The organism is Aurantimonas aggregata, from assembly GCF_010500835.1.
In the GTDB taxonomy this organism is placed as follows: Bacteria; Pseudomonadota; Alphaproteobacteria; order Rhizobiales; family Rhizobiaceae; genus Aurantimonas; species Aurantimonas aggregata.
On record NZ_JAAAMJ010000002.1, the window covers coordinates 283,944 to 339,773 of the forward strand.

The window sequence follows — 55,830 nt, forward strand, 5'->3', positions numbered from 1 at the left end:
CCTCGACCCCGCGCCACGGCCGCGCCTCGATCGGGATCAGCCCGCGCAGCAGCCGCGGCAGAATGGATTCCTCCGGCGTCGCGAAGAGACCTGCCCGCGCGACGATCCGCCCGAAGCCCGGCGAGGCGGTGATGACGGTGAACGGTACGGCGAGGCAGAGACCGGCGACGAACGGCGCGCCCCAGAGCAGCGCCACCGGGCTGGCCGCAAAGAGCACCGCCGCCATGGCGAAGCCGAGCAGCGTCTGCGGCCACATGGCCTTGAACGCCGACGTCCAGCCGACACCGAGCTTGTCGCGATTCTGGCCGCTCCACGTCACCGAGCGTCCGAACGGCAGGCCGACGAGGAAGAGCGAGACATAGACGGCGACGATCGGCGCCATCAGCATCGACACCGGGATCTCGATCAGCGCCGAGGCGAGGAAGCGGATCGGCCCGCCATAGGCTCGAACGGCGCCGCGCGTCGCCAGCACGTCGATAACGCCCGCAATCTTCGGCGCGATCGACAGGACGAAGATGGTCAGGAACAGGCCGAGGCCGAGCTGGAGATAGGCCGGATCGAACGTGCCGGTCACGCCCTTGACGGTCGCGGCGATGGTCATCGCGATCCAGGCGGGCGGGGCCATGTACATCAGGATCGCCTGCAGGATCTGGAAACGGCTGATGGCCATCAGCCCCGATGCACGCAGGAAGCGCCAGTACTGCATGTTGCCCTGGCACCAGCGAAGGTCCCGCTTGGCGAACTCCGGCAGCGTCGGCGGGCTGGTCTCGTAGCTCTGCGTCTCGACCGGCACGATCCGGACTTCGTAGCCGGCGCGCCGCATCAGCACCGCCTCGAGCTGGTCATGGCTGAGCACGTGGCCGCCGAGCGGCGCCCGTCCCGGCAGGATCGGCAACTCGCAATGGTCGCGGAAGGCCCGCGTGCGGATGACCGCGTTGTGGCCCCAGTAGGAGCCGCAATCGGCGGTCCACCAACTGGCGCCCATGGTGAAGGAGCGCATGCCGTGGCGCATGCCGAACTGGAAGATGCGCGCAAAGCCGCTGGTCGCGGGCGTGCCGACGACAAGGCTCTGCAGGATGCCGAAGCGCGGGTTGGCCTCCATCGTCGCGACCAGCCGGGACATGACGTCGCCGGACATCACGCTGTCTGAGTCCAGCGGCAGGTAGAAGTCGAAAGCGTCGCCGTGGTGCTCGAGGAAATCGCGGACGTTGCCGGCCTTGAAGCCGACATTCTTGGCGCGGCGGCGATAGACCGGGCGCATCGGATCGTCGTCTGCAAACACCGTTGCGAAGCGCCTGAACTCGGCCTCCTCCGCCAGGGCGATCTTTGGCTCGCTGGTGTCGCTGAGAACGAAGAAGCGGAAATGCTCGCGGAGCCCGGTGCGCTCGAGGCTGATGCGCATTGCCTCGATCCGCTCGAAGATCGGGCGCGGGTCCTCGTTGCGGAGGAACACCGTCAGCGCAGTGCGGCTATGAAGGTGGCGAACGCGGCCGACCGGCCCGGCCGAGAAATACGGATAGACGCTGCGTGCCGGATCGGCCGGCCCGTGCATCAGGACGAGGCCGATGACGGCATTCCAGAAACCCAGCACCGTCCACGGCGTCGCCAGCATGAAGCCGACCAGCATGACCCATTCGGCACCGTCGATGACGCCATCGGCGCTGAGCAGCGTCACCACGCCGGCAGCCAGCGCTACGAGCGTCACGAGATTGAGGACGAGCACGATCAGCCGACGCACGGCGACAGGCAGCCCTGCGGGCTCCGGCGGACGGGCAGCACGTTCCAGGTCTTTCGTCATGGGCAATGACAGTTCGTCGTCTGCCGACGGGACTCGCAACACGGATACTTCCTTTTCGATGATGGCCTTGGGGACGGCGCCGACGCGGACCGCCCGACGCCGAACAGCGCCCGGGACAACTAGCTAGAGACCCAAAGTCCTGCGGAGAGGGTCGGTTGCCTCGCCGCAGTCCTCACTTTTCCGTAAGGACCGCAGAAATGCGGGCATTGAGCAAGACACCGCGGCAGATTGACCCGCCCCGGCTGGGAGCGACTCAGCGTGCTGCTGCCTCGTTGCTTCCGAAAGCGGGGCGTTCGGCATCCGGGTACCAGTAGCGGGCGGCCGGCGCGTCGCGCTCGATCAGCACGAAGCTGTCGGCGAAGACCCGGTAGGGGTGGCTCCACGCCCCGTCCGGCCATTGCACCCGAATTTCGGCGCGCTCGGCCGTGCCGAGGCCGAGATGCACGAATCCGGAACGACCGGAAGCATGGCCGCCGCCGACCTGGATCGTGCGGTAGAGCGTCCTGGTGCCGATCTTCACCGCCAGCTTGGCCCCGAGTGCTGTGCGGTTGGCGCCCTTCTGCGAGAGCGAGACTTCGAGGAAGTTGCCGAGCGGCCGCGTCCCGAAAGCGGACGCGGCGCCGCGGTTGCGCAAGAGGCTCGCCTTCTGGCCGCGATTGACCACGAGCAGGTCGAGCGCGCCGTCGAGATTGTAGTCGGCGACCAGCGCGCCGCGCCCCTTGGTGTCGAGCGCCAGGCCGGCCGCCTCGCCGCGTTCGGTGAAGTGGCCGTCGAAACCGCCCATCAGGAGGTTGTCGGGGTCGAAGGCGGCGAAATCCGGCATCGCCTCGACATTGCCCTTGGCGATGAACAGGTCGAGCGCGGTGTCGTTGTTGAAATCGGCGAACTCGGCGTGCCAGCCGGTGGAGGGCTTGCCCTGATCCTCGACATAGGGGCGGTGGGCCGTCGCACCGCGGTCGAAGGCCTCGTCGCGATAGGTCGGCGCGTCCTCGAACTCGCGGTCGAGGAACTGCAGCTTGGTATCGCCCATCGAGGTCAGCGCGTATTCGGGCGTGCCGTCGCCGTCCACGTCGCCCTCGGCGATGCCCATGCCCCAGATCGACAGGTGCTGCCAGCCGTCCGCCTTGCGGTAGGGGCGCGGCGCGCGGTCCGGCTCCAGCCGCCAGAGCTGCTCGGCGCCGCCGCGATAATATTGCCGGTCGTTGGTGATGCGCAGCGCCGGCTCACCGGAGCGGTTCCAGTCGGTGAACAGCATCGACAGGGCGCAGTAGCCGGGCGACAGCGCCAGAGGCTCGGAATAATCGGGAGCGTCCGTCGCGCCCGCTCGCGGGCGGATCAGCACATTGTCGGCGCAGGTGCCCCAGGGCGAGCCCGGCGCGGCGCGATCGACGTAGTTGCCGAAGGCGAGCGTCGGGAAGGATGCGCCGGGCTCGAAGATCGCCGAGAACGCCGTCGTCCAGGCTCGGCCGCCCTCGAAGCCCCAGGCAAAGTTCGCCTTCTCGAAGCGGCAGTCGGGGCCACCCTTGAGGAGGATGTTCGCCCCGACCCGGAGCAGAACGAGGTCTTCGAACCCGTCCTGGTCGATGTCCAGCGGATAGGCGCCGGTGACGTTCGCGAGGTCCTTCGGGTCGATCGGCTGCGGCAGTTTCTCGAAGGCGAGCGCGCCGCCGGCCTGTGACCGGTTCGCGTAGAAGCCGCTTTCCCCCTCGCCGCCGGCGAGGAACAGGTCGGGGAAGCGGTCGCCGTTGCAGTCGAAGACAGCCCCACCCCCGCCGACGAAGAACTCCCACGGCCCGCCATAGACATGCTCGATGCCGGCCGCCTTCGCCTCTTCGTGGAAGAGCGGCGTGTCGGCGGCGAAGCCGGGTGCGGTTTCGGCCTGGGCTGTGGCTTGGGGCGCGATGGCGGTCAGGGCGAATAGTGTTGCTAGGACCAGGCGCGGGAGGAGTTGCGCGGCGAACCCAATCGGTCCGAAAGGCGGGTTCGACCTACCCCCCTCTGCCCTGCCGGGCATCTCCCCCACAAGGGGGGAGATCAGCCTGCCGCCAAGGCCGCGCTTCTTTCTCGTTCGTGGATCCTTGGCACTCTCCGCAGCAGGATTTTGGCGGCCCCTCAAAGCCGTTTCGCTTTCTACGGCACCGGGAGCGCCGGGGCGTTTGCAGAAGAGGGCGAGGCGACGAAGCTGCCAATCTCCCCCCTTGTGGGGGAGATGTCCGGCAGGACAGAGGGGGGTGCTAATGCGCAAAACTGAGCTGCGTTTCGTCGCAACCATCCCGCTCACTCCCCCACCGACAGCGTCTTCAGCCATGCGATCAGCGCCGAGCGGTCGGCCTCCGGCAGGTCGCGATAGCCGGAAGCACTCTTGTCCGCCGCGCCGCCGTGGGCGCGGATCACCTCGTCGAGCGTCGTGACGTCGCCGCGATGGCCGTAGGGTGCGGTGTCGGCAAGGCCCCAGAGCTCGGCGGTCATGAACACGTCGCGCTCGACGAAGCGCTGGGCGAGCGTTTCGTTTCCGAGGGCGGCGGTGCGCGTATCGGCGATGCGATGGCGCTTGAGGTCGCCGAACAGCGGCACCAGCACCTCGCCCGCGGCGTTGCGCGGTAGCCGCGCCGCCCATTCGAGCGTCGCCAGATCGTAGACGGCCGGCGTCTCGACGTCGCCCTGGCGCAGCGTGCCGGCGAGATCGACCGGGCCCGGATCCTGGAAAGCAAGGCTCTTCAAGGGGAGCGCCGGACGGTGGCAGGTCTCGCAGCCGAGATCGGCGAAGACGACGCGACCCCGCTTCGCAGCTTCCCGCCAGGCCGGATCGTCGGGCGCAGCCTCAATCGGCGGCGGCAGCGTCGCCTGGAACGCCACCATCGCCGACACCTCGCCGGCGCCGATCTCGTCACTGTAGCCGTCGCCGTCGAAATCGGCGGTGCCGGTCCAGCGCGTGCCCCATCGCTCGTCGGGCTGGATGCCGTGATGCTGGTTCAGCGCGTTGACGGTGAACTGGCGCAGCGAGGTCATCACGCCCTTCTGAGTGAACGGGCGGATGACGAGGTCCGCATCCACCCCATCGAGTTCGGCAAGGTCCACCGAGCCGTCCGGCTGCGCGGTGATGCGCCCGAAATCGACGCCCTTGGCGACAAGTTCGACCCGCACCGGTTCGCCAGAAGCGCGGGCGCGGCGCAGGGCGTCCGCCCGTCCGGCACGAAGCTCGACGGTCATCTCGCGCGCCAGCAGCTCGACCAAGCCGGCGCCGAACAGGTGGTTGGTGCCGCGCTCGTTTGAAAATTGCGGGTCAAGCGTGTCGAACTCGGCGCTCTCAAAGCCTTCCGAGACGAAGGCATTGGCGACGAAGCCGCCGGCGCCGCCGGTCACCGGCTCGTTGTGGCAGGAGGAGCAGGCATTGGCGTCGGGGCCGGCGAGCCGCTGGAAGGCATGCTCGGCGGGACGCCGCGTCGCGGTCGGCACGATCGCCTGCGTCGCGTTCGGCCGCCCGGCGCCGTCCAGCACGGTGAAGCGCGCCTCGAACAGGTCCTTGCCCTTCAGCGCCAGGTCCTCGAGCGCTTCGCCCTTGATCGGCCCGGCGATGGCCGCCTGGTCCAGACGCTCGCGGATCGTCTTTTCGCTCCAGGCGGGCTCCTCCGCCAGAGCGGGCAGCACCAGACCGGCAGCAAGCAACAGGGCGACAGCGCGCAGCATCAGGCGGCCTCCTCGATCTCGGTTCCGGCGAAACGGGCGAAGCGATCGTCGAGCGCGGCCAGGGCATGCGCCGTCGCGGCCGAGAAGATCAGCTGATCGACATCCTCGGCGATCGAGAAGGCCGTGTCCGCACCCAGGCCGTCAATGGCGCTCTCGCGGATGCCGCGGCGGATCGCCGGCTCCAGCAGGTCCATGGCGTGGGCGCCGGAGCCGGTGAAGACGATCGGCAGCGGATCGATCAGCGTGAAGACGCGGCCTAGCCCGTAGCCGATCGCGAGCCCCGCCTCCTCGAACGCGGTCGCCGCCGCGCCCTGCCCGTCCCGGGCCAGCGCCGCGAGCCCATGCATGTCGGCGTCGCTGATGCGGCGGGTCGGCACCGCGTCCGCCTGGCCATGGGCGCGCCGCCAGATGGCGTAGTCGCCGGCATAGGCCTCGACGCAGCCGTGATTGCCGCAGCGGCAGAGGGCGCCGCCCGGCATGTGGTTGATGTGGCCGAACTCGACCGCCGAGGAGCGCTGGCCCTGGAAGGTCGAGCCGCCGAGCCGCAGCCCCATGCCGACGCCGAAACCGATGAACAGCGTGGCGAAGTCGCGGCCGCTGAAATCCGGCGTCCAGCGGAACGCCTCGGGCATCAGCGAGCAGTCGTTGAAGACCTGGACATCGGCGCCGGTGGCAGCGGCAAGCGGCGCCGCGATGTCGAGATTGCGCGCCTTCAGCGCTGGCGACCAGAGAATGCGCGACAGACCGCTGTCGGTCTTGCCCTGCACGGCGACGATCAGCTTGCCGAAGGCCGGCCGGGGGGTGTCACCGGCTGCCTCGCGCAGGAGCGCCAGCAAGACCGCGACGATCTCGTCCCGCCCGAAATCGGAGAGGTCGCATTCGCGCCGCGCCTCGCCGCGGACAGCGCCGGCATAGTTGGCGAATCGCACCGAGACCTCGCCGACGGCGACCTTGCCGATCGCCACGTTGGCGGCGGAAGCGGCCAGGGTCAGCGCCTTGCCGGGCCGGCCACGCCGTGCTTCCCGGCCATCGTCGTCGACCTCTTCGAGGATGCCGGCGCGCAGCAGCGCCGTGGCGATCGCCGAGGCGGCGGAAACCGAAAGCCCGGTCGCTTCGCTCACCGCCTTGCGGGTCGAGATGGGGGTGCGTCTCAGGTGGTCGATGACGGCGTGGCGATTATGGGCGCGCACGTCGTCGGCATCGGTCTTGGCCAGCATTGGCGGCGTTTCCTCCCACCCTGGGCCCGCTCTCCCGGCGGGTAACCAAGGCCTGTGATCGCCACGTTGACACGGATGAGATTTGCTGTCACCATTTTTTCCGAGGCTTGGAAAAAGTCTCGATCGGCCGGGAGAACGGGCCGTCGTCGAACGATCGGGCGCTTGAGCGCCGGGAGGAAAATCCATGAAGAATCTGAAGCTCGCGCTTGCCAGCGCGGTGTTCTCGCTGGCTGTCGTCGGATCCGCGTCCGCCCAAGACGGCAAGACGGTCGGCGTATCCTGGTCGAACTTCCAGGAAGAGCGTTGGAAGACCGACGAGGCTGCCATCAAGGAAGCACTCGAGGCCGCCGGCGCCACCTACATCTCGGCCGACGCCCAGTCCTCGGCTGCCAAGCAGCTCACCGACGTCGAATCGCTGATCAGCCAGGGCGCCGACGCGCTGATCATCCTGGCGCAGGATTCCGACGCCATCGGACCGGCCGTCGAGGCTGCGGCCAACAACGGCATCCCGGTGGTCGGCTACGACCGGCTGATCGAGAACCCGGAAGCCTTCTACATCACCTTCGACAACAAGGAAGTCGGGCGCATCCAGGCGCAAGAGGTGCTGAAGGTCGCGCCGGAAGGCAACTACGCCTTCATCAAGGGCTCCGCCGCCGATCCCAACGCCGATTTCCTGTTCTCGGGCCAGATGGAAGTCCTCAAGGACGCCATCGATTCCGGCAAGATCAAGAATGTCGGCGAGAGCTACACGGACGGCTGGCTCCCGGCCAACGCCCAGCAGAACATGGAACAGATCCTGACCGCCAACAACAACGAGGTCGACGCGGTCGTCGCCTCGAATGACGGCACGGCCGGCGGCGCCATCGCGGCGCTCGAAGCTCAGGGTCTTGCCGGTTCGGTACCGGTCTCCGGCCAGGACGCCGACTTCGCCGCGCTGAACCGCATCGCCCGCGGCACCCAGACCGTGTCGGTCTGGAAGGATTCCCGCGAGCTCGGCAAGCGCGCCGCGGAAATCGCCATCGAGCTCGCCGACGGCGCCGAAATGAGCGAGATCGAGGGCGTCGAAACCTTCAGCGACGGGCCGAACGGCGTCGAGATGCAGTCGATCTTCCTGACGCCGATGGCCATCACGCAGGAAAACCTCGGCACCATCATCGACGCCGGCTGGGTGTCGAAGGACGTGGTCTGCCAGGGTGCCGACGCCGCGTCGGTCCCGGCCTGCGGCTGATCGAACGATAAATGCTGAAAGGCGGCCGCTTCCGGGCGGCCGCCGTCTGCGTGTCGGAAACCTGCGGTCCGGACGTGACGGGCGGCATCGATCCCGATAGCGTCGCACCAACAACAAACGAGCCGAGCATGCGGCATCCCACGGTGGAAGCCGGAAATGCCGCGTAGCTCCGCCAGGGAGGCGGTCATGAGCCAAGCGACAACCGGACCCGCGGCCACCGCCGGCGGCGCCAAGAGCGACGGCGGCCTCGGCGGCTTCATCCGCGCCACGGAAATCGATACCCGCATGCTGGGCATGGTCGGGGCGCTGCTGGTCATCTGGGTGGTCTTCCACATCCTGTCCGGCGGCATCTTCCTGACGCCGCGCAATCTCTGGAACCTGACCGTCCAGACCGCCTCGATTGCGGTGATGGCAACCGGCATGGTGCTGGTCATCGTCACCCGCAACATCGACCTTTCGGTCGGCTCCATCCTCGGCTTCACCGGCATGGCCATGGCCGCGCTGCAGGTCGATATCCTGCCCGGCCTGCTCGGATTCAACAGCCCGTTCAGCTGGATCATCACGCTCGCCGTCGGCGTCGCCATCGGCATCGTGATCGGCGGCCTGCAGGGCTATGTCATCGCCTTTCTCGGCGTACCGGCCTTCATCGTGACGCTGGGCGGACTGCTGGTGTGGCGCGGCGGCGCCTGGTGGCTAACCTCGGGTCGCACCGTCGCACCGCTCGACGACACGTTCCGGCTGATGGGTGGCGGCGCGACCGGCTCGCTCGGCGAGACCTGGACGTGGATCCTGGCGATCGTCGCCTGCGTCGCCGTTGCGGTGTCGCTGGTCATGGCCCGCCGCCGCCGGCATGGCTACGGCTTCCCGCTCCGGCCGGTCTGGGCCGAGGCCGCCATGGCGATCATCGCCTTCGCCGCGATCCTCGGCGCCGCCTGGATCCTCAACAGCTATCACTGGCCGTCGGCGATCGCCCGCCGCTATGCCGAGGCGCAGGGCATCGAAGCGCCCGAAGGCGGCCTGCAGATCGGCTACGGCGTCGCCGTGCCGGTGCTGATCGCCATCGTCGTCGGCATCGTCATGACCTTCGTCGCCCGCCGCACGCGCTTTGGGCGCTACGTCTTCGCCATCGGCGGCAACCCGGAAGCCGCCGAACTCGCCGGCATCAACACCCGCTGGGTGCTGATGAAGGTGTTCATGCTGATGGGCGCCCTCGCCGCCCTCGGCGCGGCGATCTCCACCGCCCGCCTCAACGCCGCCACCAACGCGCTCGGCACGCTGGACGAGCTCTACGTCATTGCCGCCGCGGTCATCGGCGGCACCTCGCTTGCCGGCGGCGCCGGCACGATCATCGGCGCCATGCTCGGCGCGCTGGTGATGCAGTCGCTGCAGTCGGGCATGGTGCTGCTCGGCGTCGACTCGCCGCTGCAGTCGATCGTCGTCGGCGTCGTCCTCGTCGTCGCGGTGTGGATCGATACCGTCTATCGCAGGAGGGCCGCATGAGCACGACGATGGAGGCCATCACCGATCACGGTCCCGGCCATGTCGATACGGTCGATCGCAGCGGCGCGCCGCTGGTCGAACTGAAGGACATCTCGATCTCGTTCGGCGGCATCCATGCCGTCGAGAACGCCTCGCTCGATCTCTATCCGGGCGAGGTCGTCGCCCTGCTCGGCCACAACGGCGCCGGCAAGTCGACACTGATCAAGATCCTGTCGGGCGCCTACAAGCGCGACAGCGGCGAGATCTTCGTGCGCGGCGAGGCCGCCGCGATCGGCAATCCGCGCGACGCCAAGGCCTACGGCATCGAGACGATCTACCAGACGCTGGCGCTGGCCGACAATGTCGACGCGGCGGCGAATCTCTTCCTCGGCCGCGAGATCCTCACTCCCTGGGGCACGCTCGACGACGGCGCGATGGAGGCCGAGGCCCGCAAGGTGATGGGCCGGCTGAACCCGAACTTCCGCCGCTTCAAGGAGCCGGTGAAGGCGCTGTCCGGCGGCCAGCGCCAGTCGGTCGCAATTGCCCGCGCGATCCTGTTCAACGCCAAGATCCTGATCATGGACGAGCCGACCGCCGCGCTCGGACCGCAGGAGACCGCGCAGGTCGGCGAGCTGATCAAGGAGCTGAAGAAGGAAGACATCGGCATCTTCCTGATCAGTCACGACATCCACGACGTCTTCGACCTCGCGGACCGCGTCGTGGTGATGAAGAACGGCCAGGTTGTCGGCGGCGCCAAGACCGGCGACGTCACCAAGGACGAGGTCCTCGGCATGATCATCCTCGGCAAGTGCCCGCCCGGCGCAACGCCCGGCCCCGGCGCGATGACGGACTGAAGCAAAAGGGGCGCCGAGAGGGCGCCCCTTTTGCTTACGGGCCTGGGGTTGCCGGGTGCCGGGACGATCAGCCGGCCATGGCCGCCTTCACCGCCGGATAGAGCCGGCGATAGCGCTCGTAGGCTTCCGAATAGGCATCGACCTTGTCGCGCTCGGGCGTGAAACGCCGCGCGATCGGCGGCTCGGTCATTACGCTCTTCGGATCCTCGCCCGTCGCGGCGCACAGGCCGAGGCGGGCGGCACCGAAGGCGGCGCCGAAATCGCCGGCCTTGGGGAGCGCGATCTCGGTGTCGAGCACCGTCGCCATCAGCTTCAGCCAATAGGCCGACCGCGAGCCGGCGCCGACGGCGATCAGCCGCTGCGGCGAGGTTCCACCGCCGGCCGTGACGCTGTCGCGCATCGAGAAGGCGACGCCCTCGAGGACGGCCTGCGTCATCGCCGCCCGGTCGCTGCCGGCGTCGAGACCGGCGAAGACGCCGCGAATGTCGGCGTCGTTGTGCGGCGTCCGCTCGCCCGAAAGATACGGCAGGAAGACCAGCCGCCCCGGCTCGCCGAGTTCCTCGCCGAGCGCCCCGGTCAGCGCCGAGGGCTCTTCCTTCAGCAGCTGCGACAGCCATTCGACCGAGCCGGCGGCCGAAAGCGTCACGCCCATCTGGTGCCAGAGGCCGGGAATGGCGTGGCAGAACGTATGGAGAGCCGTCTCCGGCACCGGGTGATAGCCGGCGACCGCGGTGAACAGGACGCCCGACGTGCCGAGCGACAGGAAACCGGTGCCGGGTTCCGCGACGCCGACGCCGCAGGCCGACGCGGCATTGTCGCCGCCGCCGCCGGCGACCGCGATGCCCGGCGTCAGGCCGAAGCGCGTGGCAAGTTCGGGTCGGAGATGGCCGGAGACGTCCGTCCCCTCGACCAGCCGCGGCATGTGATCGGCCGACAGGCCGGTCTTCTCCAGCATCCGTCTGGACCATTCGCGCCGGCCGGTATCGAGCCAGGCCGTGCCGGCGGCGTCCGACATTTCCGACACCGCCTCGCCGGTCAGCCAAAGCCGCAGATAATCCTTCGGCAGCAGGACGCGCCGGACCTTCTCGAATGTCTCCGGCTCGTTGCGCGCGACCCAGACGAGCTTCGGCGCGGTGAAGCCGGGGAAGACGATGTTGCCGGTGATGGCGCGGGACTCGGCGTCGTCGAGCTCGGCCGCCTCCTGGTGGCTGCGGGTGTCGTTCCACAGGATGCAGGGCCGCAGCACCGTCTCGTCCGCACCGAGCAGCGTCGCGCCGTGCATGTGGCCGGAAAGGCCGATGCCGGCAACAGTGGCGAGTGCCGCGCCATGCTCGGCCTTCAGTCTCTCCAGCGCCGTCTCGCAGGCGGCGATCCAGGCGGCCGGGTCCTGCTCCGACCAGCCGAAATGCGGCCGCTCGACGGTGAGCGGCACGGACACCGAGGCGACCGGACGCTGGTCCTCGCCAATGATCAGCGCCTTCAGCGACGACGTGCCGAGGTCGAGCCCGAGATAGTTGGTCATGAATATCCTTTGTCTGCCGCCTGCTCAGGCGGGTTCGTCGAGCTTCCGCCGGGCCGCCGCGGCGAGGAAGCCCGACCGCGTCAAACCGTGCCGCGCCGCATAGGCATCGATTTCCGCCAGTTCATCGGCGGCGATGGTCACGTTGACCCTCACCGCTCGTGGTGCACGTCGCGGTGACGCCACCAGGATCGCCACACCGTCGCGGTAATTGCGGTCCGTCATCACCGTTTCCAGCGAGGATGGCGCCGGCAGCGTCACCTTCTCTTCCAGCAAGCCGTCGACGTGCAGCGCGAGCGCTTCCTCGGCCATCGTGCGGGCTTCGTCGAGCGTCCGTCCGGCGGTGACGCACCCCGGAAAATCGGGAAACGAGACGCCGAAATCGCTTTCGCCGTCCTGGTGGATGATCGCGATATAGTCGTTCATCTGGATTTCCTCAGTGAGAGCCCGGCCTGCTTTTCAATGCTCCGCAAGGTCCCGAGCGGCAGATCCCGCTTGGGGTGGGGCAACGTCACGAGGCCGGACTTCGTCGGATGCTTCAGCTGGACGTGACTCCCTCGCCGACGGATTTCGCGCCATCCATCGGCAAGCAGGACGGAGAGGATGGCACGACTATCCATGTGTATAAATACACATCGTCACCCATCCCCTTCAAGCCTCAAACGTAGCGGTTGACCACGCCTTCCAGATATTCCTGCCGGCCGGAGCGGGGCTGCGGGTCGAGGCCGAGCGCGCGGTCGGCGATCGTCTCGAGCGTGCGGTCGCCGGCGAGCATCGCCTTTGCCTCGCCATCCTGCCAGCCGGCGTAGCGGTCCGCCAGCGGCTGGCTCAGCGCGCCGTCCGCCAGCATCTGTTCGGCGGCCAGCAGCCCGCGGGCGCAGACGTCCATCGAGGCGACATGGGCGATCAGCAGATCATCCGGGTCGATGGACTGGCGGCGGATCTTGGCGTCGAAATTGAGCCCGCCAGTGGTGAAGCCGCCATGCTGCAGCATCTCGTGGAAGACCAGGGTGATCTCCTTGACGTCCATGGCGAACTGGTCGGTGTCCCAGCCGAGCAGGTCGTCGCCGCGGTTGATGTCGAGCGAGCCGAATAGATCGCGGGCATAGGCGAGCTTGACCTCGTGGTCGAAGCTATGGCCGGCGAGGATGGCGTGGTTCTGCTCGATGTTCATCTTCACGTCGGCGAGGAGGTCGTATTTCTGCAGGAAGCCGAACACCGTCGCGACGTCGAAATCGTACTGGTGCTTGGTCGGCTCCTTTGGCTTCGGCTCGATCAGGATCGGGCCGGCAAAGCCGATCTTGTGCTTGTAGTCGACGAGCATCGACAGGAAGCGGCCAAGCTGGTCCATCTCCTGCTTCATGTCGGTGTTGAGCAGCGTCTCGTAGCCCTCGCGGCCGCCCCAGCAGACATAGTTCTCGCCGTTGAGGCGGTGCGTCGCGTCGAGCGCCGCCTTCACCTGCCCGCAGGCATAGGCGAAGACGTCCGGGTCGGGATTGGTCGCGGCGCCGGCCATGTAGCGCCGGTGCGAGAAGAGGTTGGCGGTGCCCCAGAGCAGGCGCACGCGGTCGTTCGCCATCTTCTCCTCGAAGATGTCGGTGATCGCCTTCAGATTGTCGATCGACTGCTGCAGCGTCTCGCCTTCCGGCGCGACGTCGACGTCGTGGAAGGCGAAGAACGGCACGTCGAGGAGGCGGAACATGTCGAAGGCGACTTCGGCCTTCTGCTTGGCGAGGCCCAGCGCATCGCCGCCGTGCATCCACGGCCGGTTGAAGGTCTCGCCGCCGAACGGATCGCCGCCCGGCCAGGTGAAGGAATGCCAGTACGCGACGGAGAACCGCAGATGATCCTCCATCCGCTTGCCCATGACCATGCGGTCCTTGTCATAGTACCGGAAGGCGAGCGGATCGCGGCTGTCGGTGCCGGCGAAGGCGATCGGCCGGCTCTGGCTGAAGAAGTTTGCGGTCATGGCGGCAATTCCTGGAGGGGGCGCGTCGCGCCCGTTCGATGCAGCACGTTGTGGCGAGCGCCGCATGGCGCGCGCCGGTGATGAAGCCCGTCCGCCGGTGCCCTGGCGGACGGGCCGTAGCCCGCTGGGATATCGCGGGCCTTTAGCCGGATATCTCGATCAGAACGGCGAGTCCGGGTAGAGATACTGGTCGGCGTTCTCCGGGGTCACCAGCACCGAGCCGATGATGAAGCGGCCTTCCATCGGCGCTTGCGACACGAAGCGGTCGGCGGTCAGCCGGATCGCCGTGGCGATCATCGCCGGCGGATAGGTGACGTCGGCCGGAACCATGGCGTCCCCGGCCTTCACCCGCTCGATCATCTGCTTCATGCCGGCACCGCCGAGCACCCACATGTCGCCCTCGCGGCCGGCCTGCTTGACCGCCTCGATGACGCCGAGCGCCATGTCGTCGTCGGAGGCCCAGACCGCATCGATCTCGGGAAAGCGCGACAGGAAGTCCTGCATCACCTCGAACGCCTTGTCGCGGTTCCAGTTGCCGTGCTCCATGCCGACGATCTCGATGTTCGAGCCTTCGAGGGCCGCCTCGAAGGCCTCGACCCGCTCGTTGTCGATAGTCGTCGGAATGCCGCGCAGCGCCACGATCTTGCCGCCGTCGGGGAGCTTCTCCTTGAAGTACTCGCCGGCGACGCGGCCGAAGGCGGTGTTGTCGCCCGCGACGTAGAGATCCTCGATGCCCTCCTGGGCGAGGCCGCGATCTACCACCGTCACCCATTTGCCGGCATCGGCGACACGCTTGACCGGGCCTGTCAGCGGGTCGGATTCGAACGGCAGGATGACCAGCGCATCGATGTCGCGCGTCGCCATCATGTCTTCGACGTCGGAAACCTGCTTGCCCGGGTCGCCCGCTGTGGCGAGCACGAACTCCAGCTGCGGATAGGTCTCCGTCAGGCTGTCGATCGCCTGCTGGGCATGGAAGTTCACGCCGCCCGTCCAGCCATGCGTGGCCGCCGGGATGGAGACGCCGATCGTCACCTTCTCCGCATCCTGCGCGATGGCGAGGCTCGGCAGTGCCAGCGCAGTGGCGACCAAGCCCGCCCCTGCCAGTTTCATCAAATTCTTCATGTCATTCCTCCCTGTTGCGACGCGAATTCAAGCCGCGCCTTTTCGACCGCGCTGCAAGACGACGGCCAGAATGATGATGACGCCCTGGATCGCCCCGTTGAGATAGGGGCTGACGAGGTCCGTCAGATTGAGAATGTTGTCGATCAGGCTGAGGATCACCACGCCGACGACCGTGCCCCAGACGCGGCCGAAGCCGCCCTTCAGGACGGTGCCGCCGATGATCACCGCGGCGATCGCCTCTAGCTCCCACAGGATGCCGGTGGTCGAGGAGGCCGAGCCGAGGCGCGGCACGTACATGATCGTCGCGATGCCGACGAGCATGCCCTGCAGCATGTAGGTGGCAAGCCGCACCCGATCGACGTGGATCGCCGAATAGCGCGCCACCTGTGCATTGGAGCCGACCGCCGCCGCATGCCGCCCATAGGCGGTCTTGCGCATGACGATCTCGCCGGCGATGGCGACGAGGGCGAAGACGATGATCGGCCAGGCGATGCCGGCGACGCCGCCGTAATAGACCGGCCGGTAGACCTCCCGCAGCTCGAAGTTCAGCGACAGCGTGCCGCCGTCGGCGAGCCAGACGACCAGCGAGCGGAAGATGCCGAGCGTGCCGAGCGTCACGATGAAGGCCTCGATCCGCCCGACGGTGATCAGGATGCCATTGAGGAAACCGGCGGCGAGGCCCAGCAGCAGGCAGGCTGCCATGCCGACGATGATCGTGTTCCAGCCGATGCCGAGCACCGGCACCAGGGCGTTGAGGATGATGATCGTGACGCCGGCGAGGAAGGCCGCCATCGAGCCCACCGACAGGTCGAGCCCGCCGATCGTGATGACGAAGGTCGCGCCCACCGCGATGATGCCGATGAAGGCCGAGCGGGCGAGGACGTTGGTGACGTTGCCGGAAGACAGGAACTGGTCGTTCAGCGACATGCCGAGGATGACCAGCGCCACCAGCGCGACCAGCGGCCCCAGCACGTGGAAGTCCACGCCCTTCCGGGGCTTTGCGACGGAGCTCGCTTCAGCCGACATGCGATGCACTTCCTTCCAGTCCCATGGCCCGTCGCACGATGGCCTCCTCCGTCACGTCGTCTCCCGCCACCTCGCCGTTGAGCCGGCCGGAACGCATGACGATGACGCGGTGGCAGAGCCCGATGACCTCCGACATCTCGGAGGAGATGACGATCACGGCCCGGCCTTCGGCGGCCAGCTGGTGGATGAAATTGTAGATCTGCTGCTTGGTGCCGATGTCGATGCCGCGCGTCGGTTCGTCGAGGATGACGATCTGCGGCTCGACCAGCATGGTCTTGGCCAGCAGCAGCTTCTGCTGGTTGCCGCCGGAGAGGTTGCCGACCGGGATCGTCCGCGAGCCGGTGCGGATATCGAAGCGCTTGATCGCCGCGTCGAGCGCCCGGTCCTCGGCCTTCTCGTCGACGAAGACGCCGGTGAACCGGTCGAGCCCGAGCAGCGTCAGGTTCTCGCGCATGCCGTAGCCGAGCAGCAGGCCGCAGCCCTTGCGGTCCTCGGTGAGGTAGCCGATGCCGTGTCCCGTCGCGTCCTTCGGGTTGCGGATCCGCACGGTCGCGCCGTTCCGCTGGACCGTGCCGGTGGCGGGGCGCAGTCCCATGATGCCTTCCATCAGCTCGGTGCGGCCGGCGCCGACGAGGCCAGCAAAGCCGAGGATCTCTCCGCGCCTAAGATCGAAGCTCGCCGTCTCGACATGACCGGGGACACTGAAGTCGCGCACCGACAGGACGATCTCGGCCGCAGCGTCGGCGTCCTTCTGCGGGAAGAGGTCGCTCAGCTGGCGGCCGACCATCAGCTCGGCCATGCGGTCGGGCGACATCTCGGCGACCGGCGCATCGGCGACGAAGCTGCCGTCGCGCAGCACCGTCACCTCGTCGGCGACCCGGGCAATCTCGTCGAGCTTGTGCGAGGTGTAGAGGATGGCGACGCCGTCCGCCTTCAGCCGCTCGATCTGCGTGAACAGCACCTCCGCCTCGCGCAGCGTCAGCACCGCCGTCGGCTCGTCCATGATCAGGACGCGGGCGTTGCGGGCGAGCGCCTTGGCGATCTCGACCATCTGCTTCTGCGACACCGACAGCTGCGACACCGGCAGCCGCGTGTCGATCGGCGTGCCGAGCTCGCGCAGGAGCTGCCCGGCTTTCTCGCGCATCGCCTTCCAGTCGAGGAAAAAGCCCTTCCTGATCTCCCGGCCGAGGAAGATGTTGGCCTCCGCGGAGAGCTGTTCGGCGAGATTGAACTCCTGGTGGATGAGAACGATACCGGCGTGCTCGGCGGCCTCGCTGTCGGCGAAGTCCACCTTCTGGCCGTTGAGCAGGATCTGACCACCGGTCGGCTTCTGGTAGCCCGCCAGGCACTTCATCAGCGTCGACTTGCCGGCACCGTTCTCGCCGACCAGCGCATGCACCTCGCCCGGCCGCAGCGCGAAGTCGATGCCATGCAGCACCTCGACCGGGCCGAACGACTTGCGCACACCGCGCGCCGCGAGGATCGGGGCGGGACGGTCGCTCATTGCTGGAGCACCCCGGGGACGACGGCGCAGGACGAAGCGCCCTCTCTCCCCTTGAGGGAGAGAACGTCTTTTCGCGGAATTGGACCAAGCGCAGCGCGGTCCAAACCGCTGAAAAGACAAGAGAGGGGTTGAGCCCCTACGTCGCCGCTCTCACACTCGAAAGAAGGCGCAGTTGCCCCTCTCTTGCGATTTCTATCGCTTGGGGCCTGCGGCCCCAAGACGATGAAATCGCTTTCTCCCCCGCAAGGGGGGAGAGGGGCGGCCGCGGGTTTCACAGCGCCACCCATGCGCCGTCCTGTTTCGAGGAGGCGACGCAGGCCTCGATGAAGGCGAGGCCGTCGATCCCGTCCTCGATCGTCGGCAAGGCGAGGCCCTCCGGCGGCGCGCGGCCCTCGTCGGCGGCGCGGATCAGTTCGGCGGCGTCGGCGTAGATCGTCGCGAAGCCTTCCAGATAGCCTTCCGGGTGGCCGGCCGGCAGGCGCGAGACCGCAGTCGAGGCGGCGTTGGCGCCGGCGCCGTTGCGGGTCAGCAGGCGCTTCGGCTCGCCGAGCGGGGTGAACCAGAGCTTGTTCGGCTCCTCCTGGCACCATTCGAGCCCGCCTTTGTCGCCATAGACGCGCAGCGTCAGCCCGTTCTCGTTGCCCACGGCGACCTGGCTCGCCCAGAGCATGCCCTTGGCGGCCTTTCCGTTCCTGGCGGCAAAACGCAGCAGCATCGAGGCATTGTCGTCGAGCCGGCGGCCCTCGACGAAGGAAGAGAGATCGGCCGACAGCCGCTCGACCTTCAGGCCGGTGACGAAGCAGGCGAGGTTGTGGGCATGCGTACCGATATCGCCAATCGCGCCGCCAGCGCCGGCCTTTTCCGGGTCGACGCGCCAGCCGGCCTGCTTGGAGCCGGTATCCTCGGCGCGGCCGGCGAGCCAGTCCTGCGCATATTCGGCAACGACGACGCGGATGTCGCCCAGGTCGCCCGCCGCGACCATCGCCCGCGCCTGGCGGATCATCGGGTAGCCGGTGTAATTGTGCGTCAGCACGAAGACCTTGCCGGACTCCTTCGCGATGCCGGCCAGCTCGCGCGCCTCGGCCAGGGTCGTCGTCATCGGCTTGTCGCAGATGACGTGGAAGCCGGCTTCGAGGAAGGTCTTCGCCACCGGGAAATGCATGTGGTTGGGCGTGACGATCGCCACCGCTTCGATGCCGTCTTCTCGGGCCTTCTCGGCAATCGCCATCGCCTCGTAGGAGCCGTAGCTGCGCTCGGGATCAAGACCGATCTCGGCCGCCGAAGCCTTGGCCTTTTCCGGCGTCGATGACAGCGCCCCGGCGACCAGCACGAACCGGTCGTCGATGCGGGCGGCGATGCGGTGCACGCCGCCGATGAAGGCGCCCTGTCCGCCGCCGACCATGCCGTAGCGGATCCGCCGGGCGTGGGTCTCGTCGCGTCCTTCGATCGCCATGCCGCCCTCCCTCAGCCGCCGATGCCGAGCATGCGGCGGTTGGCCGCCTCGTCGGTGCCGCCGGAGGCGAAATCATCGAAGGCCTTGTCGGTGACCTCGATGATGTGCGCCGCGATGAACGGCGCGCCCTCGGCCGCGCCCTGCTCGGGCGACTTCAGGCAGCACTCCCACTCCAGCACCGCCCAGGAATCGTAGTCGTGCTCGGCGAGCTTGGAGAAGATGCCGGCGAAATCGACCTGGCCGTCGCCGAGCGAACGGAAGCGTGCCGCCCGCTTCACCCAGGGCTGGTAGCCGGAATAGACGCCCTGGCGGCCGGTCGGGTTGAACTCGGCGTCCTTGACGTGGAAGGCGCAGATCCGCTCGTGATAGATGTCGATGAATTCGAGGTAATCGAGCTGCTGCAGCACGAAATGCGACGGATCGTAGTTGATCTGGCAGCGCGGATGATCGCCGCAGGCTTCGAGGAACATCTCGAAGGTGGCGCCGTCGAAGACGTCCTCGCCCGGATGGATCTCGTAGCCGACGTCGCAGCCCGCCGCGTCGAACGCGTCGAGGATCGGCACCCAGCGCTTGGCCAGCTCCTCGAAGGCGGTGTCGATCAGCCCGGCCGGCCGCTGCGGCCAGGGATAGAGGAACGGCCAGGCGAGCGCGCCGGGGAACGTCACGTGGCTGGTGAAGCCGAAATTCGCCGAGGCCCTGGCCGCGAGCTTCAGCTGGTCGACCGCCCATTCCTGCCGGGCTTTCGGGTTGCCGCGCACTTCCGGCGCGGCAAAGCCGTCGAAGGCCTCGTCGAAGGCCGGATGCACGGCGACGAGTTGGCCCTGGAGATGGGTCGACAGGTCGGTGATCTCGACGCCGGCCTCGCGGCAGATGCCGGTGATCTCGTCGCAATAGTCCTTGGACTCGGCCGCCTTCTTCAGGTCGATCAGCCGCGCGTCCCAGGTGGGGATCTGCACGCCCTTGTAGCCATGACCGGCGGCCCAGCCGGCAATCGACGCGAGATCGTTGAACGGCGCGGTGTCGCCGGCGAACTGGGCGAGGAAGATCCCCGGCCCCTTCATCGTCTTCATGATTGCCCTCCCAGGCGTCTGCCCATCAGTCGCGCGACCGGTCTCCTCCCGCCGCGCCAAACGTGCCCGGACCCTTGCATAGGCCTTGAGCGTTTTGAAGTGCGTAGCTCAAAAAATTCCGTGACCGGCACTCAGGGCAGGTTCTCGCGCAGGAAGATGTCGATGCGGATCCGCTCCTGCTCGGCGATGATCGCCTCGTCGAGGCCGCGCGACAGGAGCAGTCGGGCGGCGGAGCGCGCCTCGTGGCCGGGGTTCTGCGCGATCACCGCATCGGCGACGCCGGCGAGCAGCAATTCGCGCGACAGCGCGGTCAATTCATGCGCCACGAAGACCAGGCGCGGCGTCTTGCGGGCCGCCTTCAGCGCCGCGGCGACACCCTGGTTGCCGGCGCCGGCATTGTAGAGCGCAACGAGATCCGAATGGGCCTTCAGCAGATCGCGGACGGCGGTCTCGGCGAGATCGCGATCGTCGCGCATCTCGACGACCGGCAGGATGCGCAGGCCGGGGAACTCACGGCCGAGCAGCTGCGAGAAGCCGAAGCAGCGCTCCATGTGGTCGCGTAGCGACAGCGATCCGACCAGCACGCCGACGGCGCCCTTCTGCCCCGCCAGGAAGCGACCGAGCAGCATCGCGGCGGTGCGGCCGGCGGCGCTGTTGTCGATACCGACGAAGCGCAGGCGTCGCGAGGCCGGCACGTCGGAGATCAGCGTCACCACCGGCACGTCGTCGGCGACCAGCCGGTCGATGGAAGCCCGCACCAGCGGATCGTCCAGCGCGACGACGGCCACGCCGTCATAGGCGCGCGGCAGTTCGTCGAGCGCGGTTGCCAGCGCCTGCGGATCGAAGACGTCGACCTCGACCCGGTCAACGAAGGCGCGGTTGCGCGCCAGCCAGTCGCCCATGGTGGCGATCTGGGTGGCAAGATCCTGCATGAAGGCGTTGGTGCCGGTCGGCAGGACGAAGCAGAAGCGGTGGCGCGAGCGCCGTGCGAGACCGGCGGCCAGCGGGTCCGGCCGGTAATGCAGCCGGGCCATCGCGTCGCGGACCTTCGCGACGGTCTTGGCCTTGACGTTGGGGCGGCCGTTGATGACGCGATCGACCGTGGCACGCGACACGCCGGCCTCGCGGGCGACGTCGACCAGGGTGCTCTGCGGGTGGTCCTCCATGGCGCGGACGCTAGCCGGAATTGGTTGAGTTACGCAACTCAAAATCCAGCCCGTCAGGGCGCTGCCCGGCTCGGGCGGCCGCTTCCACTCAAGTGCTGTTGATCAGTGGAAGCCCGCAACAGCTGCAACCTGCAGGGCCGGAGGCGGTTGGACCTTCGACGAGCCGGCTAGCTGCAGGGGAAGACGATGGCGATGATCACTATGAACCGACGACGCTTCATCGGCGGTGCCGCAGCCGGCGCGGCGACGCTGGCTGCTTGGCCGCGCGCCGCCAAGGCGCAAGTCGAGCCGCCTTTCGCCAAGCGAATCCCGTCTTCCGGACAGGCACTCCCCGTCATCGGCCTCGGCACGTGGATTACCTTCAATGTCGGCAACGATCCGGCCACCCTGGCCCAGCGGACCGACGTCATGCGCGCCTTCTTCGAGATGGGCGGCGGGATGATCGACTCCTCCCCGATGTATGGCTCGGCGCAGGCGACAGTCGGCCACGGCCTGCGCGAGATCGGCATCCCGGAAACGCTGTTCGCCGCCGACAAGGTCTGGACCTCCGACGCCGACGACGGGCCGTCGCAGATCGCGGAGACGCAGGCGCTCTGGGGCGTGCCGCGCTTCGGCGTCCTGCAGGTCCACAATCTGCTCGGCTGGGAAGGCCATCTCGATACGCTCGAGGCGATGAAGGCGGAAGGACGCATCGGCCATGTCGGCATCACCACCTCGCACGGACGCCGGCACGACGAGGTCGAGGCGATCATGCGCGAGCGGCCGATCGACTTCGTCCAGCTGACCTACAACATGGCCGACCGGGAGGCCGAAGCGCGGCTCTTGCCGCTCGCCGCCGAGCGCGGCATCGCGGTGATCGCCAACCGGCCGTTCCGCCAAGGTGCCCTCGTCGACGCTGTGCAGGGCGCGCCACTGCCGGCGGTCGCGGCCGAGATCGGCGCGGCGAACTGGCCGCAATTCCTGCTGAAGTTCATCGTTTCGCATCCGTCCGTCACCGTCGCCATCCCGGCGACGCGGCGCGTCGAGCATCTGCGCGAGAACATGGGTGCCGCGCAGGGCCCGATGCCGGACGCGGCGCTGCGGGCGGCGATGGCGCGCGCCTTCGAGAGCCTGTAAAGCCGAACCATGCTCGATGATCTGACGACCTACCGGCTCCAGGACTTTCTGCTGTTCGACGCCGCCACCTATGAGGGGCTGTTCGCCCAGATGAACGGCTCGCTGTGGCTGCTGCCGGCGGCGACCGTGCTGGCAGGGCTCGCAACCCTCGTGGCCATCCGGATGAAGGCCCGGGCCGCCATGCGCATCGCCGCGGCGGTAATGGCCGCCGCCTTCGCGCTCTCGGCCACGCTGTTCTTCCTCGGCGTCTACGCGACGATCAACTGGGCGGCGGTCTATCCGGCATGGCTGTTCTTCGGCCAGGCCGGACTGCTCGTCGTGGTCGGGACGCTCGCGGGCCGACTCGATCCGCTGGTCGACCGGAATTCGCCGCGCGCACTGGTCGCCACGATCGTCACGATGCACACGCTGCTCGTCCATCCGCTGGTGGCGTTCGCCACCGGCCGCGAATTCGCCGGCCTCGAATGGTTCGGGCTGGCGCCCGATCCGACCGCCATGGCGGCGCTGGGGCTGCTCGCCTTCAGTCGCTCGCGCTGGCGCTTCCTGCTGGCGCTGGCGCCGGTGCTGTGGCTGTCGGTGAGCGTCCTGACGCTGTGGACGCTAGAACTCGACGGTCAGGCGGCCGTGCTGGCGGCCGGCTCGGTTTTGGGTATCGTGGCGCTGTTCCTGCCGGCATCGGCGAAAAGAGCGCGGGTGTCTCCGGCGGCGCAGCCCGGCGCGGCGCAGGAGAGCCGCCCAGCGGCGGCCGAAACGCAGCGTTCTGCTCGCCAGCCGAAGCAAGCGGCAACAGCGACGCTGGTGCCGAGTGCCCCGGTCAGAAGCGATACCAGACGGCGCTGATCAGCCCCCGCTCCCGCAAGGCGTTGTGGCCCGCGACGGTGGCGAAGGCGCCGGCCTGGAGCGACCAGCGGTCGTTGAGGTCGTAGACGAGCGAGCCCTGGGCCTTGTGATAGGCGTAGGAAGCGCCGTCGCCGCCGGCGGAGATCGTCGAGAAGCCCTGTGCCAGCAGCAGGATGTCGTCCCACGGCCTGATCCCGAAGTTGACATCGAGCCGGACCTCGTCGGGACCGTCGCCGAGTGCCAGGCGATAGCCGGCCTGGGTGTCGACGAAGGCAGGATAGTCGCCCAGCGAGAAGCCGTAGCCTGCCAGAAGCCGCGGCTCGATCTGCGGCGCGGTCCAGTCGAGGCCGGCAAATCCCTCGTCGCCGCCGACCGCCTGGGCCCGCTCCAGCCGGCCCGAGAGCTGGCCGGAGACGACGACCCCGCTGTCCTCGAACAGAGCCAGGCGGGCGCCGAGCGAGGCGTCGAAGAGTGCGGGGCGAGCCGCCGGCGGGTCGCCGTCGCGCTCACCGCCGAACTCCCCGGTGCCGACGAGTGTCAGGCGGTCGGTCAGCCCGTATTCCAGCAGCAGGCTGACCGTGCCCTTCTCGAAATCCGGACGCTCAGTGACGTTGGACTGCGCATCGAAGATGCTGTCGGCCGTCGCATAGAGGCCGGTGACGATCGCCTGGCCGGTTCCTTCGGCCAAGGTCCAGGCGCCAGCCAGCGCCCCGGTCGGCCGAATCGCGGCCACGAGGATCAAGGCCAGCAAGGCAGAACGTCTTCCCGTCCGTCGCGACATTTGCCGGCCCGCCCACAACCCGAACGGGGATTCATGCTGCAGCGGTTGCCGGGTTCTGGCAACGGCAAAGAAGGCAGTGAGCTGCAGAATATTCCCTAAAGGAAGAAACTGTCGCTTCCATGTGACTCCGCCGGCGTCGCGGCAGGCTCCCGGCACAGCGACCGAGGCGAAAGCAGCAGTTCCGTTCCGCCCGACGGCCCGGTAGATTGCGGACGACACGAAGACCGGCGGCAAGCCGGCAGCGCGTCGGGGAGGATCATATGACCAGCCGCTATCACGAGACTTATGCCGCCTGGCGCCGCGACCCGGAGGGCTTCTGGCTCGCCGCTGCCGCCGACATCGCCTGGACGAAGCTGCCCACAAAGGCTTTCGACCCGGCCGCCGGCGTCTACGGCCGCTGGTTCCCGGACGGCGAATGCAACACCTGCTTCAACGCCCTCGACCGGCATGTCGAGGCGGGACGCGGCGACGCCATCGCGGTGATCCACGATTCCGCCATCACCGGCCGGCAGCGGCACGTCAGCTACGGCGAATTGCTGCGCGAGGTGCAGGCACTGGCCGGCTCGCTGGCCGACCTCGGCGTCGGCAAGGGCGACCGGGTGCTGATCTACATGCCGATGGTACCCGAGGCGGTGGTCAGCATGCTGGCCTGTGCCCGCATCGGGGCGATCCATTCGGTGGTGTTCGGCGGCTTCGCCGCGCCGGAACTGGCGACGCGCATCGACGACGCGACGCCGACGGTGATCCTGTCAGCCTCCTGCGGCCTCGAGCCGACCCGCAAGGTCGAATACAAGCCGCTGCTCGACCGGGCGATCGACCTCGCCGCCCACAAGGTGTCGGCGACGATCGTCCTGCAGCGGCCGGAGCTGGCGTGCAGCATGGTCGCGGGCCGCGATCACGACTGGGCGGCGTTGCGGGAGGCGGGGCTGGCCTCGCTCGACGCCGGCCGGGTCGTCCCCTGCGTGCCGGTGCAGGCCACCGACCCGCTCTACGTCCTCTACACCTCCGGCACGACCGGCCGGCCGAAGGGCGTGGTGCGGGACAATGGCGGCTATATGGTCGCGCTCTCCTGGTCGATGCGGGCGATCTTCGACACCGGCGAGGGCGAGACCTTCTTCTGCGTCTCCGACGTCGGCTGGGTCGTTGGCCATTCCTACATCGTCTATGGGCCATTGCTGCGCGGCGCGACCACGATCCTCTTCGAAGGCAAGCCGGTGGGCACGCCGGATGCCGGGACGTTCTGGCGCGTCGCCGCCGAGCACGGCGCCAAGGCGATGTTCACCGCGCCGACGGCGATTCGCGGCATCCGCAAGGAAGACCCGGAGGGTGAACTGCCTGGCCGCTACGACCTGTCGAAATTCGAGGCGCTGTTCCTCGCCGGCGAGCGCGCCGATCCCGAGACGCTGATCTGGGCGGAAGAGGCGCTCGATCGCCCGGTGATCGACCATTGGTGGCAGACCGAATCCGGCTGGCCGATCGCCGCCAACCCGAAAGGGCTTGGCCTGCTGCCGGTCAAGCGCGGCAGTCCGGGCGTCGCCATGCCGGGCTTCGACATCCGGATCCTCGACGCGTCGGGCCAGGAGGTCGAGGCCAACGAGATGGGCGCCATCGCGCTGAAGCTACCGCTGCCGCCGGGCGCCCTGCCGAGCCTCTGGAACGCCGACGACCGGTTCCGCGAGAGCTATCTCGAGGCCTATCCCGGCTATTACTCGACCTCCGATGCCGGCTTCGTCGACGACGAGGGCTATGTCTACGTGATGGGCCGGACCGACGACGTGATCAACGTCGCCGGCCACCGGCTCTCGACCGGCGAGATGGAGGAGGCGGTCGCGGGTCATCCGGCCGTTGCCGAATGCGCGGTGATCGGCATGCGCGACGAATTGAAGGGGGAACTGCCCTGCGGCTTCGTCGTGCTGAAGAACGCCAACCGCCAGGATCGCTCGGAGATCGAGCGCGAGCTGGTCGCGCTGGTGCGCGACCGCATCGGGCCGGTGGCGGCGTTCAAGCGCGTCGTCGTCGTCGATCGCCTGCCGAAGACCCGCTCGGGCAAGATCCTGCGGCGGACGATGAAGGCGATCGTCGACCGCGACGAATTCGACATGCCGGCGACGATCGAGGACCCCGGCGCGATCGACGACCTCAAGCGGGCGGTGGAAGGCTGAGCTTCTATTCCGGGCGGATGCGGCCCGCGACACGAACCTGCCCGTCAGGGCCGAGGCGGATCAGCACGATCTCACCGGAAGCCGGGAAGATGTCGGTGAGCGCGGTGATATTCACCTGATGGGTGACAAGCACGGCCTTCTGCCCGGCCGAGTCGAGCGCGGCGAGCCGCGCCGTCAGCGCGGCGGTCTGGTCGGCGGCCGTCTGTCGATTCTGGAAGAACGAGTCGAGGGCGGGCTCGGGGGTCACCGGGCCTACGGAGAGCAGGTCGGCGGTCTCGACGGACCGGCACCAGCGGCTGGTCAACACGGTGTCGACGGCGACGTTATTGGCCCGCAGGCGCTCGCCAATCCGCCGCGCCTGCTGGCGCCCCGTCTCGGACAGGATGCGCTGGGTGGCGCAGTCGCCGAGGACGAAATTCGCCGGATCGCCGGTGCCCGGCGCCAGCGCATGGCGCATCAGGAGATGCGTCCCCGGCGCCCGGGCCTGCTCCCAAGCATCCTGCGCGAGCGCAGGCAAGGCGGCGAAAAGCATCGAAGCCAGCAGGACGAGGCGGGTGATGAAGGCGGGCATGAATTCTCCGTCGGTGGCGCCTGTTGCTATCTCGGCGGCAAATCCCGTTCCGCCAGCCTTCGCCCTCGACACGAGCGCGTGAGCGACAATCGGGCGCAGACCGACGTCTGCGACCTCGCCCGTCCCCATCGACAGTTTCGCTTCCCGCCGTTTCCAGCTAGAAGCCGCCGGCACGCCATTAGCAGGGCAGACCCTTGATGACCCAAGCCTCCACCGACAACGGCGAAAACCGCGCCCATGTGCTCGCCGAGGCCCTGCCCTTCATGCAGGCCTACGAGAACAAGACCGTCGTGGTGAAATATGGCGGCCATGCCATGGGCGATCCCGAGCTCGGCAAGGCCTTCGCCCGCGACATCGCCCTGCTGAAACAGTCCGGCATCAACCCGATTGTCGTGCACGGTGGTGGACCGCAGATCGGCCGCATGCTCACCCAGCTCGGCATCGAGTCGCGCTTCGAGGGCGGCCTGCGGGTCACCGACGAGGAGACGGTGAAGATCGTCGAGATGGTCCTCGCCGGCTCAATCAACAAGGAAATCGTCGCGCTGATCAATGCCGAGGGCGAGTGGGCGATCGGGCTCTGCGGCAAGGACGGCAACATGGTCTTCGCCGAGAAGGCCCGCAAGACTGTCGTCGATCCGGATTCCAACATCGAACGGGTGGTGGATCTCGGCTTCGTCGGCGAGCCCGTCGAGGTCGACCGGACGCTGCTCGACCTTCTGGCGCGCTCCGAGATGATCCCGGTGATCGCGCCGGTCGCACCCGGCCGCGACGGTGCCACCTACAACATCAACGCCGACACGTTCGCCGGCGCCATTGCCGGCGCGCTGCAGGCTTCGCGCCTCCTGTTCCTCACCGACGTACCGGGCGTCCTCGACCGCAACGGCCAGCTGATCAAGGAATTGTCGGTCGCCGAGGCGCGCAGCCTGATCCGCGAGGGCACGATCTCCGGCGGCATGATCCCCAAGGTGGAGACCTGTATCGAGGCGATCGAGCGCGGCGTCGACGGCGTGGTCATCCTCAACGGCAAGACCCGCCACGCGGTGCTGCTGGAGCTGCTGACCGAGCACGGGGCGGGCACGCTGATCGTCCGCTGACCCGTCAGGTCGCCGCGCCGAGCAGCGTCAGGATCGAGGCGGCGATGATCAGGCAGCCGACCAGCTCGAGCGGCGCAATCTTCTCGCGGAACCAGAACACCGACGAGGCGAAGGTGAAGACCAGCTCGATCTGGCCCAGCGCCCGGACATAGGCGACCTTCTCCAGCGTCATCGCGGTGAACCAGCCGGCCGAGCCGGTCACCCCGACGAGGCCGACGAGCAGCGCCGGCCGCCAGGCCCGCGCGACGGCGGCAAGTTCCGCCCGGTCGCGCAGCAGCATCCAGGCCAGCATCACCAGGGTCTGGATGCCGGTCGCGAAGACCAGCGTCGTCGCGGCCCGGATCAGCACCCCGCCGTCCTCCAGCGACAGCGACGCGCCGCGGAAGCAGACGGCCGAGACGCCGAAGAGCGCCCCCGAGAGGATGCCGATCCCCGCCTCGCGCGAGAACAGCGCCTTGCCGATCCTGACATCGCCGCGTCCCGCGACCGATATCAGCGCGACGCCGAAGGCGCCGGCGAGGATGGCGGCGAAGGCCAGCCAGCTCACGGTCTCGCCGAGCAGGATCAGGCCGAAGATCGCGGCCTGCACCGGCTCGGTCTTCGAATAGGCGGTGCCAACCATGAAGTTGCGGAAGGCGAAGAGATAGACCAGCAGGAAGGTGGCGAGGATCTGCGCCACGCCGCCGACCGTCACGGCCAGCAGGAAGACCGCGTTGGGCGTCGGCAGGGGCATGTCGCCGATGCGGTGCAGCGCAACGAGATAGAGCACGGCGAAGGGAAACCCGAAGCCGAAACGCGCGAAGGTCGCGCCGGTTGAGCCCATGCGCCCCTTCAGCTGCCGCTGCAGGCCGGAGCGCAGGTTTTGCAGGAAGGCGGCGGCGATGGTAATGGGGATCCAGAGCGGCACGGCGGACCTGTCAGGTTTTCGTCAGAACCTCCGCTCCACCATTCGGTAGCGCTTGGCAAGGCCGCCTTAGCTTCTCACCCCGGAATCCATGACCGCACAGACCACCATCCGCCAGACGGCCGAGGCGACGCCCCAGGATTTTGCGCATGTGCGCGACTGGGTGTTCGATCTCGACAACACGCTGTACCCGCGACACTCGAACCTGTTTTCGCAGATCGACGTCCGGATGACCGAATTCGTCGCCGACTTCCTGTCGTTGCCGCCGGACGAGGCGCGGATCATCCAGAAGGATTTCTACCGGCGCTACGGCACGACGCTGCGAGGGCTGATGCAGGAGCACGACGTCGATCCGGACGCGTTCCTGCAATATGTCCACGACATCGACTATTCCTGGCTCGACCCCGATGCGGCCCTCGGCGACGAGATCAAGGCGCTGCCGGGGCGCAAGTTCATCTTCACCAATGGAGATCGCGGCCACGCCGAGCGGGCGGCGCGCCAGTTGGGCATCCTCGATCATTTCGAGGACATCTTCGACCTCGTCGCGGCCGGCCTCGTGCCGAAGCCGGCGAGCGAGACCTACGACAAGTTCATGGGGCTGCACCGGGTGGAGGCCAGCCGTGCCGTGATGTTCGAGGATCTCGCGCGCAACCTCGTCGTGCCGAAGGCGCTGGGAATGCAGACGGTGCTGATCGTCCCGCACAATCTCGAGGAGACCTTCGGCGACATCTGGGAGCACGAAGGCCGTGAGGGCGAGCACATCGACTACGTCACGGACGATCTGAAGACGTTCCTGCGCTCCATCCGCTGAAGGTCAGGCCGGGGCGAAGCAGTAGCCCACGCTTGCGATCGCTTCCCGGAGGTCTTACTCGCCGAGAAGCGAGCGGCCCCGCTGGGCAAGCCCCTTGTCCGCATCAGCGGACGAGCCGCCCTTTTCCGGCTCGACCGACTTGTCGCCGCTGTCGCCGCCATTCTGCTCGAAGATCGACGCCATCTGCTCCCGGCCGTTCGGGGCAACGCCCGCCTTGGCGCTTTCACGCTCGCGCTGGCTCTGCGTGTCGCTGTCGCTGCGACCGGCAGGCTCACGGGTCTCGTCAGGGGCGATGTGTTCCGGCGTGTCCTTGTCCTGCTGACTGCGGATCAGTGTCGAATCGGAAGGCTGGTCTGCTTGGCCTGACATGGTCTGCTCCGTCTGCATCGGGGGATTGCCCCATTCGGAGGGCAACGGGCGACCGAACGAGCCGTTCCGCGAAACGGCGCGACTTGTCGGGATATAACGTGGTGAAGGGAAGGCCGAAAATCAGCCGCCGACGCAGATGACCGGGAAGATCGAATCCTTCACCTCGGCGGTGGCGTCGGGGACGCTGGCCAGCGGCTCGGATGCATCAGCGTGTGCGAAGGCGATGCCGTTTTCCGACAGGAAGGCGGTCGCCGCACCCGGACGGATGGCGAAGTTGATCGACTGCGGGATGTCGCCGGTGGCGTCGGCCACAGCGACCGCATTCAGCTTGGCGGTGACCACGCCGACGACGCGGCCGGCAAGATCGATCAGCGGACCGCCCGAATTGCCCGGCTGGACGGGCGCCGAGATCTGCAGATAGCGCTCGTCGTTCATAAGACCGAGCAGCGAAGAGACGTTGCCGCGGGTCACGTTGAGCGAATCGGCGAGGATCGAGCGGAGCGGGAAGCCGAGGGCGAGGATGTCTTCGCCGAGACGCGGCTTCTCGGCCGAGATCTCCAGCGGTTCGCCCAGCGCCCGGTCGACCTTGATCAGCGCGAGGTCGTTTTCCGGGTCGATGATCGTCTGGGAAACCACATCGCCTTTACCGACGAGGACCCGCGTGCAGGCATTGACGACATGGGCGTTGGTCAGAAGCCAGCCGTCGCGCGACACGATGAAGCCGGAGCCCGCCATGTCGAAGGCCGGCGCCTCGTTCGGCACCATGTCGCCCGGAACCTCGAAGAGATTTGGCTGGGTCGGGTCGATCGAGGCCATGGCGTAGCGGGCATCGGCGGAGCTGCCCAGGCCCTGCTCGCGCTTGCGGGCGAGCAGGGAAGAAAAGGCATTCGGTTCGTTGGCCGCAACGAGCGGGGCCTGCGGCTCGCCGGCGAAGGGATCGAACAGGTTGGATGCGACGACGACGTAAGGAGCCACGCGATCGGCTTCATCGGCCTCGTAGGAAACCGAAAAACCCCGGAGATCGCCGCCGCGTGCCGCAAAGCGCATGTAGTAGCTGCGGCCGGCTTCCTTGCCGCGCACGACGAACCACTCGCCGCCGAAGACGGAATCAGCAACGGTGCGACTGTCGGTCGGCTCGCTCAGGACCTCGAACAGACCGCTCAGCGTCTGCCCGGTATCGGCGATCCGGATCGTCTCAATCTCGATACTGTCATCGGCCGAGCGCCAGACATTGCCGACTTCCGTCTCGCCGCGGTCCTGCGCCAGCGACAGCGGCAGCAACATCCGCGCGCCCGTTGCCGCGTCGTCCACCAACGTTGCGCCAACGCCGCTCTGGGCACGGTCGGACAGGTCGACCAGCAGCTTCAGCATTGGCTCGTCGATGATGCCGGTGGCGATCATGCCGTGGCGTGCCTGGAAATCGCGGATGGCGCGCAGCGACGCGGCGCCGATGTCGCCATCGAAGGCGCCGACATAGTCGCCGGTCCAGGCAAGGCGCGTCTGCAGTCCCTTGCGGAAGGCGGCATCCGTCTGGGCGTTATAGGCCAGCGCCAGTTCGGAGGGCTGTGCGGCGGGCGCCTGCGCCATCACCGGCGTTACCGCCAGTGCCGTCGCTGCAATCAAAATCTGGGCCCCGCGCCACATGTCATCCCCCTTTTGACGAAACGGTGACAGCCGAAGTAACGCAGCTTATTCCGTTTGGTTGCGCGGACTTTTACTTTTTCTTAAGACGGTTGCGTATGCAATTTTTCGTGCGGCCCTTGGCTCACACGAAGTTGAACGCCGAGTTCTGCTTCATACGTCTCTCAGACCGATGCACTCCTGTGCGGCAAGGCGCCGGGCTCGTCGCCCAGGCCGACGGCCTCGATGCGCTCGCCCCGGCGCATGAGCTTGTCGGTGGAGACGAGGATCTGGTCGATGTCGCGGCCGGCCTGGCCGAAATGCCCCTTCAGCGCGGTCACGCGGGCGTCGAGGCGGGCGAGATCTTCGGAAAGCAGACGCACTTCCTGCTGGATGCGGCCGGCCTCCGCCCGCATCCGCGAGTCTTTCAAGATGGCCTGCACGACCTGGATCGACAGAAGCAGCAGCGAAGGCGAGACGATTACCACCCGGGCGCGATGCGCCTTCTGCACCACGTCCTCGAAATGCTCGTGCAGATCGGCGAACACTGCCTCGGACGGCACGAACAGGAAGGCAGTGTCCTGGGTCTCGCCGGGGATCAGATATTTCTCGGCGATCGCCTTCACGTGCACGTCCATGTCGCGGCGCATGCGGTTTGCCGCAAAGGCGCGCGCATCGTCGGTGCCGGCCTCGCGCAAGGCCGAGAACGCCTCCAGCGGAAATTTCGCGTCGATGGCGAGGCTCGGCGCGCCGTTCGGCATGCGGATCAGGCAATCCACCCGCTTGCCGTTGGAGAGCGTTGCCTGGAACGTATAGGCCGCACTCGGCAGCGCGTCGGCGACGATCGCCTGCATGCGTCCCTCTCCGAAGGCGCCGCGGGACTGCTTGTTGGCCAATATGTCCTGCAGCCGGACGACCTCGCCGGCGAGGCCGCGGATCTCGCCCTGCGCCCGGTCGATGACCGCAAGGCGCTCGGCCAGCGCGGAGAGCGAGGCCTTGGTGTCGTGCGTGGTCTGCAGGATCGACTGGCCGACGCGGGAGGAGAGCCCGTCGAAGCGTTCGGCCAGCGTTCGGGTGAGATCGGCCTGCCGCGCGCCGAAGATCTCCGCCATGGTCTGCATGCGGCCGGTGATCTCGGCCTGGGATTTCAGCACCGCGTCCAGCCGGTCGGCGGCCTCCGCCTCGCGCTCGGCTGCCTCGGCGGCCCGACCGGCAAGGCGGGCGGCTCTGCGCCACAGGATAAAGAACAGCAGAGCGAGCCCCGCCAGCGCGATCTCGGTCGGCATGACCGGATGGCCAAAAAGACTGCCGACCGGGCGGCTGATGAAATCGGCGAAAGCGGCATTGTCCATGTCGCGACCCTACCGGCGATTCGTAAACGAATCGGATCAAAACAGGAACATCCTCGCATCTCCGCTCAATCCGGGCCAGCGCAACGCTTTGCAGCCCTCGCGCACGATTGACCGGCCTGACGCCAGCGATTACGTGAGCGCCATGACGATCCGACCCCTCATCATCCTGCCCGATCCGGTCCTGCGCCAGGCATCAAAGCCCGTCGAGCGCGTCGATGCGCAGGTCAAGAGCCTCGCTGACGACATGCTGGCGACGATGTACGACGCCCCCGGCATCGGCCTTGCGGCCATCCAGGTGGGCGAGCCGCTGCGGCTGCTCGTCATCGACGTCGCCAAGGAGGACGAGGAGAAGACGCCGCGGGTCTATCTCAACCCGGAGATCCTCGCCCAGTCGGACGAGATGAACGTCTACGAGGAAGGCTGCCTGTCGATCCCGGACTATTACGCCGAGGTCGAGCGGCCGGCCGGCGTGACGGTCCGCTATCTCGGGCTCGACGGAAAGCTGCACGAGGAGAAGGCCGACGGCATTCTCGCCACCTGCCTGCAGCACGAGATCGACCATCTCAACGGCGTCCTGTTCATCGACTACATCTCGAAGCTGAAGCGCGACATGGTGGTGAAGAAGTTCACCAAGGCGGCCCGCAAGACGACGGCCTGACGATGGGCCTGCGCGTCGGATTCATGGGCACCCCGGCCTTCGCGGTTCCGACGTTGCAGGCGATCGTTGCAGGCGGCCATGAAGTTCCCGCCGTCTACACCCAGCCGCCCCGCCAGGCCGGCCGGCGCGGCCTGACGCTCACCCCCTCGCCCGTGCAGGTGGCCGCCGAGCGGCTCGGCCTTGCCGTGCGCAGCCCGATCAATTTCCGCGACCCGGCCGACGTCGAAGCCTTCGAGGCGCTCGGGCTCGATGTCGGGGTGGTGGTCGCCTACGGCCTGCTGCTGCCGCAGGCGATCCTCGACGCGCCGCGCTTCGGCTGCCTCAACGGTCACGGCTCGCTGCTGCCGCGCTGGCGCGGCGCGGCGCCGATCCAGCGGGCGATCGAGGCCGGCGACGCCGTCACCGGGATGATGGTGATGCAGATGGAAGCGGGTCTCGATACCGGCCCGGTCGCGCTGACCGCCGAGACGCCGATCGGCGACACCGAGACGGCGGGCGAGCTGCACGACCGGCTGGCCGCGATGGCCGCTTCGCTCATGGTCGAGGCGCTGGCGAAGCTCGAGGCCGGGACGCTGACCTTCGAGGACCAGGACGCCCTCGCCGCACGCACCGGGCGTGAGCCCATCTATGCCCGCAAGCTGACCAAGGCCGAGGCGGCGATCGACTTCGGCGGCGGAGCGGAAGGCATCGCACGCAAGATCAACGCCTTCGCCCCGGCGCCTGGGGCGTTTTCGGAGATGACGCTGGGCGGCACGAGCGAGCGAGTGAAGATCCTCCGCGCCCGGAAAGAGAACGCCGAGGGCGAGGCAGGCACGACGCTCGACGACCGGCTGCTCGTCGCCTGCGGAACGGGCTCTGTGCGGCTTCTGGAGCTGCAGCGGCCGGGCGGACGGCCGATGCCGGCGAACGAATGGCTGCGCGGCAACCCGATCGCCGCCGGGACCCGGCTCGTGGCGGCCGCCACGGCTTGAGCAAAGCCGCATGCGCCAAAGACGGTAGCGACCGGCGCCTTATCCTTGTAGCGACAGGCTCTCCGAACACCGCAAAGGGCGACGACCCGCCGATGCCCCGATACAAGCTCACCATCGAATATGACGGCACAAGCTATTGCGGCTGGCAGCGGCAGAAGACCGACCTCTCGGTGCAGGAAGAGATCGAGCGGGCGGTCGCCGGGTTCAGCGGCGAAGACGCGACGCTGTTCGGCGCCGGGCGCACCGATGCCGGCGTGCATGCCACCGGGCAGGTTGCGCATCTCGATCTTTCCCGCGACTGGGAAACGGACGTCGTGCGCGACGCGCTGAACGCGCATCTGCGCGACGCGCCGGTGTCGATCCTGGCGGTCGAGCGCGTCGGCGAGGATTTCGACGCCCGCTTCTCCGCCCGCCAGCGGCATTACCTCTATCGCATCTTCAACCGCCGGGCTCCGCCGGCCCTTCTCGCCGGACGGGTCTGGTGGGTGTCACGGCCGCTCGATGTCGAGGAGATGCACCGGGCTGCGCAACGCCTTGTCGGCACGCATGACTTCGACACGTTCCGCTCGGCCCATTGCCAGGCGAAGAACCCGATCCGCACGCTGGAACAGCTCGACGTCCTCCGCGGCCCGGGCGACGAGATTCACATCCACGCCCGGGCGCAGTCCTTCCTGCACAACCAGATCCGCTCCTTTGCCGGAACGCTGAAGCTGGTCGGCGAAGCTCGCTGGAGCGAGGCGGACCTAGTCGCCGCGCTCGAAGCCCGCGACCGGACCCGCTGCGGCCCCGTCGCGCCGCCGGACGGGCTGTATCTGACGCAGATCACCTACGGCACGGCGCCGAAGCGGACGCTGCCGGCCTATACGCCGGCAGCCGCCGAGACGGCCCCCGAGCGCATGCGCTGAAAATATTCCGCCGAAATGTCTCGGCGCCTTTCGTCCCAAGGGGATAGGCCCCGCTCAGGACGCTTGTCCGCCCCCGCGCTGCCGCCTTTCTGCCACCCGGCGGTTGAAAAACATCTCAAAGCAGATATCCTTGGCTCCTCAATCGAAGCCAGAATGACCGGCGCCGCAAGGGCTGCTCGGCGACATGTTCTGTGCTGATCAACCGTCCTCCGATGCGCCTGACGATCAGGTCTGCCGGCATTCCGGCTGGGACGACTGTCATAGATGGAGTCACGATGACCAATATGCTTCGCAATACACTACTGTCGACCGCAATTTCGGCCACTGTCCTTGCAACCGGAGCCGCCTCGGCAGCCACCCTTGAGGAAATCCGCGAAGGCGGCACGGTCCGCATCGCGGTGGCCAACGAAATTCCTTACGGGTTCATGGACATGAGCGGCGAGGCGAAGGGCGCCGGGCCGGACGTCGCCCGCCACGTCTTCGAGCAGATGGGCATCGAGGACATCGAGTGGACGAGCACGAACTTCTCTTCGCTGATTCCGGGCCTGCGCGCCGATCGCTTCGACGTCGCCGCCGCCGAGATGGCTGTCCTGCCGGACCGTTGCCAGAGCGTGATCTATTCGGAGCCGAACAGTTCTTACGGCGAGGGTCTGCTGGTCGCCGCCGGCAACCCGAAGGATCTGCACAGCTACGCGGCGTTCGCCGACCATGACGGCAAGGTGGCGATCATGGCCGGTGCCGACCAGCTGGAAATGCTGCAGAAGCTCGGCGTCCCGGAAGACCGCATGGTAACGATCGCCAGCAACGCCGATGCGATCTCCACCGTCTCGACCGGCCGGGCCGATGCCTACGCTGCGACCAGCCTGACGGTCAGCGAACTGGCCGACAAGGATGACGGTGTCGAGAGCGCGGGTTCGTTCGAGGATCCGGTCATCGACGGCGCTGAAGTCCGCAGCTGGGGCGCCTTCGCCTTCGCCAGCGGCTCCACCGAGCTGCGCGACGCCTTCAACGAAGAGCTGACGAAGTTCAAGCAGACCGAAGAGTGGCGCGAGATCCTCTCGGGCTACGGCTTCTCCGAGGCCGACATCGAGGGCTCCGGCCAGCGCACGACGCAGGAGCTCTGCGACTCCTCCAGCTGATAGCTGGGCACAGACAGAATTGGGGCGCTGGCGGGCGGAAGCTCGCCGGCGCATTTCGGTCGTCCGTCAGGATCGGCCACCGGCCGGTTGGAACACTGACGCATGGAATGGTTAGCCTATCTCGGGCCGCTCTCTGAGGGCGCCCTCGTCACCGCGCAGATCGCGGTCGCCTCGATGCTGCTCGGCGCGGCGTTCGCCTTCATCTTCGGAATCGGTAAGCTGTCGCGGGTCAGGGCCATCCGCTGGCTGTCGGTCTCCTATATCGAGATCTTCCGCGGCACTTCGCTGCTGGTGCAGCTGTTCTGGCTGTACTTCGCGCTGCCGCTGGCGGGCGAGGCGGTCGGCATCGACCTCCGCTTCGACCCGGTCACCGTCGGCATCCTGGCGCTGGCGCTGAATATCGGTGCCTACGGGGCAGAGGTGGTGCGCGGCGCGCTGCAGGCGGTGCACGGGGACCAGTTCGAGGCCGCCAGGGCGCTGAACTTCACCGACCGCCAGGCGATGTGGCGCATCGCCCTGCCACAGGCGATCCCGGAGATGATGCCGACCTTCGGCAATCTCGCCATCCAGAACCTCAAGGATACCGCCCTGGTCTCGCTGATCAGCCTCGCGGACCTCGCCTTCCGGGCCGAACAGATCCGCAATTTCACCCAGGACAGCGTCACCGTCTATTCGCTGGTGCTGCTGATGTATTTCGGCATGGCGCTCGTCCTGTCCGGTTTCATGAAGCTGCTCGAGCGCTCGGTCGGGCGCTGGCGCCGGACGGGAGCGTAAGCCATGCTGTTCGGTTACGAATGGGACACGTCGAGCAATCTCGCCTTCGCGATCTCGATCCTGCCGATGCTGCTCTGGGGCCTGGTGGTGACGATCCAGGCCACGGCGCTCGGCTTCGTCATCGCGCTGGTGCTCGGCCTCTTCCTCGCGGTCCTCAAGGCCGCGCCGACGCGGCTGATCGCCTGGCCGGCCAAGGCGATCGCAGAGTTCCTGCGCGATACACCACTGCTCGTGCAGCTGTTCTTCCTTTATTACGTGCTGCCGGAATTCGGCATCGTGCTGCCGGCCTTCATGACCGGGGCGCTGGCGCTGGGGCTGCAGTACAGTGCCTACATCTCAGAGGTCTATCGCGGCGGGCTCGAGGCGGTGGATCGTGGCCAGCACGAGGCGAGCCGCGCTTTGAACATCGCCTCCGGCCGGACCTTCACCCGCATCGTGCTGCCGCAGGCGATCCCGCGTATCATTCCGGCTCTCGGCAACTATCTCGTCTCGATGATGAAGGACGTGCCGATCCTGTCCGTCGTGACCGTGCTGGAAATGCTCAACGTCGCCAAGATCATCGGCGACCGGACCTTCAACTATCTGATCCCGCTGTCGATGGTCGGCGGTCTCTACCTCATCCTGACGCTCATCGCCGCCGCCGGCGTGCGGGCGCTCGACACGAACCTGCCGAAGAGGGGGCTGCCGCTCCGATGACCCAGCCGATCATAGAATTCGAGAACGTCGTCAAGCGCTTCGGGCCGGTCACCGTGCTCGACCGGCTGAACTTCAGCGTTCAGCCCGGCGAGAAGGTGACCATCATCGGGCCTTCCGGCTCGGGCAAGTCGACGGTGCTGCGCATCCTGATGACGCTGGAGACGATCGACGACGGGATCGTCCGGGTCGAGGGCGAGCCGCTGTGGCACGAGGAGAGCGGTGGCGAGCTGAAGCCGGCCGGGGAAGCGCATCTGCGCCACATGCGCGAAAAGCTCGGCATGGTGTTCCAGAACTTCAACCTGTTCCCGCACATGACCGTGCGGCGCAACCTCACCGAGGCGCCGCGCACCGTGCTCGGCCTGCCGAAGGCCGAAGCCAACGACCGCGCCGAGGAACTGCTCGACATGGTCGGGCTGGTCGACCAGGCGGACAAGTTTCCTGGCCAGCTCTCCGGCGGCCAGCAACAGCGCGTCGGCATCGCAAGGGCGCTGGCGATGCGGCCGAAGGTGATGCTGTTCGACGAACCGACCTCGGCGCTCGACCCCGAACTCGTCGGCGACGTCCTCAACGTCATCCGTCAGCTCGCCGAGGAGCACGACCTCACCATGCTGCTGGTGACCCACGAGATGCGCTTTGCCCGCGAGATCTCAGACCGGATCCTGTTCTTCGACGGCGGCACGATCTGCGAGGAAGGCACGCCCGCGACGATCTTCGGCGAGCCGAAGCAGGAGCGCACGCGCGAATTCCTCAAGGCGGTGCTCGACAACGGCTGAGCCCTCGGCTCAGACCAGCGGCACGCCGGTGAGATCCATGACGGCGCCGTAGCTGACCAGCGACGAGACGACCATCAGCGTGGTGACGGCGAAGGCGCCGCCGATATCCTTGCCGGTGGCGACATAGATCAGCCGCACCGTCAGCCCGATCGAGGCGAAGCTGACGATAACGCCGAGCAGCGCCGTCGCCTCGCTGGCGCCGAGCAGCAGCAGGAGCAGCCAGTACGGGGCAAAGGCCCAGGCCAGCAGCGCGCCGCCCCAGTTGGTCGCGACCACCAGCGGCACGATCTTCTTCGAATAGCCGATATGCCTGGCTGCCAGCATCAGGACGATGATCGGCAGCAGCCAGCCGGTGACGTCGGCGAGCGCATGCGCGGCGTAGATGATGACGGGACCGGCTTCAGCGACCGGGGCGTCGCGCTCGATGGCCTCGTATTCGATCCAGGAGAGCGCGATCGGCGGCAAGGCCACGACGATCGCCGAGAACGACTGCCAGAACCCGTCGGCCGACAGATCGAGGCGCCGCAGACCCTCGCTCTTGCCGCTCATCAGCAGCAAAGCGCCGGAGAAATACCGCAGCACGTCGTCGAAACTCGGCACCAGATCAGGGGCGGGCGGCAAACCAGCGGGTGATGAAGGCTTCATAGATCTGCGTCAGTCCTTCGAGATCGACCAGAGCGACCCTCTCATTGGCCATGTGCATCGTCTTGCCGACAAGTCCGAATTCGACAACCGGACAACAATCTTTGATGAAGCGGGCGTCGGAGGTGCCGCCGGATGTCGACAATTCCGGCGTCCGGCCCGTCACTTCGGCGATCGCTGCCATCAGCGACTGCGTCAATGCGTCGTCGCGGGTGACGAAGGCTTCGGCCGGCCGCTCGCGCCAGACGACCTCCACCGCGGCGGCGGCGCGCCCCGGCCGCAGAAGGGACGTGCCGGCCGCCAGGTCGATCCGGCGCTGCAGTTCGTGGGCGAGCGTCTCCGGGGTCCAAAGATCGTTGAAGCGGACGTTAAAATAGAGGCGGGCGCGGGCCGCGATGACATTGACCGAAGGATTGCCGGTATCGATCGACGTCACCTCGAGATTCGACGCCGGGAAGCGGTCGGTGCCCTCGTCGAGAGGGTCGGCCATCAGCGCCTCGGCGATGGCGACGACGGTGCGCACAGGATTGTCGGCGACATCGGGATAGGCGACGTGGCCCTGGAGGCCGGTCACCCTCACCTCGCCCGAGAGCGAGCCGCGCCGGCCGACCTTGATCATGTCGCCCAGCACCGCACGGTTGGTCGGCTCGCCGACGACGCAGGCGTCGAAACGTTCGCCGCGTTCCGTGGCCCAGTCGAGCAGCTTGACGGTGCCGTTCACCGCCGGTCCCTCCTCGTCGCCGGTAATCAGCAGCGAGATCTGGCCGGCCGGGAGGTCGCCCCGCGCTTCGAGCCGCGCCACGGCGGCGACGAAGGCGGCGATCCCACCCTTCATGTCGACCGCGCCGCGCCCGAACATCTCGCCGTCGACGATTGCGGCGGCGAACGGGTCGTGGAGCCAGTCGCCGCTGTCGCCCGGCGGGACGACGTCGGTGTGGCCGGCGAAGGTAAGATGCGGCCCGGTCTCGCCCTTGCGGGCAAAAAGGTTCTCGACATCGGGCGTGCCGGTATCGCTGAACACCGGGCGCTCGACGGCGAAGCCGAGCGGCGCCAGCATCGCGGCAAGCGTGGCAAGGGATCCGGCCTCCTCCGGCGTGACGGAGGGGCAGCGGATCAGCGCCGCGAGGACGGCGGATGGATCGGTCGTATCGGTCATGTCCCCAGATAGCCGAGATGATGCGCGCCCGCCACAGATGCCTGGGGACCGACCACGGTGCCGGTTCTCCCGGGCTTTGTGGCGGCCGCGCCACGTTTCCGCCGCGTTCCCGGCTGAAAGCGTTAACCGGGGTTAATTGCTGCGAGGGGACTTCATGGGATCGGGGGATCGGGCCGCCACCGGCGTGCAACGGCTTCGTCTGTTGCCGCTCGCCGGCATCGCGGCGCTTCTGGCGCTCTCCGGCTGCATTGCCGACGGGCCGGGTGGCTCGCCGCTCGCTCTAGGCGCCGCGGCCACCGAAGCCGACGCGACCGAAAAGACCGAAACCGCCGAAGCTGCTCCTGCCACCGCGCCGTCCGAGAAGGACGTCAAGATCGCCGCTCGCGAAGCCCGCCAGGCAGCCGAGTCAGGCACGATTTCCGGCAGCGCCGCGCTCGACCAGCTGATCGAGAAGCACGCGCTGAATGCCGGCATCCCGCCCGCACTGGCCTATGCCGTCGTCCGCGTCGAAAGCCGCTACAATCCCAAGGCCAAGGGTGCCGGCGGCGTCTACGGGCTCAGCCAGATCAAGCCGGCGACGGCGCGCAGCATGGGCTTTGCCGGCTCGCCGAGCGATCTGTTCGACGCCGACACCAACCTCACCTACGGCATGAAGTATCTGAAGGGCGCCTGGGAACAGGGCGGCCATGACGTCTGCAAGGCGTCGATGAAATACAAAGGCGGCCACCGCACCACCCGCATGAGCCAGTCGGCGGCGCGCTACTGCTCGGCGGTGAAGGCCCACATGGCCGAGGTCAACAAGCGGCGGGGCGTGGCAACGCCGGCCGAGGCGGCGCCGGAAGAGGAAAAGGGCCTGCTCGGCACGATGATCGCCGCGATCCAGCCGAAGCCGGCGTCGGCGAGCGAGACGCCGGCGGCAACGGCACAGGCGGCCGCGAAAGTTCAGGCAAAGCCCGCCGAGGCGACCGCAACCGCGTCGGTCGCGTCACCGGTCAAGCCTTCGGCACAGACGGCCGTGGCGACTGCCCTCGCCCCGACGGAAAAGACCGCCGTTCCGTCCCTGCCCACATCAGCCGAGACGACCGAAGTGGCCGCGGCGCCGGTTCCGTCATCCGCCAAGGGCGGCCGGGTCGCCGCCGTGACGGAAGAGCCCGGCATCAACGACGATGCGCTGGCAGCGCGCATGGGCTTCGACGACGAGGTCGCGCCCCTTCTGCGCGGTGCAGAGGCTGAGTAACACTGCGAACGGGTGAAAGTCCGGCTGCCTCAGTCGCCGCGCCGGTCGGTGACGACGAGCATCGGCCCCAGCCGGTCCCGGCGGTAGGCAATGTTGGCGTCGGGATAATACAGGCTCGACACCTGGCCGTCGAAGAACAACGCGTCGCGGCAGCCGAGCTGGTCGCGGAAGAACAACCCGAAGTCCCAGAAATTCACCGCCTGGCGCGACAGCACAAGGCGGACGGTGCGCCCGTCATCGCTGGCGCAGACGCCGTTGCGCACATAGCGGCTGTCGGACCCGTCGATGAAACGCGGATGCAGTTCGCCGTCGATGAGCAGCATCGGCCCGGACTGGGTGGCGAGGTCCGGGTTGTGGTCGCCGGCGACATAGGCGCCGGTCTCCATCACCCGCGCCTTGCCGTCCTCGACGAGGAACACGCCGTTCGGCTGCAGCGAATAGTTGCCGCTCCCCGTGCCGCGCACCAGCGGACTGATCTCGCGGCCATCCTGAATCGCCAGGCCGACCGGGCGCCGGTCCTCGTGGTACATGCCAGCATTCATGATCAGGCGGACGCGTGCGCCCTCGACGCTGGCGCTGGCCCGTTCGAAGGTCTCGTAGGGACGGCCGTCCGCGGCCGCGGCCCGCAGCGAAACGTCATAGCGATCGAGCGGCACGTCGCAGACGATGTACTCGACGCCGGACGCCGTCTCGGTGCGGCAGATCCCGTCATGGCCAGCAGGAATGGTCGGCATCGGCTGCAGCCAGCCGAGCAGGCTGCCGAAGGCCGCCAGCGACACCGGCCAGACGCTGTTCAGACGGGTTCGCCCAGCCATGATCCTCTCCGTCGCTGGATATCGGCTGCCCGGCGCGCGGCGCCAAGCGATCAGCTGCGCAGCAGCTCGTTGATCGAGGTCTTCGAGCGCGTGCGCTCGTCCACCCGCTTGACGATCACCGCGCAGTAGAGGCTTGGGCCCGGCTCGCCATTGCCCATCGGCTTGGCCGCCGGCAGGGAACCTGCGACCACCACCGAATAGGGCGGGACCTCGCCATAGGTGATCGAGCCGGTGGCGCGGTCGACGATCTTGGTCGACTGACCGATGAAGACACCCATGCCGAGGACCGAACCCTCGCGCACGATGCAGCCCTCGACTACCTCGGAGCGGGCGCCGATGAAGCAATTGTCCTCGATGATCGTCGGGCCGGCCTGAAGCGGCTCCAGCACGCCGCCGATGCCGACGCCGCCGGAGAGGTGCACGTTCTTGCCGATCTGGGCGCAGGAGCCGACCGTCGCCCAGCCGTCGACCATCGAGCCGCTATCGACATAGGCGCCGAGATTGACGAAGGACGGCATCAGGACGACGTCCCTGCCGATGAAGGCGCCCTTGCGGACGATGGAGCCCGGCACGGCGCGCAGGCCGGCCTCGCGGAACCGGTTCGCGCCCCAGCCGGCGAATTTCGAGGGCACCTTGTCCCACCAGGTGGCGCCGCCGGCGCCGCCATCGATGACCGTCATGTCGTTGAGCCGGAACGACAGCAGCACTGCCTTCTTCAGCCACTGATGCACCGTCCAGGCGCCGTCGTCGCCGCGCGTCGCGACGCGCGCCTCGCCCCGGTCGAGCATCTCCAGCGCCGCCTCGACCGCCTCGCGTACCGCGCCGGTGGTCGAGGCGGAGATGGCGTCGCGCTCGTCGAAGGCGCGTTCGATCGTCGATTCGAGGGCGGCGCGGTCGGGCGCGGTCATCGGCAGGCTCCTGGAAAAGCGGAAGAAACGGGCGGCTGGCGCCCTGTCGAAATCGGCCCGGACCCTAGTTGAAGGCCCCTGAGGAATCAATTCGAAGCAGGCGAGGCACTCGTGACGCAGCAGACACCCCGCGACCACAACGGCTGGGATCCGTTTCCCAGTTCGCAGCGGGACAAGCAGGACGTGAAGGCCCTCCCCGCGACGCCGCAGACCCGTTCGCCCACCTACCGGCTGGCCTATGACGATGCGGACTTCATGACCCGCGAGGAACTGCGCGGTGTCCGGTTGCAGCTCGAGCTGACCAAGCCGGAAATGGCGCTCAACGACGCGGGCATCGTCTCGACGGTCATCCTGTTCGGCGGGGCGCGCATCCCGGAACCCGGCAAGGACGCGTGGGCGGCCCGCACTCCGGAGCAGAAGCGCAATCTCGAGGCGAATTCGCGCTATTACGAGGAAGCGCGGCGCTTCGCCCGCTTCGCCTCGCAGCACTCGGCCGATACGCATGGGGGCAAGGAATTCGTCATCGTCACCGGCGGCGGTCCCGGCGTGATGGAAGCCGGCAATCGCGGCGCCGCCGATGTCGGGGCCGTATCGATCGCCCTCAACATCACCCTGCCGCACGAACAGGCGCCGAACCCCTACACGACGCCGGAACTCTCGTTCAACTTCCACTATTTCGCGATCCGCAAGATGCACTTCCTGCTGCGGGCGAAGGCGATGGCGATCTTTCCGGGCGGCTTCGGTACGCTGGACGAGTTGTTCGAGGGCCTGACTCTGATCCAGACACGGCGGATGCAGCGCATCCCGGTGATCCTGTTCGGCGAGGAATTCTGGCGCCGCGTCATCAATTTCGAGGCGCTGGCCGAGGAAGGCACGATCGCACCGTCCGATCTCGACCTCATCACCTTCGCCGATACGGCGGAAGATGGCTGGCAGGCGATCCGCAACTTCTACGAATTCTGACAAATCCCGCCGGCTGCGCCTTCGGGGTCAGTCGGCGGCGCGGCCCATCCGCTCGCGCAGCTCGGCGCAATGGTCGGTGACGTCCGCGCGCGGCGTGAAGATGGTGAAGTCGTAGGGTGCGGGAGCGTCCTGGACGAGACCGTAATCGGCCTGGGAACCGGCCGAACCGCTGACTTCGACCATCTGTACGGAGACCGACTTCGAATCCGGCTCGCGAGCCGCGATGATGGCAGGGACCGCCCGGTCCTTGCGGACATGGCCGGAACCAGCGATCAGCACCGCACTGCCGCTCTCCCGGGCCGCGCCGATCAGCGCATCGGCAAGGGCGCCGTCGCGGGCACGCTGGACGACGCTCATCGGCTCGATCGCCGCATCCGGCATCAGGCCGCAATGGGCGTCGCGGATGGCATCGGCCAGTTCCGCAGATTGCGTTTCGGGCAGCGAGCCATTCAGCGACAGGCGCTCGACGTCGACGGCGGACAGCGCCTCGAGGCCGCCCTTCGAGATCGCGCCGACCATTGCCTCGTCGAGATTGCCGGCGGCCATCGTCAGATCGTTTTCGACCACGGCTTCAAAGATCGGGCGATAGATCGAGAAATTCGGCCAGCCGCGCTCGGTCCATTCGAGCTGGCGGGCAAGTTCCTCCAGATCGCCGTCGCCGGCATCGCGGAAGCTCTCGAGGGCGGTGCTGAAACGCTCGGGCACCATCTCGAACACCACGGACGGCGTCTTGCCGGCGTGTGCCAGATCGGCGACGATGTCGGCCTGCAGGCGATGATGGTCGGGATTGTCGTGGATCTCGCCGAGGAGCACGTAGCGGGCGGCTCCGGCCTCTTCGAGCAGCGCGCTGGCGCTCGAGGGCAGGCCATCACCGCGGAAGACGCCACCCACGAGCGGGTTTTCGACGAAGTGCCGGGAGGCCCAACGCGGCGCATCGGAATCGAACAGCTTGGTCGCGGTGACCACAGCCTCGTCGTCGACGGCCAGTTCGGCGACGTCGATGGTCTCGGCGGCGCGGTCGCCCGCAGCGGCAAGCCGCGCCAGTTCGCTGACGGAGCTCGCATCGTCGTCCAGCGAGATCGTCGGCTGCGGATCGGTCGAACCGGCACCGCCAAAGGGTGCCGCCGTCGCTATCGCGACGAAGGTATCGCCGCCGCCGCGACTGTAGGGCAGGCGAACGCGATCGTCGGGCTTGGGCGGAACGAAGGTCGCATCATCGGTCGCGGCCAACGGGAGGTTCGCCACGATGCGCTCGACATTGCCGGCCGCCGCGTAGCCGAGGCCCGCGAAGACGGCGATGCCAGCAGGTATCCAGACGAAGCGTCCCAAGTCGGCATGTCCCCCATGTCAGATGCCACGATGCGAATCGCAGCCATCGGATCGCGTAGAGATCGGAAATTGATGTGGCAAAACTATTGCAGGCCGGGGCTTTCGCGACGTTTTCCGACCGCAAGCCGATGAAAACATCGAAACGGTGAATATTCCGGTAAAATGTCCGGTGCACGCGCCGATGGAGAAGGCCGGACGGTCCGTTTTTGCCGGACCGTCCGTGTCGCCTCCCCAGGCAACTCCCGCCGCTTGGCAGACCGAATCACGGCCCACTCTCCTCGGGTTCCACCAATCCTGCGTACAAGCGGTCCGGAGCCCGCGCCAGACGCGCGCCGCCACAACCCAAAGCTTTCGGCAGGGATCATCAACGAAAGGTTAAATCAGCTGGGGACAAGCCCCGATTACAGCCGCCCGGCCAGCGCCCGGCTCGGCCAGCAGGTGGGTGCCATGCCGTTCTTCGCCTCGAAATCGCCGATCGAGCGGCGGGTCTTGAAGCCGGCCAACCCGTCGGCACCGCCGACGTCGTAGCCGAGCGCGATCAGCTTCTGCTGCATCCGCGCAACATCGCCGCGCGTCAGGCTGTCGGTCTCCCGCCACCGTCCCGCCAGAGGCCCGGCGCCCTGCTTGCGATCCGCCGCATGGCCGACGAAGAGGGCATAGAGGTCGGAGTTGTTGTATTCCTTGATGACGTAGAAATTCGGGGTCGCGATGAAGGCTGGCCCGTTGCGCCCGGCCGGCATCATCAGATGGCCGCGCGCACCGAGCTCGTTTGCCGGAAACGGCCGGCCGGAGACACGGGTGACGCCGGCGGCGGCGAACTCGGAGATCGGGCGGCCGCGATCCGGCCCCTCGTTGGCGCAGGAGACGCTTTCCGGCACCACGACCTCGAACCCCCAGTCGCGGCCGGGCTGCCAGCCGGACTGGCGCAGATAATGGGCGATCGAGGCGAGCGTGTCGGGGACCGAGTTCCAGATGTCCTTGCGGCCGTCGCCGTCGAAATCGACCGCCAGCGCCAGGAATTTCGTCGGCATGAACTGCGGCTGCCCGAGCGCCCCGGCCCAGGAGGACTTCATCTCCGAGACCTTCAGATGGCCGTCGGCGACGATCTGCAGCGCTGCAATCAATTCCTCGCGGAACATCGCCTTGCGCCGCGCAAGATAGGCCTTGGTGCCCAGCACCTGGAAGGCGTTCTCCGGGATCCGCGCCGCGCCGAAGCCGGACTCTCGGCCCCAGATCGCCACGATGACCGGCGCCGGCACGCCGTAGCGGGCGACGATCCGGTCGAGCAGCGCCTTGTGCTTCTGGAGCAGCGCTCGGCCCTGGCTGACATTGCCGGCGACGTTGCGCTCGGAGAGATAGTCGGCGCCGCTCTTGAACTCGGCCTGGAAATTAGTCTCTGCGACGCCCTCGCCCGATCCGGGAAGCCGCAGGTCCGGCAGTTTCAGGTTGAGGCTGACGCCCTGGAACGCCTTGTCGAAGATCGGGCGCGGCACGCCGCGCTGGCGCGCCGCCGGCCAGATGTCGGATTCCAGGAAATTGCGGAAACCGGCCTCCAGATTCTGCGCGCCGGCCGGGGCGAGCGCACAGAGGAAAAGGGTCACGGCGAGCAGGGTGCGGAGCATGGCTTCCAATCGGCGGTCGGTGACGGACTGAGCGGGCGGGGTCTGGCTGCACCGATGATCGTCGGCGCCATCACGATGCTGCAGCCTTGCATGGCCGTTTCACGGCGGCGACAGGCGGGATGCCGCAAAAACATCCTGCGGGCGTCACCGCCCGAATGCGCCGGGCCTCCTAGAGCCCGGTGCGCGAGCGCATGGCGGCCGCCAGCGTGCCCTCGTCGAGATAGTCGAGCTCGCCGCCGACGGGCACGCCGTGGGCGAGCCGCGTGACCTTCACGTCGAGCCCTTCCAACTGGTCCATCAGGTAATGCGCCGTCGTCTGGCCCTCGACGGTGGCGTTGACCGCCAGCACGAGTTCCCTGATGCCGCCGCGATGCACCCGCTCGACCAGCTGCCGGATCGTCAGGTCGTCGGGCCCGACGCCTTCCAGCGGCGACAGGACGCCGCCGAGCACGTGATAGGCGGCATTCAGCGCCTTGGCGCGTTCCAGCGCCCAGAGATCGGCGACGTCCTCGACGACGATCACCGTCGTCTGGTCGCGCGAATGGTCGGTGCAGACCGTGCACGGATCGAACGTGTCGATATTGCCGCAGACCGAGCAGATCGTCACCTTGTCGCGTGCCTCGGCCATCGCCGCGGCGAGCGGCGACAGCAGCTGTTCGCGCCGCTTGACGAGATGGAGGGCGGCCCGGCGCGCCGAGCGGGGGCCGAGACCCGGAAGTTTCGCCAGCAGCTGGATCAGCCGCTCGATCTCCGGGCCTGCAATGGGTTTTGCCATGTATGACGAGCCGGTCGGCTATCCTTTGTCGCGGCGAAGGCGCGGCCAAGCGGCCGTCGCTCCCGCCCAGTTCGGGCGCAAGTCCGCGGGGGCTGTCTGCGCTGTCAGAAGGGGAACTTCATGCCGCCCGGCAGTTGCAGGCCGGCGGTCATCTCCTGGGTCTTTTCCTGGATGGCCAGGTCGAGCTTGCCCTTGGCGTCGTTATGCGCGGCGACGACCAGATCCTCGACGATGTCCTTCTCTTCCTCGCGCAGGAGGCTGGGGTCGATGGCGATGCCCTGCATCTCACCCTTGCCGTTGAGGCTGACGCTGACCACGCCGCCGCCGGCCTGCCCGGTCACCTCGATCCGGGCGACTTCGTCCTGCAGGCCGGCCATCTTCTCCTGCATGGCCTTGGCCTGCTTCATCATGCCCATCAGGTCTTTCATCGCTGTTCTCCTATTCGTCGTCGTCCATTTCGGACGGATCATTCAGAATGTCGTCGTCCACCAGTGCGGCGAGTTCCTCGACGACCACCGCCGCCTCAGCCTCGCCGCGCAGTCGCACGTCGACGATCTTGGCACCCGGAAACGCCGACAGGATGGCGGCGACCTCGGGATCGAGCGCGGCATCCGACAAAAGCGTGGCGCGGCGCGAGGTCTCGGCTTCCTCGAGCGTCGGCATCGCCTCGCCGCTCGATATCGCCACGACCCAGCGCTGGCCGGTCCACTCGTGCAGCTTGCGGGTCAGATCGCTGATCAGCGTCCGCGGCGCTTCGGGCGTCAACGCCACCTCGAGGCGGCCGGGCACCAGCTTCACCAGCCGCAGATAGCGGTGGATCGACACCCGCATCAGCGAATCGCGCTTCGTCTCGGCGAGCGCGACGAGGTCCTCCAGCGACCCGATGGCGATTTCCGGCGCGGCAGACTGCTGCGGCGATGCCCGTTCGGGCGCCGCGCTGGTCGAGGCTAGGGCAAGGTGGGCCCGCGAGGGCGATGCGCTGGATGCAGGCCGCGGCAAGCGCGCTTGTGCCGAGGCCGCCGAACCATTGCCGCCGCCGGGCGGATCGCGCGGCTCGGCCGGGCGGCTTGGCTCAGCCGGCTGCGTCCTCGGCGCCGGCAGCGCGTCGGTGCCTTCCTTGCGGATCAGCCGCACCAGATCGTCGGGCGACGGCATGTCGGCGGCATGGGCGATACGAATCAGCGCCATTTCCGCGGCCTGCCGCGGCGTCGTGGCGTTGCGGATCTCCTCCAGCGCTTTCAGGAGCATCTGCCAGACCTGGCTCAGCGTGCGGATCGACAGCGTCGTCGAGAAGGCCAGGCCCCGTTCGGCTTCCATCGGCGACAGCGCCGCGTCGTCGGCGGCTTCCGGCACGTAGCGCAGCGTCGTGACGAGATGGGTGAAGTCGGCGAGATCGGCGAGGACGACGGCGGGATCGGCACCGGCCTGGTACTGGTCGCGCAACTCGGTCAGCGCCGCCCGCCCGTCGCCCTTCATCAGCGTCTCGAAGAGGTCGATGATCCGGACGCGGTCGGCAAGGCCGAGCATGTCGCGCACCGCGACGCCGGAGATCGCGCCGGCGCCGTGGGCGATGGCCTGGTCGGTCAGCGACAGCGCGTCACGGACCGAGCCTTCCGCCGCCCGGGCGATCAGCCGCAAGGCTTCCGCGTCGATCGCGACGTCCTCGGCACCGGCGATCTTCTGCAGATGCGCGATCAGCGTCGGCGTGTCGACGCGCCGCAGGTCGAAGCGCTGGCAGCGCGACAGGACGGTGATCGGCACCTTGCGGATCTCGGTCGTCGCGAACACGAACTTCACGTGTTCCGGCGGTTCCTCCAGCGTCTTCAGCAGGCCGTTGAAGGCCTGGTTCGACAGCATGTGGACCTCGTCGATGATGTAGACCTTGTAGCGCGCCGAGACGGGGCGGTAGCGCACCTGTGCGATGATCTCGCGCACGTCGTCGATGCCGGTGTGGGAGGCGGCATCCATCTCGACGACGTCGACATGCCGGCCTTCCATGATCGCCTGATCGTGGATCCCCGGCTCCACCATGTGGATGGTCGGCTGGTCGATCGAATCGGTCTGGTAGTTCAGCGCCCGGGCAAGGATGCGGGCGGTGGTGGTCTTGCCGACGCCGCGCACGCCGGTGAGCATCCAGGCCTGGGCGATGCGGCCGGTCTCGAAGGCGTTGGTGAGGGTGCGGACCATCGGCTCCTGGCCGATCAGATCCTCGAACGAGGCCGGGCGATATTTGCGGGCAAGGACGCGGTAGGGCGCCGTGGCGCCCTCCGGTTTCGTCGCAGTGCCGCTGTCGGTATCGCTCATCGCGTCAGGTCCGGATCTGGAGGCAGGTGCCCCGCTCGGCGTCGCCGCCCGCCGAGATGCCACGCTCCGCCCGGTTCTGAAGCGAAAGGATGGGCGGCGCAACCCCCGTCGCACAGATGCGGCATGGCCGTCGTTTCGCCTTGAATGAGGCGGACGACACTCCCAACTTCACGCGACCGCAACGGGCGGTGGCATGCCGGGCGGCCGGGCGCGCCGCAGGAAACATCATGGCCCTCGGACGATACCAGCAGCAGCGCAAACTTGCGCTTTTCGCCATCCTCGTCGTCGCCTTCATGGCGCTGCTCTTCGTCGGCTCGGCATGGCCGGAAGAGATTCACGAGACGATCGAAGTGGTCGGCCTGGGGCTGATCGTGATCGGCATTGCCGGGCGGGTCTGGTGCACCCTCTATATCGGCGGGCGCAAGGCCGCGGAAATCGTCGCCGAGGGCCCTTACTCGATCTCCCGCAACCCGCTCTACGTCTTTTCCAGCATCGCCGCTGGCGGCGCCGGAGCGGCGACCGGCAGCATCGTGCTCGGCCTCGTCTTCATGATCGGCTGCGCCGTGGCGTTTCGCGTCGTGATCCTTCGGGAGGAGGCCTATCTGCGCGATGCGTTCGGCGCCCCGTTCGACAGCTACGTGGCGCGGGTGCCGCGCTTCTTCCCCGATATCTCGCTGTTCCGGGACGTGCCGAAGATCACCGTCGACATGGCCTTGGTGTATCGCACGATGGGCGATGGCCTCGTCTTCTTTGTGGCGATGCCGTTCTTCGAGGCGGTCGAGATGCTGCAGGCGGGGGGCTATCTGCCGGTGCTGCTGCGGCTCTACTGAGCGGCAGCGAGAGCAGCGCCAGGGCGCCGCGGCTCACACAAAGGCAGGAAAAGGTGGGAGGCTGGCACGATGACCCGTGCCATAGCTCGTTGGGGCTGCTTCCTTCCGGACCTGACCCGGTTGGCGAGTGGCTCGTCCACCACCAACCTCCCGACCTCCATATCGATGATCGCCGACCTAAATGCAAGACGGGTGCTTCTGGAGATCATGCGATGCAAGCCTTCGAACTCGACTCCCGTCTGGCGGCGGACACCGTGGCGGTGAGCAGGCTCGGGCTGTGCGAATTGCGGCTGATGAACGACCGGCGCTGGCCCTGGGTGATCCTCGTGCCGCAACGCAGCGGCATCACCGAATTCCATGATCTGACGCCGCTCGACCAGACCATGCTGACCTTCGAGATGGGGCTGGTGGCCAAGGCGCTGAAGGCTTCGACCGGCGCGGGCAAGATCAATATCGGCACGCTGGGCAATGTCGTACCGATGTTCCACCTGCATATCGTGGCACGCAACGCCGGGGATCCGAACTGGCCGGGTCCGGTCTGGGGGTTCGGCGCGCGGGAGACCTATGACCCGGCAAAGGCCGAGCAGTTCTGCGAGATGATCCGGCAGGCGGTGCTGCCGGCATGAGGGACGACGACCACCGGCCGGACGCCGCGCGAGCGGAACTGAGCGCACGCACCGGCTTTGCCGGCAACCGCCTGTCGCGCGACGGCGAGCACCGCACCGACGCCAGCCTTGCCGAGGCGCTGGCGCATCCGGCGGCGCGGCTGTTTCTGGCCAGTGCCGACAGATGGCTGCTACGGACCGAGAGGCCGGACCCGCTGTTCAGCCGCGCCGAGGCCGAAGCGCTGGGCGCGAGGCTCGACGGTTGCGTGCTGCTTGGGACCGACATGGCGGGACAGCCGCATCTGGCTGCCCGGCTCGCCGAAGGGTTCGAGCCCGAGGACGGCATGGTGCTGATCGATCTGCGGTCGATCGCCATGCAGGGCCTGCTCGACACCGATAGCGAGGGCCAGATCGGCCAGGCGGCGCATCTCCTCGGCTGGCATGGCCGCAACCGGTTTTGCGCCCGCTGCGGGGCGGAGACCCATCCGGAAGCCGCCGGCTATCGTCGGCGCTGCTCGGCGTGCGGCGACGTCGTCTTCCCGCGCACCGACCCGGTGACGATCATGCTGGTGCATGACGGCGAAGGGCGCTGCGTGCTCGGCCGCCAGCCGCGCTTTCCGGAGAAATTCTGGTCGTGCCTTGCCGGCTTCGTCGAGGCGGGCGAGACGATCGAGGACGCGGTGCGGCGCGAGACGGCGGAGGAAGCGGGGCTCGCGGTGAGCCGGGTCGACTATCTCGCCTCGCAGCCCTGGCCGTTTCCCGGCAGCCTGATGATCGGCTGCATGGCGCTGGCGCCGGCGGGGCCGATCGTCTTCGACGCGACGGAACTGGAGGCCTGCCGCTGGTTCGATCGCGACGAGGTGCGTTCGATGCTGGCCGGCACGCATCCGGAGGGGCTTTCCGTGCCGCAACGCTTCGCCATCGCCCACCACCTGATCAAGGCGTTTGCCGAGGGGTGAGGCCTACTCCCCCGGCGCGCCGAGGGGCCCGTCGAGGCGGCCTTCGGCGGCGGGATAGACGCCGAGGATCTGCACGCGGCGGGTGAAGAAGGCGAGTTCCTCGAGCGCGAGGCGCACCGAATCGTCGTCGGGGTGGCCCTCGACGTCGGCGTAGAACTGCGTCGCGACAAAATGGCCGCCGATCTGGTAGCTCTCGAGCTTGGTCATGTTGACGCCGTTGGTGGCGAAGCCGCCGAGCGCCTTGTAGAGCGCCGCCGGCAGATTGCGCACCTCGAAGACGAAGGTGGTCACGGTGCGCCCGCCCTGCGGCGCCCAGAGCGCCTGCGGCGCCGCGTCCGGCCGCGACAGGATGACGAAGCGGGTGATGTTGTTTTCGGAATCCTCGACATTGCGCTCGATGATGTCGAGCCCGTAATGGCCGGCCGCCAGTTCCGGCGCCAAGGCCGCCCGGCTCGGGTCTCTCGCCTCGGCGACTTCGCGCGCGGCGCCCGCGGTGTCGCCGGCGACCTGCGGCTTCCAGCCATTGGCGCGAATGAAGTTGCGGCACTGGCCGAGCGCGTGGATATGGCTGTGGACGCTGCGGATCGCCTCGCGCCCTGCCCCCGGCAGCACCATCAGCTGGAAATGGATCGGCATGAAATACTCGCCGACGATCTGCAGGCCGGAGTCGGGCATCAGATGGTGGATGTCGGCAACGCGGCCGGCGAGCGTGTTCTCGATCGGGATCATCGCCCGCTCCGCCTCGCCCGAGCGCACCGCCTCGAAGGCGTCGTCGAAGGACGGGCAGGGCAGCGGCTCCATCGTCTCGCCGAAGACCTGCCGGCAGGCCATGTCGGAGTTGGCGCCGAACTCGCCCTGGAAGGCGATCAGCGGCAGCTTCGTGGATTGATCGCTCATCAGACGGCTACTCCATACATGAGGCGGGCACGCTCCAGATCGTCAGCCGCATCGACCCCGAGGGGCACGGTATCGACGATCTCGGCGTCGATCCGCATCCCGTCCTCGAGCGCCCGCAGCTGCTCCAGCCGCTCGCGCGTCTCCAGCGTCGAGGGCGGCAGCGCGACGAAACGCTCGAGGCTGGCGCGCCGATAGGCGTATAGCCCGACGTGGTGGTAGAGTGGCCCCGCGCCCCAGGGCGCGGTCGCCCGGGTGAAATAGAGTGCGCGCAGCCGCGACGCGCCGGTCGGCGAGCCGACCAGCTTGACGACGTTCGGGTTGGTCTTCTCGGCTTCGTCGCGGATCTCGACGCAGAGTGTCGCCACGTCGCAGCGCGGATCCTCGAAGGGCGCCAGGACCTGGCGAATCGCCTCCGGCTCGATGGTCGGCAGGTCACCCTGGACGTTGACGATGGTCTCGACCATGCCGTCCCGGTCCACGATCTGGAGCGCCTCGAAGATCCGGTCGGAGCCGGACTGGTGATTCGGCGAGGTGTTCACGGCCTCGAAGCCCGCAGCCTCGACGGCGGCCCGGATCTCTTCCGCATCGGTGGCGACGACGACGCGGCCGATCCCCGCAGCCTGAGCCCGTTCGGCGACCCGCACCACCATCGGCCGACCGCCAATATCGGCAAGGGCTTTCTTCGGCAGGCGCGTCGAGCCGAGGCGGGCCGGGATGAGCACGATGATGGACATGGGCGAAACGTGAACCGGATGTGAGTGCGAAAGCGCTTGAATGCGGCCTTCATGGATGACAAAAGGCGCGGCGGAACCGCCTCTTACAGCTGTTGCCATAAAACCGCAAAAGACCTAGGTTCCGCGCGTTTTTGCTCGGTAAAGCGTCGGCGTTCGGCCCGACATCGCAGAGAGGTTTCCTCCGCCCATGAATTCGTTCGAGGCCAACAAGATCTTCGGCGCCCTGCTCGGGACGATCTTCGTCCTGTTCGGCGGCAGCCTCCTCGCGGAAGGGCTGTTCCACGCGGAAACCCCCGAGACGCCGGGATTCGAGATCGTCGTGGCCGAGGCCGAAGAGGGCGCCGGGGGAGCGACCGAAGAGGCGGAAGTGCCGATCGCAGCCTTGCTGCAGACCGCCGACGCCGAGGCGGGCGCCGCCCAGTTCCGCAAGTGCAGCGCCTGCCACAACGCCGAGCAGGGCGGTCCGAACGGGGTCGGCCCGCATCTCTGGGACGTCGTCAACCGGCCGATCGCCAGCGTATCGGACTTCTCGTATTCGGCGGCCCTGCAGGAATTTTCCGAAGGCGGCTCGGTGGTCTGGGACTATGATCACCTGAGCTACTTCATCGAGAACCCGAAGGCTCACGTTCCTGGTACCGCGATGGGCTTCGCCGGCCTTCGCGACCCGGAGGACCGCGCCGACCTGATCGCCTATCTGCGCACGCATGCCGACACCCCGGCGCCGCTGCCCGAGGCTCCGGCTGAGGAAGCTGCTCCGGCTGAAGCAGCGGCGGAGGTCACGGACCCCGCCGCCACGACCAATCCTTCGCCGGAGGCTGGCGAAACCGCGCAGGCGCCCGCCGTCACCGATTCCGACGCGGCCCAGCCGGCTCCGGGCGCTGAAGCTGCCCCGGTGCAGGCGGCCGACGCCCAGCCGGAGACGCCCGCCGAGGCCCAGCAGGCCGCCGATGCGCCGGCCGCTCCGACCGCCGGCGACACCACCGCCGCCGCCCAGGGAACGGTCGCCGAGGGCGCCGAGAGCGTCGCCCCGGCAGCGGCGCCTGCCGCGCCAGCTCCTGCCGCGCCGCCTGCCGCCGTTGCGCCGCCGGCTGCCGCACCGGAAGCTGCTGCTCCCCCGGCTGCAATCGCACCTGCCGCCGAGACGCCTGCCGCCGCACCGGCGCCGGAAGCGGCTGCCGCAGCCGAGCCGGTGGCCGTCGCCGGAGATCCTGCTGCCGGCGAGTCGGCCTTCCGCAAATGCGCCGCCTGCCACGCCGTCGGCGAGGGAGCGGTCAACAAGATCGGTCCCGAGCTCAACGGCATCGTCGGCGAGGCCGTGGCTTCGGTCGAAGGCTACAACTTCTCGCCGGCCCTGACCGCCTTTGCCGCCGAGAACCCGACCTGGACTCCGGAGCTCTTGACCCAGTGGCTCGAGAACCCGCGGGAG

Annotated in this window: 53 protein-coding genes and 1 other RNA gene (2 of these 54 running past the window's edge); 22 read left to right on the forward strand and 32 right to left on the reverse strand. The window is 67.9% G+C overall.

The features are described 5' to 3' along the window. From mdoH to GTW51_RS05650, 4 genes are all read right to left on the reverse strand, one after another. A protein-coding gene (gene mdoH, locus GTW51_RS05635; RefSeq protein ID WP_163042915.1) for a glucans biosynthesis glucosyltransferase MdoH crosses the window boundary here: on the reverse strand, nt 1–1,798 show its 5' portion. It extends 68 nt beyond the left edge of the window; the window shows 1,798 of its 1,866 coding nt (coding positions 1–1,798); the start codon lies at nt 1,796–1,798; its stop codon lies off the left edge, out of view. Between the two features lie 253 nt (nt 1,799–2,051). Then, the gene (locus GTW51_RS05640; protein ID WP_163042916.1) at nt 2,052–3,812 is read right to left on the reverse strand and encodes a CRTAC1 family protein; all 1,761 of its coding nucleotides are present in this window, start codon (nt 3,810–3,812) and stop codon (nt 2,052–2,054) included. A gap of 263 nt (nt 3,813–4,075) precedes the next feature. After that, a complete protein-coding gene (locus tag GTW51_RS05645) occupies nt 4,076–5,485 on the reverse strand; it encodes a di-heme oxidoredictase family protein (RefSeq protein ID WP_163042917.1) in 1,410 nt (469 codons plus the stop codon). After that, nucleotides 5,485–6,702 (reverse strand): ROK family protein, encoded by a 1,218-nt coding sequence (locus GTW51_RS05650; protein ID WP_163042918.1) that lies wholly within the window; start codon nt 6,700–6,702, stop codon nt 5,485–5,487. Before GTW51_RS05650 ends, GTW51_RS05645 begins: the two co-directional genes overlap by 1 nt. A 184-nt stretch (nt 6,703–6,886) precedes the next feature. Here GTW51_RS05650 and xylF point away from each other — a divergent pair, with 184 nt between their 5' ends. From xylF to GTW51_RS05670, 4 genes are read left to right on the forward strand one after another with little or no spacing between them, the layout of a single operon-like run. Then, nucleotides 6,887–7,930 carry a D-xylose ABC transporter substrate-binding protein gene (gene xylF, locus GTW51_RS05655; protein ID WP_163042919.1) on the forward strand — a complete coding sequence of 348 codons (1,044 nt, stop codon included), beginning with the start codon at nt 6,887–6,889 and terminating at the stop codon, nt 7,928–7,930. An 11-nt stretch (nt 7,931–7,941) separates the two neighbouring features. Beyond that, nucleotides 7,942–8,097 (forward strand): hypothetical protein, encoded by a 156-nt coding sequence (locus GTW51_RS05660; RefSeq protein ID WP_163042920.1) that lies wholly within the window; start codon nt 7,942–7,944, stop codon nt 8,095–8,097. Nucleotides 8,098–8,116: 19 nt separating this feature from the next. Then, nucleotides 8,117–9,430 carry a sugar ABC transporter permease gene (locus GTW51_RS05665; protein ID WP_163042921.1) on the forward strand — a complete coding sequence of 438 codons (1,314 nt, stop codon included), beginning with the start codon at nt 8,117–8,119 and terminating at the stop codon, nt 9,428–9,430. A gap of 8 nt (nt 9,431–9,438) precedes the next feature. Beyond that, complete coding sequence (locus tag GTW51_RS05670; RefSeq protein WP_246232699.1) at nt 9,439–10,263, forward strand: ATP-binding cassette domain-containing protein; 825 nt, start codon at nt 9,439–9,441, stop codon at nt 10,261–10,263. Nucleotides 10,264–10,330: 67 nt separating this feature from the next. On the opposite strand, the gene xylB is transcribed toward GTW51_RS05670, so the two are convergent. From xylB to GTW51_RS05720, 10 genes are all read right to left on the reverse strand, one after another. After that, nucleotides 10,331–11,785: a xylulokinase gene (gene xylB, locus GTW51_RS05675; protein WP_163042923.1), complete on the reverse strand. Its 1,455-nt coding sequence runs from the start codon at nt 11,783–11,785 to the stop codon at nt 10,331–10,333. A gap of 24 nt (nt 11,786–11,809) precedes the next feature. Continuing rightward, nucleotides 11,810–12,208 (reverse strand): type II toxin-antitoxin system HicB family antitoxin, encoded by a 399-nt coding sequence (locus tag GTW51_RS05680; RefSeq protein ID WP_163042924.1) that lies wholly within the window; start codon nt 12,206–12,208, stop codon nt 11,810–11,812. Beyond that, a complete protein-coding gene (locus GTW51_RS05685) occupies nt 12,205–12,402 on the reverse strand; it encodes a type II toxin-antitoxin system HicA family toxin (RefSeq protein WP_163042925.1) in 198 nt (65 codons plus the stop codon). Before GTW51_RS05685 ends, GTW51_RS05680 begins: the two co-directional genes overlap by 4 nt. Nucleotides 12,403–12,440: 38 nt before the next feature. Continuing rightward, entirely contained in the window at nt 12,441–13,751 is a 1,311-nt protein-coding gene (gene xylA / locus GTW51_RS05690) for a xylose isomerase (protein ID WP_163042926.1), read from the reverse strand. 159 nt (nt 13,752–13,910) lie between these two features. Further along, complete coding sequence (locus tag GTW51_RS05695; RefSeq protein ID WP_163042927.1) at nt 13,911–14,873, reverse strand: ABC transporter substrate-binding protein; 963 nt, start codon at nt 14,871–14,873, stop codon at nt 13,911–13,913. Between the two features lie 27 nt (nt 14,874–14,900). Next, nucleotides 14,901–15,899: an ABC transporter permease gene (locus GTW51_RS05700; RefSeq protein WP_163042928.1), complete on the reverse strand. Its 999-nt coding sequence runs from the start codon at nt 15,897–15,899 to the stop codon at nt 14,901–14,903. Continuing rightward, a complete protein-coding gene (locus GTW51_RS05705) occupies nt 15,889–17,403 on the reverse strand; it encodes a sugar ABC transporter ATP-binding protein (RefSeq protein WP_163042929.1) in 1,515 nt (504 codons plus the stop codon). Before GTW51_RS05705 ends, GTW51_RS05700 begins: the two co-directional genes overlap by 11 nt. Nucleotides 17,404–17,674: 271 nt before the next feature. Next, nucleotides 17,675–18,856 (reverse strand): Gfo/Idh/MocA family protein, encoded by a 1,182-nt coding sequence (locus GTW51_RS05710; RefSeq protein WP_163042930.1) that lies wholly within the window; start codon nt 18,854–18,856, stop codon nt 17,675–17,677. A gap of 11 nt (nt 18,857–18,867) precedes the next feature. Then, on the reverse strand, nt 18,868–19,926 hold the full coding sequence (locus GTW51_RS05715; RefSeq protein WP_203565903.1) for a sugar phosphate isomerase/epimerase family protein: 1,059 nt from the start codon (nt 19,924–19,926) through the stop codon (nt 18,868–18,870). Nucleotides 19,927–20,057: 131 nt separating this feature from the next. Continuing rightward, nucleotides 20,058–21,092, reverse strand: a complete 1,035-nt coding sequence (locus GTW51_RS05720; protein WP_163042931.1) for a LacI family DNA-binding transcriptional regulator — start codon at nt 21,090–21,092, stop codon at nt 20,058–20,060. A 195-nt stretch (nt 21,093–21,287) separates the two neighbouring features. Here GTW51_RS05720 and GTW51_RS05725 point away from each other — a divergent pair, with 195 nt between their 5' ends. Together GTW51_RS05725 and GTW51_RS05730 are read left to right on the forward strand one after the other, a co-directional pair. Then, nucleotides 21,288–22,208 carry an aldo/keto reductase gene (locus GTW51_RS05725; RefSeq protein WP_425483229.1) on the forward strand — a complete coding sequence of 307 codons (921 nt, stop codon included), beginning with the start codon at nt 21,288–21,290 and terminating at the stop codon, nt 22,206–22,208. Nucleotides 22,209–22,217: 9 nt separating this feature from the next. Continuing rightward, nucleotides 22,218–23,048 (forward strand): DUF6064 family protein, encoded by an 831-nt coding sequence (locus GTW51_RS05730; protein WP_163042932.1) that lies wholly within the window; start codon nt 22,218–22,220, stop codon nt 23,046–23,048. Here GTW51_RS05730 and GTW51_RS05735 read toward each other — a convergent pair. Next, nucleotides 23,023–23,799 carry a hypothetical protein gene (locus GTW51_RS05735; protein WP_163042933.1) on the reverse strand — a complete coding sequence of 259 codons (777 nt, stop codon included), beginning with the start codon at nt 23,797–23,799 and terminating at the stop codon, nt 23,023–23,025. The genes GTW51_RS05730 and GTW51_RS05735 overlap by 26 nt on opposite strands. A 290-nt stretch (nt 23,800–24,089) precedes the next feature. Between GTW51_RS05735 and GTW51_RS05740 the strand changes: the two genes are divergently transcribed. Next, the gene (locus GTW51_RS05740) at nt 24,090–25,991 is read left to right on the forward strand and encodes a propionyl-CoA synthetase (protein WP_163042934.1); all 1,902 of its coding nucleotides are present in this window, start codon (nt 24,090–24,092) and stop codon (nt 25,989–25,991) included. 4 nt (nt 25,992–25,995) lie between these two features. Here GTW51_RS05740 and GTW51_RS05745 read toward each other — a convergent pair whose 3' ends face one another. Next, nucleotides 25,996–26,562, reverse strand: a complete 567-nt coding sequence (locus tag GTW51_RS05745) for a histidine phosphatase family protein (protein ID WP_163042935.1) — start codon at nt 26,560–26,562, stop codon at nt 25,996–25,998. A gap of 197 nt (nt 26,563–26,759) precedes the next feature. Between GTW51_RS05745 and argB the strand changes: the two genes are divergently transcribed. Then, entirely contained in the window at nt 26,760–27,656 is an 897-nt protein-coding gene (argB, locus tag GTW51_RS05750; protein WP_163042936.1) for an acetylglutamate kinase, read from the forward strand. A gap of 4 nt (nt 27,657–27,660) precedes the next feature. Here argB and GTW51_RS05755 read toward each other — a convergent pair whose 3' ends face one another. Continuing rightward, complete coding sequence (locus tag GTW51_RS05755; protein ID WP_163042937.1) at nt 27,661–28,563, reverse strand: EamA family transporter; 903 nt, start codon at nt 28,561–28,563, stop codon at nt 27,661–27,663. An 88-nt stretch (nt 28,564–28,651) separates the two neighbouring features. Between GTW51_RS05755 and GTW51_RS05760 the strand changes: the two genes are divergently transcribed. Next, the gene (locus GTW51_RS05760) at nt 28,652–29,371 is read left to right on the forward strand and encodes a pyrimidine 5'-nucleotidase (RefSeq protein ID WP_163042938.1); all 720 of its coding nucleotides are present in this window, start codon (nt 28,652–28,654) and stop codon (nt 29,369–29,371) included. 54 nt (nt 29,372–29,425) lie between these two features. Here the strand turns inward: GTW51_RS05760 and GTW51_RS05765 are convergent, their stop codons facing one another. The 3 genes from GTW51_RS05765 to GTW51_RS05775 all read right to left on the reverse strand — a co-directional run bounded on the left by GTW51_RS05765 (nt 29,426) and on the right by GTW51_RS05775 (nt 32,712). Further along, nucleotides 29,426–29,740 (reverse strand): hypothetical protein, encoded by a 315-nt coding sequence (locus GTW51_RS05765; protein ID WP_163042939.1) that lies wholly within the window; start codon nt 29,738–29,740, stop codon nt 29,426–29,428. Nucleotides 29,741–29,860: 120 nt separating this feature from the next. Continuing rightward, nucleotides 29,861–31,384, reverse strand: a complete 1,524-nt coding sequence (locus GTW51_RS05770) for a serine protease (protein ID WP_163042940.1) — start codon at nt 31,382–31,384, stop codon at nt 29,861–29,863. Nucleotides 31,385–31,545: 161 nt separating this feature from the next. Then, complete coding sequence (locus GTW51_RS05775; protein WP_163042941.1) at nt 31,546–32,712, reverse strand: DNA recombination protein RmuC; 1,167 nt, start codon at nt 32,710–32,712, stop codon at nt 31,546–31,548. Between the two features lie 142 nt (nt 32,713–32,854). Between GTW51_RS05775 and def the strand changes: the two genes are divergently transcribed. From def to ehuA, 7 genes are all read left to right on the forward strand, one after another. Next, entirely contained in the window at nt 32,855–33,370 is a 516-nt protein-coding gene (def, locus tag GTW51_RS05780; protein WP_163042942.1) for a peptide deformylase, read from the forward strand. A gap of 2 nt (nt 33,371–33,372) precedes the next feature. Beyond that, complete coding sequence (gene fmt / locus GTW51_RS05785) at nt 33,373–34,341, forward strand: methionyl-tRNA formyltransferase (protein WP_163042943.1); 969 nt, start codon at nt 33,373–33,375, stop codon at nt 34,339–34,341. Nucleotides 34,342–34,433: 92 nt separating this feature from the next. Then, a complete protein-coding gene (gene truA, locus GTW51_RS05790) occupies nt 34,434–35,246 on the forward strand; it encodes a tRNA pseudouridine(38-40) synthase TruA (protein ID WP_163042944.1) in 813 nt (270 codons plus the stop codon). A gap of 275 nt (nt 35,247–35,521) precedes the next feature. Then, nucleotides 35,522–36,385, forward strand: a complete 864-nt coding sequence (ehuB, locus tag GTW51_RS05795) for an ectoine/hydroxyectoine ABC transporter substrate-binding protein EhuB (RefSeq protein WP_163042945.1) — start codon at nt 35,522–35,524, stop codon at nt 36,383–36,385. Between the two features lie 102 nt (nt 36,386–36,487). Beyond that, the gene (gene ehuC, locus GTW51_RS05800; RefSeq protein ID WP_163042946.1) at nt 36,488–37,159 is read left to right on the forward strand and encodes an ectoine/hydroxyectoine ABC transporter permease subunit EhuC; all 672 of its coding nucleotides are present in this window, start codon (nt 36,488–36,490) and stop codon (nt 37,157–37,159) included. A gap of 3 nt (nt 37,160–37,162) precedes the next feature. Next, nucleotides 37,163–37,855, forward strand: coding sequence for an ectoine/hydroxyectoine ABC transporter permease subunit EhuD (gene ehuD, locus GTW51_RS05805; RefSeq protein ID WP_163042947.1), 693 nt, complete (start codon nt 37,163–37,165; stop codon nt 37,853–37,855). Next, nucleotides 37,852–38,628: an ectoine/hydroxyectoine ABC transporter ATP-binding protein EhuA gene (gene ehuA, locus GTW51_RS05810; protein WP_163042948.1), complete on the forward strand. Its 777-nt coding sequence runs from the start codon at nt 37,852–37,854 to the stop codon at nt 38,626–38,628. The genes ehuD and ehuA overlap by 4 nt, the downstream gene beginning before the upstream one ends. Nucleotides 38,629–38,637: 9 nt before the next feature. Here the strand turns inward: ehuA and GTW51_RS05815 are convergent, their stop codons facing one another. Continuing rightward, complete coding sequence (locus GTW51_RS05815; RefSeq protein WP_163042949.1) at nt 38,638–39,228, reverse strand: hypothetical protein; 591 nt, start codon at nt 39,226–39,228, stop codon at nt 38,638–38,640. Nucleotides 39,229–39,232: 4 nt separating this feature from the next. Then, nucleotides 39,233–40,426 (reverse strand): succinyl-diaminopimelate desuccinylase, encoded by a 1,194-nt coding sequence (dapE, locus tag GTW51_RS05820; protein ID WP_163042950.1) that lies wholly within the window; start codon nt 40,424–40,426, stop codon nt 39,233–39,235. A gap of 154 nt (nt 40,427–40,580) precedes the next feature. On the opposite strand from dapE, the gene GTW51_RS05825 reads away from it, so the two are divergent. After that, on the forward strand, nt 40,581–41,663 hold the full coding sequence (locus GTW51_RS05825; protein WP_163042951.1) for a lytic transglycosylase domain-containing protein: 1,083 nt from the start codon (nt 40,581–40,583) through the stop codon (nt 41,661–41,663). Between the two features lie 29 nt (nt 41,664–41,692). Here GTW51_RS05825 and GTW51_RS05830 read toward each other — a convergent pair whose 3' ends face one another. Both GTW51_RS05830 and dapD read right to left on the reverse strand, forming a co-directional pair. After that, nucleotides 41,693–42,478, reverse strand: coding sequence for a phosphodiester glycosidase family protein (locus tag GTW51_RS05830; protein WP_203565905.1), 786 nt, complete (start codon nt 42,476–42,478; stop codon nt 41,693–41,695). A gap of 50 nt (nt 42,479–42,528) precedes the next feature. Next, nucleotides 42,529–43,386, reverse strand: a complete 858-nt coding sequence (gene dapD / locus GTW51_RS05835) for a 2,3,4,5-tetrahydropyridine-2,6-dicarboxylate N-succinyltransferase (protein WP_163042952.1) — start codon at nt 43,384–43,386, stop codon at nt 42,529–42,531. A 111-nt stretch (nt 43,387–43,497) separates the two neighbouring features. On the opposite strand from dapD, the gene GTW51_RS05840 reads away from it, so the two are divergent. Continuing rightward, nucleotides 43,498–44,349, forward strand: a complete 852-nt coding sequence (locus GTW51_RS05840; RefSeq protein ID WP_163042953.1) for an LOG family protein — start codon at nt 43,498–43,500, stop codon at nt 44,347–44,349. 27 nt (nt 44,350–44,376) lie between these two features. Here the strand turns inward: GTW51_RS05840 and GTW51_RS05845 are convergent, their stop codons facing one another. From GTW51_RS05845 to GTW51_RS05865, 5 genes are all read right to left on the reverse strand, one after another. Beyond that, nucleotides 44,377–45,678 carry a ChaN family lipoprotein gene (locus GTW51_RS05845; RefSeq protein WP_163042954.1) on the reverse strand — a complete coding sequence of 434 codons (1,302 nt, stop codon included), beginning with the start codon at nt 45,676–45,678 and terminating at the stop codon, nt 44,377–44,379. Nucleotides 45,679–46,079: 401 nt separating this feature from the next. Next, on the reverse strand, nt 46,080–47,300 hold the full coding sequence (locus GTW51_RS05850; RefSeq protein WP_203565906.1) for a lytic murein transglycosylase: 1,221 nt from the start codon (nt 47,298–47,300) through the stop codon (nt 46,080–46,082). A 169-nt stretch (nt 47,301–47,469) separates the two neighbouring features. Continuing rightward, a complete protein-coding gene (gene recR / locus GTW51_RS05855; protein ID WP_163042956.1) occupies nt 47,470–48,075 on the reverse strand; it encodes a recombination mediator RecR in 606 nt (201 codons plus the stop codon). Between the two features lie 104 nt (nt 48,076–48,179). Continuing rightward, nucleotides 48,180–48,503, reverse strand: coding sequence for a YbaB/EbfC family nucleoid-associated protein (locus tag GTW51_RS05860; protein WP_163042957.1), 324 nt, complete (start codon nt 48,501–48,503; stop codon nt 48,180–48,182). A 10-nt stretch (nt 48,504–48,513) separates the two neighbouring features. Continuing rightward, a complete protein-coding gene (locus GTW51_RS05865; RefSeq protein ID WP_163042958.1) occupies nt 48,514–50,379 on the reverse strand; it encodes a DNA polymerase III subunit gamma/tau in 1,866 nt (621 codons plus the stop codon). A 227-nt stretch (nt 50,380–50,606) separates the two neighbouring features. Here GTW51_RS05865 and GTW51_RS05870 point away from each other — a divergent pair, with 227 nt between their 5' ends. Further along, a complete protein-coding gene (locus GTW51_RS05870) occupies nt 50,607–51,209 on the forward strand; it encodes a methyltransferase family protein (RefSeq protein WP_163042959.1) in 603 nt (200 codons plus the stop codon). A gap of 53 nt (nt 51,210–51,262) precedes the next feature. Here GTW51_RS05870 and ffs read toward each other — a convergent pair. Beyond that, nucleotides 51,263–51,360: signal recognition particle sRNA small type (gene ffs, locus GTW51_RS05875), an RNA gene on the reverse strand. Nucleotides 51,361–51,421: 61 nt separating this feature from the next. Between ffs and GTW51_RS05880 the strand changes: the two genes are divergently transcribed. Together GTW51_RS05880 and nudC are read left to right on the forward strand one after the other, a co-directional pair. Beyond that, nucleotides 51,422–51,835, forward strand: coding sequence for an HIT domain-containing protein (locus tag GTW51_RS05880; RefSeq protein WP_163042960.1), 414 nt, complete (start codon nt 51,422–51,424; stop codon nt 51,833–51,835). After that, complete coding sequence (gene nudC / locus GTW51_RS05885) at nt 51,832–52,773, forward strand: NAD(+) diphosphatase (RefSeq protein ID WP_163042961.1); 942 nt, start codon at nt 51,832–51,834, stop codon at nt 52,771–52,773. The genes GTW51_RS05880 and nudC overlap by 4 nt, the downstream gene beginning before the upstream one ends. Nucleotides 52,774–52,776: 3 nt before the next feature. On the opposite strand, the gene GTW51_RS05890 is transcribed toward nudC, so the two are convergent. Both GTW51_RS05890 and GTW51_RS05895 read right to left on the reverse strand, forming a co-directional pair. Next, nucleotides 52,777–53,670, reverse strand: coding sequence for a prephenate dehydratase (locus GTW51_RS05890; RefSeq protein ID WP_163042962.1), 894 nt, complete (start codon nt 53,668–53,670; stop codon nt 52,777–52,779). Then, entirely contained in the window at nt 53,670–54,404 is a 735-nt protein-coding gene (locus GTW51_RS05895; protein WP_163042963.1) for a 3-deoxy-manno-octulosonate cytidylyltransferase, read from the reverse strand. The genes GTW51_RS05890 and GTW51_RS05895 overlap by 1 nt, the downstream gene beginning before the upstream one ends. Nucleotides 54,405–54,591: 187 nt before the next feature. Between GTW51_RS05895 and GTW51_RS05900 the strand changes: the two genes are divergently transcribed. Continuing rightward, nucleotides 54,592–55,830, forward strand: the 5' portion of a protein-coding gene (locus GTW51_RS05900) for a c-type cytochrome (RefSeq protein ID WP_163042964.1). The gene runs 111 nt beyond the window's last position; only the first 1,239 of its 1,350 coding nucleotides appear in the window; the start codon lies at nt 54,592–54,594; its stop codon lies off the right edge, out of view.

Excerpts from the sequence above, each read along its gene's own strand:
- GTW51_RS05640 (WP_163042916.1), bottom strand. The coding sequence starts at position 3,812 with ATGCCCGGCAGGGCAGAGGGGGGTAGGTCGAACCCGCCTTTCGGACCG.
- GTW51_RS05645 (WP_163042917.1), bottom strand. The coding sequence starts at position 5,485 with ATGCTGCGCGCTGTCGCCCTGTTGCTTGCTGCCGGTCTGGTGCTGCCC.
- GTW51_RS05650 (WP_163042918.1), bottom strand. The coding sequence starts at position 6,702 with ATGCTGGCCAAGACCGATGCCGACGACGTGCGCGCCCATAATCGCCAC.
- xylF (WP_163042919.1), top strand. The coding sequence starts at position 6,887 with ATGAAGAATCTGAAGCTCGCGCTTGCCAGCGCGGTGTTCTCGCTGGCT.
- GTW51_RS05660 (WP_163042920.1), top strand. The coding sequence starts at position 7,942 with ATGCTGAAAGGCGGCCGCTTCCGGGCGGCCGCCGTCTGCGTGTCGGAA.
- GTW51_RS05665 (WP_163042921.1), top strand. The coding sequence starts at position 8,117 with ATGAGCCAAGCGACAACCGGACCCGCGGCCACCGCCGGCGGCGCCAAG.
- GTW51_RS05670 (WP_246232699.1), top strand. The coding sequence starts at position 9,439 with ATGGAGGCCATCACCGATCACGGTCCCGGCCATGTCGATACGGTCGAT.
- xylB (WP_163042923.1), bottom strand. The coding sequence starts at position 11,785 with ATGACCAACTATCTCGGGCTCGACCTCGGCACGTCGTCGCTGAAGGCG.
- GTW51_RS05680 (WP_163042924.1), bottom strand. The coding sequence starts at position 12,208 with ATGAACGACTATATCGCGATCATCCACCAGGACGGCGAAAGCGATTTC.
- GTW51_RS05685 (WP_163042925.1), bottom strand. The coding sequence starts at position 12,402 with ATGGATAGTCGTGCCATCCTCTCCGTCCTGCTTGCCGATGGATGGCGC.
- xylA (WP_163042926.1), bottom strand. The coding sequence starts at position 13,751 with ATGACCGCAAACTTCTTCAGCCAGAGCCGGCCGATCGCCTTCGCCGGC.
- GTW51_RS05695 (WP_163042927.1), bottom strand. The coding sequence starts at position 14,873 with ATGAAGAATTTGATGAAACTGGCAGGGGCGGGCTTGGTCGCCACTGCG.
- GTW51_RS05700 (WP_163042928.1), bottom strand. The coding sequence starts at position 15,899 with ATGTCGGCTGAAGCGAGCTCCGTCGCAAAGCCCCGGAAGGGCGTGGAC.
- GTW51_RS05705 (WP_163042929.1), bottom strand. The coding sequence starts at position 17,403 with ATGAGCGACCGTCCCGCCCCGATCCTCGCGGCGCGCGGTGTGCGCAAG.
- GTW51_RS05710 (WP_163042930.1), bottom strand. The coding sequence starts at position 18,856 with ATGGCGATCGAAGGACGCGACGAGACCCACGCCCGGCGGATCCGCTAC.
- GTW51_RS05715 (WP_203565903.1), bottom strand. The coding sequence starts at position 19,926 with ATGAAGACGATGAAGGGGCCGGGGATCTTCCTCGCCCAGTTCGCCGGC.
- GTW51_RS05720 (WP_163042931.1), bottom strand. The coding sequence starts at position 21,092 with ATGGAGGACCACCCGCAGAGCACCCTGGTCGACGTCGCCCGCGAGGCC.
- GTW51_RS05730 (WP_163042932.1), top strand. The coding sequence starts at position 22,218 with ATGCTCGATGATCTGACGACCTACCGGCTCCAGGACTTTCTGCTGTTC.
- GTW51_RS05740 (WP_163042934.1), top strand. The coding sequence starts at position 24,090 with ATGACCAGCCGCTATCACGAGACTTATGCCGCCTGGCGCCGCGACCCG.
- GTW51_RS05745 (WP_163042935.1), bottom strand. The coding sequence starts at position 26,562 with ATGCCCGCCTTCATCACCCGCCTCGTCCTGCTGGCTTCGATGCTTTTC.
- argB (WP_163042936.1), top strand. The coding sequence starts at position 26,760 with ATGACCCAAGCCTCCACCGACAACGGCGAAAACCGCGCCCATGTGCTC.
- GTW51_RS05760 (WP_163042938.1), top strand. The coding sequence starts at position 28,652 with ATGACCGCACAGACCACCATCCGCCAGACGGCCGAGGCGACGCCCCAG.
- GTW51_RS05765 (WP_163042939.1), bottom strand. The coding sequence starts at position 29,740 with ATGTCAGGCCAAGCAGACCAGCCTTCCGATTCGACACTGATCCGCAGT.
- GTW51_RS05770 (WP_163042940.1), bottom strand. The coding sequence starts at position 31,384 with ATGTGGCGCGGGGCCCAGATTTTGATTGCAGCGACGGCACTGGCGGTA.
- GTW51_RS05775 (WP_163042941.1), bottom strand. The coding sequence starts at position 32,712 with ATGGACAATGCCGCTTTCGCCGATTTCATCAGCCGCCCGGTCGGCAGT.
- def (WP_163042942.1), top strand. The coding sequence starts at position 32,855 with ATGACGATCCGACCCCTCATCATCCTGCCCGATCCGGTCCTGCGCCAG.
- fmt (WP_163042943.1), top strand. The coding sequence starts at position 33,373 with ATGGGCCTGCGCGTCGGATTCATGGGCACCCCGGCCTTCGCGGTTCCG.
- truA (WP_163042944.1), top strand. The coding sequence starts at position 34,434 with ATGCCCCGATACAAGCTCACCATCGAATATGACGGCACAAGCTATTGC.
- ehuB (WP_163042945.1), top strand. The coding sequence starts at position 35,522 with ATGACCAATATGCTTCGCAATACACTACTGTCGACCGCAATTTCGGCC.
- ehuC (WP_163042946.1), top strand. The coding sequence starts at position 36,488 with ATGGAATGGTTAGCCTATCTCGGGCCGCTCTCTGAGGGCGCCCTCGTC.
- ehuD (WP_163042947.1), top strand. The coding sequence starts at position 37,163 with ATGCTGTTCGGTTACGAATGGGACACGTCGAGCAATCTCGCCTTCGCG.
- ehuA (WP_163042948.1), top strand. The coding sequence starts at position 37,852 with ATGACCCAGCCGATCATAGAATTCGAGAACGTCGTCAAGCGCTTCGGG.
- dapE (WP_163042950.1), bottom strand. The coding sequence starts at position 40,426 with ATGACCGATACGACCGATCCATCCGCCGTCCTCGCGGCGCTGATCCGC.
- GTW51_RS05825 (WP_163042951.1), top strand. The coding sequence starts at position 40,581 with ATGGGATCGGGGGATCGGGCCGCCACCGGCGTGCAACGGCTTCGTCTG.
- GTW51_RS05830 (WP_203565905.1), bottom strand. The coding sequence starts at position 42,478 with ATGGCTGGGCGAACCCGTCTGAACAGCGTCTGGCCGGTGTCGCTGGCG.
- dapD (WP_163042952.1), bottom strand. The coding sequence starts at position 43,386 with ATGACCGCGCCCGACCGCGCCGCCCTCGAATCGACGATCGAACGCGCC.
- GTW51_RS05850 (WP_203565906.1), bottom strand. The coding sequence starts at position 47,300 with ATGCTCCGCACCCTGCTCGCCGTGACCCTTTTCCTCTGTGCGCTCGCC.
- recR (WP_163042956.1), bottom strand. The coding sequence starts at position 48,075 with ATGGCAAAACCCATTGCAGGCCCGGAGATCGAGCGGCTGATCCAGCTG.
- GTW51_RS05860 (WP_163042957.1), bottom strand. The coding sequence starts at position 48,503 with ATGAAAGACCTGATGGGCATGATGAAGCAGGCCAAGGCCATGCAGGAG.
- GTW51_RS05865 (WP_163042958.1), bottom strand. The coding sequence starts at position 50,379 with ATGAGCGATACCGACAGCGGCACTGCGACGAAACCGGAGGGCGCCACG.
- GTW51_RS05870 (WP_163042959.1), top strand. The coding sequence starts at position 50,607 with ATGGCCCTCGGACGATACCAGCAGCAGCGCAAACTTGCGCTTTTCGCC.
- GTW51_RS05880 (WP_163042960.1), top strand. The coding sequence starts at position 51,422 with ATGCAAGCCTTCGAACTCGACTCCCGTCTGGCGGCGGACACCGTGGCG.
- nudC (WP_163042961.1), top strand. The coding sequence starts at position 51,832 with ATGAGGGACGACGACCACCGGCCGGACGCCGCGCGAGCGGAACTGAGC.
- GTW51_RS05890 (WP_163042962.1), bottom strand. The coding sequence starts at position 53,670 with ATGAGCGATCAATCCACGAAGCTGCCGCTGATCGCCTTCCAGGGCGAG.
- GTW51_RS05895 (WP_163042963.1), bottom strand. The coding sequence starts at position 54,404 with ATGTCCATCATCGTGCTCATCCCGGCCCGCCTCGGCTCGACGCGCCTG.